This window comes from Methylobacterium sp. P1-11 (genome assembly GCF_008329595.1).
Lineage (GTDB): Bacteria > Pseudomonadota > Alphaproteobacteria > Rhizobiales > Beijerinckiaceae > Methylobacterium.
On the sequence record NZ_NPKS01000039.1, the window covers coordinates 1 to 57,458 of the forward strand.

51 protein-coding genes and 1 pseudogene (1 of these 52 running past the window's edge) are annotated in these 57,458 nt (G+C 65.5%); 29 read left to right on the forward strand and 23 right to left on the reverse strand.

The annotated features are described in order from the left end of the window. Positions 1 to 175 (forward strand): annotated as a pseudogene (locus CIW48_RS34295) (dihydrofolate reductase); the annotation flags it as partial. A 773-nt stretch (positions 176 to 948) separates the two neighbouring features. On the opposite strand, the gene CIW48_RS34300 reads toward CIW48_RS34295, so the two are convergent. The 9 genes from CIW48_RS34300 to CIW48_RS28090 form a co-directional block, all read right to left on the reverse strand. Beyond that, positions 949 to 3,054, reverse strand: a complete 2,106-nt coding sequence (locus tag CIW48_RS34300) for a hypothetical protein (RefSeq protein ID WP_246695449.1) — start codon at positions 3,052 to 3,054, stop codon at positions 949 to 951. A 77-nt stretch (positions 3,055 to 3,131) separates the two neighbouring features. Then, a complete protein-coding gene (locus tag CIW48_RS28055) occupies positions 3,132 to 4,358 on the reverse strand; it encodes a pyridoxal phosphate-dependent aminotransferase (RefSeq protein WP_149313707.1) in 1,227 nt (408 codons plus the stop codon). A gap of 4 nt (positions 4,359 to 4,362) precedes the next feature. Further along, a complete protein-coding gene (locus tag CIW48_RS28060) occupies positions 4,363 to 5,061 on the reverse strand; it encodes a glycosyltransferase family 2 protein (protein ID WP_149313708.1) in 699 nt (232 codons plus the stop codon). A gap of 3 nt (positions 5,062 to 5,064) precedes the next feature. Then, positions 5,065 to 6,117, reverse strand: a complete 1,053-nt coding sequence (locus CIW48_RS28065) for a radical SAM protein (protein WP_149313709.1) — start codon at positions 6,115 to 6,117, stop codon at positions 5,065 to 5,067. Further along, on the reverse strand, positions 6,114 to 7,472 hold the full coding sequence (locus tag CIW48_RS28070) for a glycosyltransferase 87 family protein (RefSeq protein WP_149313710.1): 1,359 nt from the start codon (positions 7,470 to 7,472) through the stop codon (positions 6,114 to 6,116). The genes CIW48_RS28065 and CIW48_RS28070 overlap by 4 nt, the downstream gene beginning before the upstream one ends. Then, complete coding sequence (locus tag CIW48_RS28075) at positions 7,469 to 8,212, reverse strand: DUF2064 domain-containing protein (RefSeq protein ID WP_149313711.1); 744 nt, start codon at positions 8,210 to 8,212, stop codon at positions 7,469 to 7,471. Before CIW48_RS28075 ends, CIW48_RS28070 begins: the two co-directional genes overlap by 4 nt. A gap of 19 nt (positions 8,213 to 8,231) precedes the next feature. Next, a complete protein-coding gene (locus CIW48_RS28080) occupies positions 8,232 to 8,762 on the reverse strand; it encodes a hypothetical protein (protein ID WP_149313712.1) in 531 nt (176 codons plus the stop codon). Next, complete coding sequence (locus CIW48_RS28085) at positions 8,759 to 9,532, reverse strand: molybdopterin-dependent oxidoreductase (protein WP_149313713.1); 774 nt, start codon at positions 9,530 to 9,532, stop codon at positions 8,759 to 8,761. The genes CIW48_RS28080 and CIW48_RS28085 overlap by 4 nt, the downstream gene beginning before the upstream one ends. Beyond that, positions 9,529 to 10,188 carry a cytochrome b/b6 domain-containing protein gene (locus CIW48_RS28090; RefSeq protein WP_149313714.1) on the reverse strand — a complete coding sequence of 220 codons (660 nt, stop codon included), beginning with the start codon at positions 10,186 to 10,188 and terminating at the stop codon, positions 9,529 to 9,531. Before CIW48_RS28090 ends, CIW48_RS28085 begins: the two co-directional genes overlap by 4 nt. A gap of 170 nt (positions 10,189 to 10,358) precedes the next feature. Here CIW48_RS28090 and CIW48_RS28095 point away from each other — a divergent pair, with 170 nt between their 5' ends. Both CIW48_RS28095 and CIW48_RS28100 read left to right on the forward strand, forming a co-directional pair. Beyond that, a complete protein-coding gene (locus tag CIW48_RS28095; RefSeq protein WP_149313715.1) occupies positions 10,359 to 11,345 on the forward strand; it encodes an AraC family transcriptional regulator in 987 nt (328 codons plus the stop codon). 611 nt (positions 11,346 to 11,956) lie between these two features. Beyond that, entirely contained in the window at positions 11,957 to 12,913 is a 957-nt protein-coding gene (locus CIW48_RS28100; RefSeq protein ID WP_246695451.1) for an alpha/beta hydrolase, read from the forward strand. 61 nt (positions 12,914 to 12,974) lie between these two features. On the opposite strand, the gene CIW48_RS28105 is transcribed toward CIW48_RS28100, so the two are convergent. Beyond that, a complete protein-coding gene (locus tag CIW48_RS28105) occupies positions 12,975 to 13,745 on the reverse strand; it encodes an SDR family NAD(P)-dependent oxidoreductase (protein ID WP_149313716.1) in 771 nt (256 codons plus the stop codon). A gap of 241 nt (positions 13,746 to 13,986) precedes the next feature. Continuing rightward, on the reverse strand, positions 13,987 to 14,676 hold the full coding sequence (locus tag CIW48_RS28110; RefSeq protein WP_149313717.1) for an SDR family NAD(P)-dependent oxidoreductase: 690 nt from the start codon (positions 14,674 to 14,676) through the stop codon (positions 13,987 to 13,989). Positions 14,677 to 14,776: 100 nt separating this feature from the next. Here CIW48_RS28110 and CIW48_RS28115 point away from each other — a divergent pair, with 100 nt between their 5' ends. After that, positions 14,777 to 15,709 (forward strand): LysR family transcriptional regulator, encoded by a 933-nt coding sequence (locus CIW48_RS28115; protein ID WP_149313718.1) that lies wholly within the window; start codon positions 14,777 to 14,779, stop codon positions 15,707 to 15,709. Between the two features lie 14 nt (positions 15,710 to 15,723). Here CIW48_RS28115 and CIW48_RS28120 read toward each other — a convergent pair whose 3' ends face one another. From CIW48_RS28120 to CIW48_RS28130, 3 genes are all read right to left on the reverse strand, one after another. Then, the gene (locus CIW48_RS28120) at positions 15,724 to 16,440 is read right to left on the reverse strand and encodes an SDR family oxidoreductase (RefSeq protein WP_149313719.1); all 717 of its coding nucleotides are present in this window, start codon (positions 16,438 to 16,440) and stop codon (positions 15,724 to 15,726) included. A gap of 55 nt (positions 16,441 to 16,495) precedes the next feature. Then, positions 16,496 to 17,170 carry a peroxiredoxin-like family protein gene (locus CIW48_RS28125; protein ID WP_149313720.1) on the reverse strand — a complete coding sequence of 225 codons (675 nt, stop codon included), beginning with the start codon at positions 17,168 to 17,170 and terminating at the stop codon, positions 16,496 to 16,498. 81 nt (positions 17,171 to 17,251) lie between these two features. Continuing rightward, the gene (locus tag CIW48_RS28130) at positions 17,252 to 17,887 is read right to left on the reverse strand and encodes a glutathione binding-like protein (protein WP_149313721.1); all 636 of its coding nucleotides are present in this window, start codon (positions 17,885 to 17,887) and stop codon (positions 17,252 to 17,254) included. Between the two features lie 121 nt (positions 17,888 to 18,008). Between CIW48_RS28130 and CIW48_RS28135 the strand changes: the two genes are divergently transcribed. The 4 genes from CIW48_RS28135 (at position 18,009) to CIW48_RS28150 (ending at position 21,429) form a co-directional block, all read left to right on the forward strand. Further along, a complete protein-coding gene (locus CIW48_RS28135) occupies positions 18,009 to 18,914 on the forward strand; it encodes a LysR family transcriptional regulator (RefSeq protein WP_149313722.1) in 906 nt (301 codons plus the stop codon). A 97-nt stretch (positions 18,915 to 19,011) separates the two neighbouring features. Continuing rightward, positions 19,012 to 19,782, forward strand: coding sequence for an enoyl-CoA hydratase/isomerase family protein (locus CIW48_RS28140; RefSeq protein ID WP_149313723.1), 771 nt, complete (start codon positions 19,012 to 19,014; stop codon positions 19,780 to 19,782). A gap of 66 nt (positions 19,783 to 19,848) precedes the next feature. Then, on the forward strand, positions 19,849 to 20,703 hold the full coding sequence (locus CIW48_RS28145) for an alpha/beta hydrolase (RefSeq protein ID WP_149313724.1): 855 nt from the start codon (positions 19,849 to 19,851) through the stop codon (positions 20,701 to 20,703). A gap of 477 nt (positions 20,704 to 21,180) precedes the next feature. Then, positions 21,181 to 21,429 (forward strand): hypothetical protein, encoded by a 249-nt coding sequence (locus CIW48_RS28150; protein ID WP_197739388.1) that lies wholly within the window; start codon positions 21,181 to 21,183, stop codon positions 21,427 to 21,429. Positions 21,430 to 21,567: 138 nt separating this feature from the next. Here CIW48_RS28150 and CIW48_RS28155 read toward each other — a convergent pair whose 3' ends face one another. Further along, a complete protein-coding gene (locus tag CIW48_RS28155) occupies positions 21,568 to 23,184 on the reverse strand; it encodes a cyclic nucleotide-binding domain-containing thioredoxin-disulfide reductase (protein WP_149313725.1) in 1,617 nt (538 codons plus the stop codon). Positions 23,185 to 23,675: 491 nt separating this feature from the next. Next, entirely contained in the window at positions 23,676 to 23,924 is a 249-nt protein-coding gene (locus CIW48_RS28160) for a hypothetical protein (RefSeq protein ID WP_149313726.1), read from the reverse strand. Positions 23,925 to 24,267: 343 nt separating this feature from the next. Here CIW48_RS28160 and CIW48_RS28165 point away from each other — a divergent pair, with 343 nt between their 5' ends. From CIW48_RS28165 to CIW48_RS28210, 10 genes are all read left to right on the forward strand, one after another. Continuing rightward, a complete protein-coding gene (locus tag CIW48_RS28165) occupies positions 24,268 to 25,080 on the forward strand; it encodes an alpha/beta hydrolase (protein ID WP_149313727.1) in 813 nt (270 codons plus the stop codon). Next, the gene (locus CIW48_RS28170) at positions 25,077 to 27,080 is read left to right on the forward strand and encodes a PAS domain S-box protein (protein ID WP_149313728.1); all 2,004 of its coding nucleotides are present in this window, start codon (positions 25,077 to 25,079) and stop codon (positions 27,078 to 27,080) included. The genes CIW48_RS28165 and CIW48_RS28170 overlap by 4 nt, the downstream gene beginning before the upstream one ends. A gap of 149 nt (positions 27,081 to 27,229) precedes the next feature. Next, positions 27,230 to 27,640, forward strand: a complete 411-nt coding sequence (locus tag CIW48_RS28175) for a response regulator (protein WP_281407396.1) — start codon at positions 27,230 to 27,232, stop codon at positions 27,638 to 27,640. Between the two features lie 548 nt (positions 27,641 to 28,188). Continuing rightward, positions 28,189 to 29,064: a bestrophin family ion channel gene (locus CIW48_RS28180; RefSeq protein WP_149313730.1), complete on the forward strand. Its 876-nt coding sequence runs from the start codon at positions 28,189 to 28,191 to the stop codon at positions 29,062 to 29,064. 439 nt (positions 29,065 to 29,503) lie between these two features. Then, positions 29,504 to 29,881 carry an aquaporin gene (locus CIW48_RS28185; protein ID WP_149313731.1) on the forward strand — a complete coding sequence of 126 codons (378 nt, stop codon included), beginning with the start codon at positions 29,504 to 29,506 and terminating at the stop codon, positions 29,879 to 29,881. A 165-nt stretch (positions 29,882 to 30,046) separates the two neighbouring features. Next, entirely contained in the window at positions 30,047 to 31,801 is a 1,755-nt protein-coding gene (locus tag CIW48_RS28190) for a di-heme-cytochrome C peroxidase (protein WP_149313732.1), read from the forward strand. A 76-nt stretch (positions 31,802 to 31,877) separates the two neighbouring features. After that, on the forward strand, positions 31,878 to 33,374 hold the full coding sequence (locus tag CIW48_RS28195) for an SRPBCC family protein (protein WP_149313733.1): 1,497 nt from the start codon (positions 31,878 to 31,880) through the stop codon (positions 33,372 to 33,374). 8 nt (positions 33,375 to 33,382) lie between these two features. Continuing rightward, on the forward strand, positions 33,383 to 34,546 hold the full coding sequence (locus CIW48_RS28200) for a hypothetical protein (RefSeq protein WP_149313734.1): 1,164 nt from the start codon (positions 33,383 to 33,385) through the stop codon (positions 34,544 to 34,546). A 643-nt stretch (positions 34,547 to 35,189) separates the two neighbouring features. Then, positions 35,190 to 36,266, forward strand: a complete 1,077-nt coding sequence (locus tag CIW48_RS28205) for an AraC family transcriptional regulator (RefSeq protein WP_246695452.1) — start codon at positions 35,190 to 35,192, stop codon at positions 36,264 to 36,266. An 831-nt stretch (positions 36,267 to 37,097) separates the two neighbouring features. After that, positions 37,098 to 37,439, forward strand: a complete 342-nt coding sequence (locus CIW48_RS28210) for a hypothetical protein (RefSeq protein ID WP_149313736.1) — start codon at positions 37,098 to 37,100, stop codon at positions 37,437 to 37,439. A 359-nt stretch (positions 37,440 to 37,798) separates the two neighbouring features. On the opposite strand, the gene CIW48_RS28215 is transcribed toward CIW48_RS28210, so the two are convergent. The 3 genes from CIW48_RS28215 to CIW48_RS28225 form a co-directional block, all read right to left on the reverse strand. After that, positions 37,799 to 38,821: a transporter gene (locus CIW48_RS28215; protein WP_149313737.1), complete on the reverse strand. Its 1,023-nt coding sequence runs from the start codon at positions 38,819 to 38,821 to the stop codon at positions 37,799 to 37,801. Between the two features lie 286 nt (positions 38,822 to 39,107). After that, the gene (locus CIW48_RS28220; protein ID WP_149313738.1) at positions 39,108 to 39,926 is read right to left on the reverse strand and encodes a DUF4344 domain-containing metallopeptidase; all 819 of its coding nucleotides are present in this window, start codon (positions 39,924 to 39,926) and stop codon (positions 39,108 to 39,110) included. A 727-nt stretch (positions 39,927 to 40,653) separates the two neighbouring features. Continuing rightward, positions 40,654 to 41,754 (reverse strand): AraC family transcriptional regulator, encoded by a 1,101-nt coding sequence (locus tag CIW48_RS28225; protein ID WP_149313739.1) that lies wholly within the window; start codon positions 41,752 to 41,754, stop codon positions 40,654 to 40,656. Positions 41,755 to 42,008: 254 nt separating this feature from the next. Here CIW48_RS28225 and CIW48_RS28230 point away from each other — a divergent pair, with 254 nt between their 5' ends. The 11 genes from CIW48_RS28230 to CIW48_RS28280 all read left to right on the forward strand — a co-directional run bounded on the left by CIW48_RS28230 (position 42,009) and on the right by CIW48_RS28280 (position 53,642). After that, positions 42,009 to 42,302, forward strand: a complete 294-nt coding sequence (locus CIW48_RS28230) for a hypothetical protein (RefSeq protein WP_149313740.1) — start codon at positions 42,009 to 42,011, stop codon at positions 42,300 to 42,302. A gap of 132 nt (positions 42,303 to 42,434) precedes the next feature. Beyond that, positions 42,435 to 43,010, forward strand: coding sequence for a hypothetical protein (locus CIW48_RS28235; RefSeq protein WP_149313741.1), 576 nt, complete (start codon positions 42,435 to 42,437; stop codon positions 43,008 to 43,010). A 111-nt stretch (positions 43,011 to 43,121) separates the two neighbouring features. Next, positions 43,122 to 45,437: an MMPL family transporter gene (locus CIW48_RS28240; protein ID WP_246695453.1), complete on the forward strand. Its 2,316-nt coding sequence runs from the start codon at positions 43,122 to 43,124 to the stop codon at positions 45,435 to 45,437. A gap of 253 nt (positions 45,438 to 45,690) precedes the next feature. Next, entirely contained in the window at positions 45,691 to 45,918 is a 228-nt protein-coding gene (locus CIW48_RS28245; RefSeq protein ID WP_149313743.1) for a hypothetical protein, read from the forward strand. Positions 45,919 to 46,020: 102 nt separating this feature from the next. After that, positions 46,021 to 46,380, forward strand: coding sequence for a hypothetical protein (locus CIW48_RS28250; RefSeq protein WP_246695454.1), 360 nt, complete (start codon positions 46,021 to 46,023; stop codon positions 46,378 to 46,380). Between the two features lie 120 nt (positions 46,381 to 46,500). Next, positions 46,501 to 47,424, forward strand: a complete 924-nt coding sequence (locus CIW48_RS28255) for a formylglycine-generating enzyme family protein (RefSeq protein WP_149313745.1) — start codon at positions 46,501 to 46,503, stop codon at positions 47,422 to 47,424. A gap of 167 nt (positions 47,425 to 47,591) precedes the next feature. After that, a complete protein-coding gene (locus tag CIW48_RS28260) occupies positions 47,592 to 49,274 on the forward strand; it encodes an arylsulfatase (RefSeq protein WP_246695455.1) in 1,683 nt (560 codons plus the stop codon). A gap of 168 nt (positions 49,275 to 49,442) precedes the next feature. Then, complete coding sequence (locus CIW48_RS28265; RefSeq protein ID WP_149313746.1) at positions 49,443 to 51,032, forward strand: arylsulfatase; 1,590 nt, start codon at positions 49,443 to 49,445, stop codon at positions 51,030 to 51,032. A gap of 34 nt (positions 51,033 to 51,066) precedes the next feature. Then, on the forward strand, positions 51,067 to 52,110 hold the full coding sequence (locus CIW48_RS28270) for an HAD family hydrolase (RefSeq protein ID WP_149313747.1): 1,044 nt from the start codon (positions 51,067 to 51,069) through the stop codon (positions 52,108 to 52,110). 188 nt (positions 52,111 to 52,298) lie between these two features. Then, positions 52,299 to 53,183, forward strand: coding sequence for an LssY C-terminal domain-containing protein (locus CIW48_RS28275; protein ID WP_149313748.1), 885 nt, complete (start codon positions 52,299 to 52,301; stop codon positions 53,181 to 53,183). A 42-nt stretch (positions 53,184 to 53,225) separates the two neighbouring features. Further along, positions 53,226 to 53,642 (forward strand): hypothetical protein, encoded by a 417-nt coding sequence (locus tag CIW48_RS28280; RefSeq protein ID WP_246695456.1) that lies wholly within the window; start codon positions 53,226 to 53,228, stop codon positions 53,640 to 53,642. A 214-nt stretch (positions 53,643 to 53,856) separates the two neighbouring features. On the opposite strand, the gene CIW48_RS28285 is transcribed toward CIW48_RS28280, so the two are convergent. The 4 genes from CIW48_RS28285 to CIW48_RS28300 form a co-directional block, all read right to left on the reverse strand. Further along, the gene (locus CIW48_RS28285; protein WP_149313750.1) at positions 53,857 to 54,189 is read right to left on the reverse strand and encodes a hypothetical protein; all 333 of its coding nucleotides are present in this window, start codon (positions 54,187 to 54,189) and stop codon (positions 53,857 to 53,859) included. A 153-nt stretch (positions 54,190 to 54,342) separates the two neighbouring features. Then, a complete protein-coding gene (locus CIW48_RS28290) occupies positions 54,343 to 54,759 on the reverse strand; it encodes a hypothetical protein (RefSeq protein WP_149313751.1) in 417 nt (138 codons plus the stop codon). Between the two features lie 483 nt (positions 54,760 to 55,242). After that, positions 55,243 to 55,875 carry a tyrosine-type recombinase/integrase gene (locus CIW48_RS28295; RefSeq protein ID WP_149313752.1) on the reverse strand — a complete coding sequence of 211 codons (633 nt, stop codon included), beginning with the start codon at positions 55,873 to 55,875 and terminating at the stop codon, positions 55,243 to 55,245. 365 nt (positions 55,876 to 56,240) lie between these two features. After that, positions 56,241 to 57,458, reverse strand: the 3' portion of a protein-coding gene (locus CIW48_RS28300; RefSeq protein ID WP_149313753.1) for a catalase. It continues 870 nt past the right edge of the window; only the last 1,218 of its 2,088 coding nucleotides appear in the window; the start codon falls outside the window, past its right edge — the gene reads right to left on this strand; it ends in the stop codon at positions 56,241 to 56,243.

Consider the following 57,458-nt stretch of genomic DNA (forward strand, 5'->3'; position numbering starts at 1 on the left):
GGTCCGCCAGTATTTACTCGCGGGCGCAATCGATGAATTGCACTTGGCGGTGTCGCCGGTCGTTCTTGGCCGGGGCGAGCACCTGTTCGCAGACATCGATCTGCCAGGCCTCGGCTATCGGGTGACGGAGACAGTCCCAACGGAGCTGGTAACCCACATCGTTCTGACGCGCTGACGTAGGAAGCGGCTCGACCGGCGCATCAACGTCAAATACCGATCCGAAGCAAGCCTTCTTGCGTCATATGGGCGCGTTGGGCCACGTCGCGGCAGACGCTGATCGACAGCACCTTGAGGCCGCAGCCGCCTATTTAAGAGGTTTGCGCAGTCCCGCGCCAACGACAGGATTTCGCCGTAAGCGGAATGGCTGCTCTGGAAAAGGTCTGCTCGAATAGCGGACAGCCTCCTTCCGACCCAGCGCGGACCCTCGGAAGGTCCGCTTCGGGACAGCGTGGCGGACGAAGACCTGCGACCTGAGCGGGTGGAGGCTGTGTGAAAACGCGGACGCGGTAGAAGGATCGCCCCTCGAAGACACCGGGTAGAGCTGGAACAGGCTTCCCGACTGCGATGTCGGAATGTGGCCGCGCAGGCGGGCACGTATGCGGGTCACTCTGATCGCTTGGCCGTCGCGCATCCGCTTAATTCAACCGAGTTTCTCGCAAATGCGGCACGCGCGGTGCCCAAGCGCCCAGCGAGATTCGGTCGCTGCTCGCTCCAGTCTGGACAAGGAGTGCAGAGTGGGCGTTTGGTCCGCCCATCTCCGCAATGGGCGTGCCGAAACAGGCGAGCCACGCGCGTCCTTCCTCGGTCACCTCGCCGGCCCCGTCGCCGAGCACCAAAAAGCTGCGCGCCACCAATGCGTCCGCTATCCCGACGCGTCCGCCGATAGAGTCGTAACAGGTTAGAGCCTCCCGCAACGCCGGACTGACCCTTTGGCACGAGGGGCCATCGTCATGGGGACGACATGCCGGTTTGGTTGCCGTGCGCCGCGTCGATGATGTCGTCCATGACCAGTTGGCTCAGCGCGCAGATGAAGGATGACAGCCGGTATCCGTCGTGGCGCGACAGCGCATTGTCGAAGGCGCGCACGTTCCAGAACGGGTCGTTGGCCAGCGTGACCGGGGCGATGCCGGTCAACGGCAGCCCGTGCTGGAAGCGCACCGCGGGTGACCCCTGACCCTCGGCCCCCGCCTCCGGCGGTGCCAAGTCCTGGCTGTCCCACCCGAGACCACCTTCCTTCACCCGCCGTCGACGCGCGCGGATCAACCAACCGTTCGCGCGCGGGCAGTCGATGTCCGCGTCGGCCAGTGTGGCGTAGGCGTGGTGCCGCTCTGAGCCGGTTGCCGCCAAACCGAGCATCTCGTGGGTCGTGCCGAACGGTGCGCCCGAGGGCCGCGCGTCGGCGAGCACGCCGGCGGCCGGTCGCGGCGGGTCGAGGTTACCGATCGTGTGCGACTCCTCCGGCAGGCTGATCTGGAACGGGAAGGTCGCGGCCAGGACCGACAGTGTCCGCAGGGGCAACGTGAGAACGCTATCGAGGAGGTCCGCCTCGCGTGGGACCGCGCAGCTCATGCCGCGGGGTGGCCTGTGTTCAATGCGCGCGGCCGCTCGTTCGAGAAAGCCCGCGGCGGGCCGGAAGTCGAACTTGAAGGTGGGGAACAGGTCGTGGGTCGCCCAATCGTAGTCCACGCCGGCGTTGAACATCGCGTCGGTGCCAGCGAGCCGCTGCCGGATGCGTGCCCGGGCGTCCTGGAAGCCGTCGTCGACGTCGAGGCCAATCCAGGCGCAATCGCCCGGCCGCAGCCCGCCCGCCGGGAAGGCGAGCGCCGCGGTGACCGACATTACCACCGGGCGCTGGTCCATCGGGAACAGGCCGCTGTCATGCGCCACCTCCCCGGGTGTGGCGCCCGAGTCGGCAGGCGTCGCGACGCGCTCCCACACGGCGCGTTGGACCGCCGTCCACTTGCTCGCTTCGGCGGCCGGGTTGATGAGCACCACGAGGTCGCCAAGCACCGGCGGCATCGCTTCGCCGAACCGATGACGCCGCACGGCCTTAAGGAGGTCGTCCTTGAGGCCGGTCGCCAGCATGTTGCCGCCGAGGCTATGGCCGGCCACGACGAGCTTGTTGTGCCGGTTGGCCCCGTCGGGGCCCGGCCGCCTCAACGCCGCCTCCAGAGTGCGCAGCGCGGATATGGCCGCGGGTGCGACCGCCTCGCTGACGGGTTTGCGGTCGAACAGGGTCGCAGCCGCGGAGAGCTCGCCGAAGAAGCCACCGAGCGCCGCCCCGAACTTGTCGCGCAGGCCGCGCTCGTCGACCCGGGCACCGCGCCAGCCGACGTAGACCGCAGTGACGTCCATCCCGCAGGCGGCGGGATCGCTCCGGCAGCGGTCGCGCAAGAAGCGGGCGGCGTGCGCTGCGTAGAAGCGCAGGTCCGCGACGTTGGCGTCGCCGACCTGGGCATCGTGGCGCCAGCCGTGGATGAAGGCGATGACGTAGTGACGTCCGGTGGCCAGGTGCTGCGTCAGAGCGTCGAGCTGCGTGATGACCGGCTTGAGCCCCGTAGCCGGCGCGCCGCGGGCATGCATCTCGCCCTCCATCGCGTGGCGCAGCATGGCGCTGTCGATGGCGACGTCGCTGCCGCCGGCGCGCGACACGAGGGCGTAGGGCTCGCCGTCCTCTTTGAACTCCAGGAAGCCGAGTGTGTACTCCAGCGGCCGCTCGCCGCGCGCGGACGGGATGACGTGGCGCTGCAGGGCGCACCGTAGTCGCGTCCGCCAGCGCCGGTCGTCGCGGAGCGCGCCCTCGTCGTTGGTCGTGTCGCGCCAGCCGTCGCCGTCGAGCATGGACGACATCGGGACGCCGCGGCCGACCTCACTGAGGACGGTCCAGCCGGTCCGAAGGCCCTCGCTGCACTCCGGGACAGCCGGATCGAGGTCGCGGTAGGCGCGAGCCTGCGGCGTCGAGAGCACGCCGTAATTCAGAAACAGGATGCCCAGGGCGAGCAGCGCAGTGGCGATGACGCCGAGCCTGAGCCCGCGGACAAGACGTCCCGCCACTCGCAATGCTCCGCCCAGGACCACACCCAGGCGCCCGACGGGTTTCGCGAGGTTCCGGTCGCGCTCCGGGCGGGCTCTCATCGGCGCGAGCGCTGTTGCAGGTGATCCTCAAGGATTTCGAGCGCCGCACCGCTGCCGCGCCGGCCGAGGCCGAGGCGCAGGCGGTCCGCCGGGACCGGCGCCAACGACGAACGCCACAACACGGAAGGCAATAGAAGCAGGCCCACCTCTGACGCGACCGCCCGCGCGAACGCGGCTGCGCCCTCCCGCCCGCGGAAACGGGGAAAGGCGAAGGCCAGATTCCTCGGTTCGTCCGGCTCGAACCGTTCTGGATGGCGATCGAGCAGGGCGCGCAGTCGGCGATGGTTGCCGCGACCTGTGGCGCGGGCGCGCCCGGTGATGCGCGGCTCGGCCCGCAACGCGATATGCGCGAGGACCTCGCTCGGGCCGGCGAGGCAGCTCGACAACAGGCTCTTGATGGCTAGAACGCGTTCGAGCACAGCGCGGTCTCGGCAGGCAACCCAGCCAACGCGCAGGCCCGGCAGCCCGAAACCCTTCGAAAGCCCGTTGATCGAGATCCCGCGCTCGTACACGTCGACGACTGGCGGGATGGCACCCTCCGGGTTCGCGTCCGTCTGGCGATAGACCTCGTCATTGACAAGCCAGAGCCCGTGCCGGCGGCAGAGGTCGATCAAGCCAGCCAGGGTCGTCCGGTCCAAGGTCGCACCTGTCGGGCTGTTAGGGAAGTTCACCAGCACCAGCCGCGTGTTCGGCCGGATCACGCTGGCGAGGTGGTCCAGGTCGAGCGTCCAATGCCGGTCCGAACTCAGGGCGACCCCATCCGCCGCGCATAAACTCGTCACGACAAGCTCGGAGGGTTGGTAGATCGGCACCACCACCACCGCATGGTCGTCCGGGCCGAGCAACGCGCGCAGAACGCAGGCCACCGCTTCCTGTGCGCCGGCACTGACGAGCACGTCATGGGCTTTCACGCCGACGTAGCGCTCAGCGACCGCAGCGCGTAACCAGGAGGCGCCGCGCGGGTCGGCATAGCCGAGGTCCGCGTTCCGCCAGCGCTTTACATCCTCCGGACCGGCGAGACGCAGCAGCGCGGCGAGTGAAAGCGACTGCGAGTCCGACGCGGCGAGGTCGTGGTGCGCGCATGTCGACCAACGAGCCAGGTATGCCGCCAGCGCGAAGGACCGCCCGGGCGTGGGCCCGTGTCTCGGCGATCTGAGGAGGGCGCGGTCTTCGCGCGTGTCGCCTGCCCAACCGCCCAGTGCGGAGTCTGCGTCGAACGCCATGACCTTACGCTCTCGGTGCCGGGCTCGCGGCGACGCGCAGGTAGGTCGCGCCGATCCGCGTTGCAGCCCGCACCGTGCCACCAAGCGAACCCGCGACCTTCGAGGATCCGCCCCGCCGGCGCCGGTAGGGCATCGGCACCTCGCGGATGCGCAAACCTGCGCGCGCGGCCTGCATCTGCATCTCGATGTTCCAGCCGTAGGTCAGCTCGCGGAGGTCGAGGGCCTGCAGCGCGGCGCGGTCGATGGCGCGGAAGGCGCACATGTCGGTGTAGCGGACGCCGTAGCGCAGGCTGATGCCGAGGCCGGCGAGCCGACCGGCGAGCACTTGGTGCCAGAGCATCGATCCGGGCTCGCGGCTCCCCAGGGTGCGCGAGGCGAGGACGAGGTCTTGGCTGCCGGCGAGCACCGGCCCGACGATCCGGTCGATCAGGTCTCCGCGATCGGCGCCGTCACCATCGAGGTAGACGATCACGCGCGAGGCCGGGGCGGCCGCGGCCGCTCCGAGCGCACAAGCCCGACCGTAGCCGCGCCCGGCCTCGATCACCCGGGCGCCCGCGGCCCGGGCGATGGCCTGCGTCCCGTCGGTAGAGCCGCTGTCGGCGACGACGACGTCGGCCGCGTAGGCCGGCGGGATCTCGCGGATCACCGCGCCGATCGTCTCAGCCTCGTTCAGGGTCGGGATGACGATGCTGACCGGGTGCATCGCTCAGAGACTCCAGCGCAGGCCGCAGTTCCGGCACGGGGCGGGCGGCGCGTCGGAGAGGAGCGATGTGCGGAAGTCGCGATAGGCCGCGCCGTTCCAGATCTCCCGGAGCGTGGCCTGGGTCGCATCGCCCAGTGTGTAGTTGGCGTAGCCGCGCACCGAGAACGGCGCGATGCAGCAGGGCAGCGCCCGTCCGTGGGCGGTGAAATACATCAGGGACCAGGGTCGCCGACAGGTGGCCCAGGCGCGGTCATCCTGCCGCTTCAGGCTGATCCCCGGCTCGGTCGCGCCCGAGGCGTCGAGCGTCACCCCCAGGGAGCGGCCCAGGGCCTCGGCCTCGGCGATCGCCGCGGTCTCCTCGGCCCGCGCGCTCTCGAACAGCGACAGGTCGGCGCGGGCCATACCGTACCCGGCCTCGTCGAAGACGAGGCGCTGCAGGTGCACCTCGGTCACGCCCATCTCGGCGGCGAGCCGCACGAAGGTCGGGAGCTGGTCCACGGTCTCCTTGAGGCCCGTCAGCCAGAGCGAGACCCGGGGCGTCGTGGCGCCGGACGCCTTCTGGAACGCGACGAACTTTCCGACGTCGCGCACGATGCGGTCGAAGAAATCCTTGCCGCGCACCCTGCGGTACGAGGCCCGGTCGGCGGCGTCGAGGGACACGCGCAACTCGTCAAGACCGGTGTCGATCAGCTCCCGGAAGCGCTTCGGCTGCATCAGGGTGCCATTGGTGTTGAACAGGACGTAGGTGCCGCGATCCTTGAGGTAGCGGACCATCCGCGGCAGGTCCTTTACCAGCATCGGCTCGCCGACCCCGTGGAGCACGACCCGGGCGACGTTCGGCACCTGGTCGACGATCCGCGTGAACAGATCCCAGCTCATGTCGGCCGGGGGCTCCAGGGTCTCGAAGGTGCGCGGGCAGGTCTCGCACAGCAGGTTGCAGCGGTTCGTGACCTCCAGATAGAGGCAGACCGGCGGCGCCAAGGCCTCGGAGGCGCGGTCGGCACCGATCGCCTCGAAATAGCGGCGCGGATCCTTCAGGGCGGCTGAGGCCGTCATCGGGCGGTTCCTTCCGGGAGAGCGGCGAGGGGTGAGGTGCGGGCCTGCCACAGCGCGCGGGCGGCCAGGACGAGGGCCGGGACGAAGACCAGCGACGGCCAGAGGAAGCGGTCGTTGAACGGATCGATCAGGAACAGGATCGGCGCCGCGCCGAGCCAGATCAGGGCCGGGGCCGGGGCGACCACCGCGGGCAGCGCCAGCCAGGGGTAGTACCAAGCGTAGTGCGGGCTCGCCGCGCAGGTGGTGAGGGCTGCGAGGAGCCCGGCATCGCGGCACAGCGCGACCGCGTCGGGCGCGGGTGCCCGGTCCCGGCCGAAGGCGATCCGGAGCGCGAGCGCCGCGAGCGTCAGGCCGGCGCAGACCAGATAGGTCCGCAGCAGGCCCGGGGGGCTGAGCCCGAGATGGCCGAGCCCGGCGAGCAGCCAGTAGCCCGCGCCGGTCTCGTACCCCTCCTCGGCCCCGTAGCCCCCGGCGAAGCCGAGCACGTTCGCGCCGGCGCCGAGATAGGGCAGGTAGAGGACCGCGATCACGGTCGCCCCGACGAGCATTGGCCGCCACAGCCGGCCACCGCGCACGAAAGCGGGTGCCACCGCGACGGGCAGCAGCTTCACCAGCGTCGCCGCGCCAAGCAGCGCGCCCGCGAGCCCGTACCGACGGCAGGTGCGGGCGAGCAGCGCGAGGCCGAGGAGGCCGATCGCCACGGCGTCGACGTGCCCGTCGCAGGCGAAGGACCACAGGGCGAGCGGGTTCCAGGCGTAGATCAGGATGCGGGCCGACGGCAGGCCGGCGCCGCGCAGGATCGCGAGCATCGCCAGCACGCCCAGGGCCTCGAAGCCCAGCATCGTGAGTTTCATCGCGGTGACGCCGTGCGAGACTTGGCCCACAGCGGCGAAGACCATCTGCGCCGCGGGCGGGTAGATCGTGCGGGCGTAATCCTTCCGGTTGATCAGCGGGTAGACCGCCGGATCGCGCAACTGTTCGAGGGCCGGATCGGCCGGGATGTAGCGGTAGGGGTTGATCCCGGCGGCCTGGACCTGCCCGTCCCAGACGTAGCGATAGATGTCGCTCGACAGGAACGGTGGCGCCGGCAGTAGCGCGGCTCGCATCAGCACGGCGACGCCGAGGATCGTCCACAGGGCGGCGCGTGGCAGCCGCTCCCGCAGCACCAGGCGCACGGCGAGGAGGTAGAGCCCGAGCCCAACCGCGACCACGCCGACGAAGACGTTGGCGCGGGTGACCGAGCCGACCGTGTCGGCGCCCGGCACGTGGATCGCGAGCGCGCCGACATTCACGACGAGCAGCGCGAGGCCGAGGGCCGCGAGCCGGCGCATGGGGCTGGCGAGAAGCCGGGTCATGCCGGCACGGCCTCCGACGTCTCCGCGAGCCGCGCCAGGACCGCGCGCGTCGCCGGGGCGGCGTAGCCGGTCCTGTCGGCGGTGAGCCGGGCGAGCGAGGCCGCGTCGTCGACGTCGTACCAGGGCTCCAGCTCGACGAGGGCGAGGCCGATCTCGCGCGCCCGGGCGCGGGTGGCGGCCGCGACGGTGTCGGTGCTCCAGGCGATGTCGGCGAACAGGCGGGCATGGGCCTGCTTGAGGCCGAGGATGTAGTAGCCGCCGTCGTCGCACGCGCCGAGCACGGCCCGATCTCCCGGCGCGAGCAGGATCCGGGCGGCCTGGACGAGGCGGCGCGTGGGCAGCGTCGGGATGTCGGCGCTGAGCACGCAGGCCGCCGCATGGCCCTCCGCGAGCATGCCTCCGACGGCCTGCAGCAGGCAGAGGCCGAAGCCCTCGACCGCCGCCGAAGCCGGTATGTCGCCGTCGGCCGGGACGAGCCGCGTTCGGCGGGCGAGGTGTGGGACCACCAGCGCCTCGGCGCCGCGCGGCGCGTAGGCCGCGTAGGCGGCGATCGGCGCGGCGCGCGCCGCCTCCAGGATGTTGGCGGTCGTATCGCGCAGGAAGGCAGCGCTCAGGAGCGCGGCCTGGTCGGGACTCAGCGGCGGGCACAGCCGCGTCTTGGAGCGGCCGCTGCGCGGCGCCTTGGCCATCACGCCGATCGCGCAGGTGGCGGACGATGCGGATGTCGGTCTCGGTAGCATCTCCAAGTCTCCTCCGCGCTCAGTGGAAGGGCCGGACGATCCCGATGCGGAGCGTCTCGTCCGGCGGGATCACGGTGGCCGAGTTGGGCGCGAAGGTCGGCAGCGCGTGCAGGCGCTCCGGCGTCAGGCCCATGAGGGCGACGTGCTCGCCGAGGAGCGCCACCGCCTCGACCGGCACGGCCACGAGCCGGGATCCGACCCCGCTCCAGGCGACCGGCTGGAGTCCAAGCCAGGTCAGCCCGAGGATGCCGTCGAGGCGCACGATCACGTCGACGCCGCCGTCGTTGCGGCGGACGAGCCCGGTCACGCGGCCGAGCACGGGCTGGGATTCCTCCGGCTGGAGCAGGAAGCGGCCGGGGAGATCGCCGGCGCGCACGGGCTGAGGAAACCGGTCGGCGGCGCGGCCCGCCATCTCGGGGGCGGTCATACCGGGCTTCGGCATGTGGTCGGGGGTCGGCGAGGGACCGGCCGTCTGCGCCCGCCCCGGCCCGACAAGGGCTAGGGTCAGCAGCACGGCGCCCAAGCCGCTCAAAAGCACGCGGGCGCTCATAGACCGGCGAACCAGCTGAATCCGCGGCTCTCCCAGTAACCGCCGGGATAGGTGTTGGTGACCTCGATGGCCGTGATCCATTTCGGGTTCTTGAAGCCGAGCTTGACCGCAGTGCGCAGGCGCAGCGGGTACCCGTAGGGGTCCGGCAGGTCCTGGCCGGCGTAGCGGGTGGCGAGCAGCGTCTGCGGGTGCAGCGCGCTGGCCATGTCGATGCTGCTCGGGTAGTCGTCCGCCGTCTTGAAGGCGACGTACTTGGCGGTGAGGTCGGCGCCGACCCGCTCGAGGAACGCGCGGAGCGGCACGCCCGACCACTGTCCGATATAGTCCCAGCCCTCCACGCAGACGTGGCGGATGATGATCTCGCGCTCGGGCAGTTCTGCGATCTGCCGGCGCGTCCAGGGCCGCTTGTCGGAGATCAGCCCGGCGAGCTCGAGCCGCCACACCTCGCCGTCGATCGGCTTGACGTCCTCGACATCGTAGTAGGCGTTGAAGCGCGGCGGTTTCAGCACCTGGGAGGCGGGGTACTCGGGCGCGAGCTTGTGGGGATCGAAGAGGGCAGCCTGGACGCCGTCGTTGAAGTCGGAGACTGCGCGCAGCGCCCGACCGACCGCGGTCGTGTCGGTCACGTCGCAGCCGGTGAGCATGGTGAGCGCGCCCAGCGTCAGGCCGCCGCGCAGCAGGCCGCGCCGCTCGATCTGCCGGACCAGGGGCCTGTGGTCGTCGAGGATGCCGGGATCCGGCACTTTGAGGGGGCGGAAGGGCGACCTCATCGCGTCGCCTCCCGCGCCACGGCCGGGAGGGCCGGACGGCGGACCGGGCCGCCGGTCAGCATCGCCCACAGCGTGCGCGGTACGAGCAGGGCGAGCACGACGTGGATGGCGAGGAAGCCCGCCAGCACAGCCATGCCGGCGAAGTGGACGAAGCGCGCCCCCTGGAAGCCGCCGAGCAGCGCGACGAGACCCGAGAACTGGACCGGCTTCCAGATGGCCAGGCCGCTGACGACCTGGCTGATGCCGGCCAGGATGGCGACGATGTAGAGGATCTTCTGGACAGCGTTGTAGGTCGTCAGGTCCTCGTGGGCGAGCTTGAGCCGCAGCGTGTCGCGGACCGTCTGCACGATGTCGCGTGGCCGGATCGGCAGGAGACGCTCGCGCAGGCGCCCGGTCGCGACGCCGTAGACGAGATAGGCGCCGCCATTGGCAACCAGCAGCCACATGGCGGCGAAATGCCAGAGCAGGCTCTCGGCCGCCCAGGACCCGAGCCGGATCGCCTTGGGGAAGTACACGCCGTGGATGATGACGGAGTCGTCGTAGATGCCCCAGCCGGAGCCGATCAGCACCACCATCGCCGCGGCGTTCGTCCAGTGCATGATCCGCACCGGCCATGGGTGCAGGCGAGGGGCGGATATGATCGAGTTCACCCTCATGATAACGGCATCCCTCGTGTATTTACATCGAATGTATGGATTTTTGGTGATATATGGGATCGATAAGCCTCATCAGATGACGCTTAATCAGATTTACGTCATCGTATTGACCTCTGTAATCCGTTTTTGACGCTGATATTTATGCACTGCTAGGGGCGTTCGGAGGTTAAATGTCCTGCAATATTCTTTCACGTCTGTTGACGACTTTGTCTGTGCAGGTTCATGCGTTCGCATTCTGTGAGATCCAGACCGGGTGGGAGCTGGCGAAGAACGGCATGGCCGACGCGATTCTGGTCCATTACGTTCTCGCGGGCTCCGGAATGATCGCGGTCGAAGGTCAGGAGCCTCAGAGCTTCGGACCGAATTGCATGGTGATCCCACCTCGCGGCATGCGGCACTCGATTGGTTTCGCCGGAGCCACCCGAACGGTTACGGCCGAAAACGCGCGCAGAACTCTTCCGGATGGCCTCATCGCATTGACCGCCGGAGATGGAAGTCGGGACATCTTGCTGGCCTGTGGATCCATCTCGGCGCGGTATGCCGGCGCGCTCGGTCTTTTCGACCGGCTGCACGATGCGTTGATTGAAGATTTATCTAACAGTGACAGATTACGTCACGCTTTCGCTTTCATGATCGAGGAGCTCGTCCAGCCAAGTCTCGGAACGCAGGAGGTGACGAGTGCACTCATGAAGCAGTGCCTGGCGATCCTGCTTCGGATCCATCTGAAGGAGAAAGGCGCGCGATCGCCGATCTTCGAAGCACTGCGCGATCCGAGGCTGGTCCCGGCGATCGCGGCTGTCCTCGATGCGCCCGGAGCGCAGCACACGGTCGATAGCTTGGCTGCGCTCTGTGGAATGAGCCGTTCCGGCTTCGCGGAGCGCTTCTCCTCCACCTTCGGTGAGGGTCCAATCGAGTATCTGCAGCGGGCGCGCCTTCAACTGGCAGCCAAGCTGCTGACGTCCTCGCCCATGCCCGTGAAGGTCATCTCCGAGAGCGTCGGTTACGCCAGCCGCAGTTACTTCTCGCACGCCTTCAAGGCCGCTTACGGGTGCGATCCGAGCGCCTACCGCGCTCAAGCCATGAGCGCAGCCCGATTGCTGGAACCACAGCCCGGCCTCGGGATCGATGTCGCTCGGCCGGACGCCGAACGGTCTTGAGCACGCAGGCTGGTGGAGTTCTTCCGGGTCGGACACGAGCACCAAGGGCACTGTCACCATCAACGTCGGACAGTCTCGTCAGAAATTCGCACCCGTGGAAGCCGTCCGGCGTGCGTTATCGTTCAAATCTGGTGCTGTGGCTCGGTCTAGCTGGTTTGAGAAAGCAAATCCGCCTATAGACAATGCGTGGAAGTGATGACCCGAATCTCGGCGGGCGGGCTGCATTCGCGAAACGGCTTACGGCCATTTGATAATGCGAGAGTCTGAGATCCGCGCTCTTTGATATGCACGGCGTTTCCGGAGAAATGCCGCTCATCAAGGCTGAGAAATCTTGGTATCAGGACCTGCCGCATCGCTCGATCATGCCCGGCGCGAACGAGTCGCCGATGCTTGGCTTGATTGGGCCGATGATCTGATCCGGTGAAATGACAGCCTACTAGACGAAGACGAACATCGAATGCTGCATAACGACCTTCTTGGCGGACGATCGAAGTCGGCCGCCTGAATCCGTGCCGTCCTTGGACATCATGGCGCTTCGGGTGTTGAGCGCGTGGGCGTACGGCTCCTGGCCCGCTGCCGAGTCAGGAACAGAGTCGCACAGTAATTCCTGCATGAACCTGAAGACCACAGATGCGGGTCTGCAGGCTGGATGTTCTGCCGCCCAAGATACGAAAGGACATGTCATGCCATCGGTCCTCGCGCCCGGCGCGCACAGCATCGCCGTGGACGGTATAGATCAACATTACCACGTCTCAGGCGCCGGACCCTATTGCATCGTGCATGCCGGTGGCCCCGGCATCGAGGCCAGCTACTTGCGATTGCCTCTGCTCGAAGAGAACCTGACCATGGTGTATCTGGACCCGATCGGCACAGGATCGTCCGGACACCTCGCGACCCATCCCCACGGATACAGCGTAAACCGCTTCTCCGAACAGCTGCTCGCGTTCATCGACGCGGCCGGTATTCCCGATCCCTACCTGCTCGGCCACTCGCACGGCGCCTTCGTGGTGCTGGAGGCGGCGCTCAAACGGTCGGGAGGACTCGCTGGCCTGATCCTGTATGCGGGCGCTGCCTACACGGGCGGCACCTTCATGACCGATGCGAGCGCTGAGATCGCCGCCTTCGTCGCACGCCATGCGGGCACGACGGAAGCCGAAGCGGTCGAGAGGGCCTGGGCCTCGATTCCCTCCATCCGCACGGACGCAGCCTACACGGCGGCCATGCGCGACCTCCTGCCGGCCTATGTCTCGGACTTCCGGCGCTGGCCCGACAGCCTCGAGACCCTGCAACGCCGGCTCCGGGCGACCCTGCTGGTCGGCGATGGCCAAGCCTTCGACGTTCGCGACCGCCTTGCCACTTTGCAGGTTCCGGCGCTCGTCGTCACCGGAACCGACGACTTCATCCTCGGCCCGCGCCACGCGGCGCTGCTGGCGGATCTGCTACCGCGGGCGCAGCTCAGGATCTTCGAGCAGAGCGGCCACTTAGCCCATATCGAGCAGGCCCGCGCGTTCGCGGAGGCCGTCCTTCGCTTCACGGGGAGTCCAGGCCGCGCGTTGCCCGGCGTATGACGGCCGTGCGCGCCTGAGGATCCCCGGCCTCGGGCGCTCCACCGAGGCGCTGCGGACCTGTCTAGGGCAGCGGTACACCGGACAGCGTCGCGCACCGGTGCAGCAGAGCCTCCTGCAGCCCGACGCTCTCGGTGCCGGGCGCCGGCGGTTTCTTGCGCTGGTGATAGAAGTACCGGCCCGTGACATGGGTGGCCGGGTCGTCCCCGACCGCCAGCCACGCCTGGGTCACGGGCGCGGCGGCCATATCGTCCGGCGCACTGGGACCGCCCATACGCGTCGGTACCCAGCCCGGTTCGAGGGCGTTCGACCGCACCGCGGGCCAGCGTCGTGCCACGCCGAAAGCCAGCAGGACGTCCAGGAACTTCGTTTCCGCGTACGCCTGCGATCCGCTCCAGCGCCGACTGCTCCATTGCAGGTCGTCCATGTCCGGGATCCCGCCCGGATGCATGCCCGAGCTCAGGTAGACGAGGCGGTCGGGCTTCTCCATCAAGGCCGTGAGCACGTAGGGCGCCAGGACGTTGATCGCGAAGAGATGGCTCAGACCATCCTTGGTTACGATCCGGTGCGCCTCGCGATAGCCGATGCCGACATTATGGATGACGGCGTCGAAGCGCCCAATCGCGTTGGCCTGCTCGGCCACGGATCGCATGCCGGCGATCGTGACGACATCGCCGATGACGATCTGGGCCGCGTTCGGAAGCGTCCGTCGCGCAACCTCGCCGCGATCGGCGTTCCGCGCATGCAGCACGACCTCATGGCCCTCGCAGGCCAGGCGCTGGCCCGCCATGAGCCCGAGGCCGTCCGACGATCCGGTGATGAGGATGCGGGTCATCGTCGGCCTTTCACCAATGCCTCAGCCACGACCGGCGTCGGCGGTCGCCACAGCGGCGCGGCTGCCCTTCTATCGTGCATCGCGAATGCCGGCTTGGCAGCACCGCTTCGTGCGATGTCGGGCCGCTCTGCGCGGCAACCGGAGCCGTTCCGGTCACCGACCGTCACCGATCCCCTCTGGTGGACGCTGCCTGCCGCGGTGCGTAGGTGGCGAACGTCCGGCTCGCCTGGCGGGCAGCCGGTCACCAGGGAAGCGGATTGTTGAACCGGTCGACGTAGCGCAGCCCGGCCAAGCCGCGGTTCGCCGCGATCATATCGACCACGCGCGGGATGCTTTCCTCGACAGACAGAGTCGCGTCGCCGCCGCCCATCTCGGTGCGCACCCAGCCGGGGGCGACGAGGAGCAGGGCGTGCCCGTCGTCGGGGTGCTTCGCCGCATAGCCCTTCATGAGCATGTTGAGGGCGGCCTTGCTGGACGCGTAGAGCTGCCAGCCGCCGGTGGCATTCGCGATGCTCCCAAGCTCGGAGCTCATAATCCCGAGGGTGCCGCCGGCCGGCACCAGATCTCGCAGCAGTTCGACCGCGCGCACTGGCGAGAAGGCGTTGGTCAGCATCATGTCGAGAAAGTCCGCCTGGCGCGCGTCGACCGGGCTGGCCTCGATCGCGCGCGCGATGCCGGCATTGATGAACAGGACCTCGACGCGTCGACCGCTCAAGCGCTCGCGCAGCGCGCGAACCGAGCCCGCGTCGTTGATATCGACCGGCTGGATCTCGAGGCTGTCGGGGAAGCGGTTTGCGAGCGTCTCGAGCTGGTCGGAGCGGCCGCGTGCCGTTGCGATCACGCGCCACCCGCGCCCAAGCCACTCCCCCGCGAGGGCGAGACCCAGTCCGCGCGAGGCGCCGACGACGAGCGCCGTGGATTGCCCTGTCATGAGAGCCTCCTCTGAATTGCTTCGGCCCTATGTGGCGCAGCAGCGCGCGAGAAATTAGCGTCGTTCTGTCAGATCATTCCGGACGTGGAGTCATGGAACGATGCCGTACGATGGCCGGCTGCTGGCCGGCGTGACGATCCTGATGGCGGTGGTCGAGGCCGGGACGATGACCCGGGCCGCCGAAGCCCTCGGGCTCACCCAGTCGGGTGTGGGACGTGCCATTCAGCGTCTGGAGACCCGCGTCGGCGTGCGCCTGCTCGATCGCACGACCCGGACCTTGCGGCTCACCGACGAGGGGCGACGCTTCTGGGAGCGGGTCGGCCCGCATCTCGACGGGATCGAAGCCGCGGCCCTGGAGGCGGCGGGCAGTGCTCAGACGGTGCGCGGCCGTCTGCGCGTGAATGTCGATCCGTTCTTCTCGCGCCTGGTCCTGTCGCGGGAACTGACGCGCTTCCTCGCGATCCATCGCGAGCTGCGGCTCGAACTGATCATGCGCGACCAGATCGGCGATCTCGTCGCCGACGGGTTCGATATGGCGCTCCGGTTCGGGGATCCGCCGGTGGCGGGCTTCACCGCGCGCAAGCTCCTGGAGACGCGGATCCTGACGGTCGCGGCGCCGGCATACCTGGCTGCGCATGGCCGCCCCGCGCACCCGCGCGACCTCCGCGAGCACGCCTGCATCGATTATCAGGATCCGTTGACGGGCCGTCCCTTCGCCTGGGAGTTCCGTCGTGGCGACCAGGTCGTGCCGGTGCGGCAGCCGGCGCGCCTGATGGTGTCGGACGTCGAGACGATGATAGGCGCCTGTTGCGAAGGCGCGGGGATCGCGCAGGTCATGCAGCTCGGCAGCCGGAACATCGTAGCGAGCGGCAAGCTCGTCGAGATCTTCCCGGACTGGCCCGACGAGACCTTTCCCCTGTACGCGATCTACCCGTCGCGCCAGCATCGCGCCGCCAAGGTCCGCTCCTTCACCGAATGGTGCCTACAACTGGTCGGCGGCGACAACGAACTCGATGCCGCCGCGACCCGGTGAGCCGCGTTCGGGGGCTACAGCGCCGCCCGGCCGATCGAGGCACCGCCATCGACGTAGAGGGTCTGCCCCGTCATGAACGCCGCACCGTCCGACATCAGGAACGCGATTGCTGCTGCGATCTCCTCCGGCCGCCCGAAGCGGCCCATCGGCACCCCGGCGAGGTAGCGCGTCTCGCCCTCGCTGCCCGGCGGGTTGTTCGCCCGGAACAGCTCGGTCTCGGTCGGGCCCGGCGCGACTGCGTTGACGGTGATCCCGGTCGTGGCGAGCTCTAGCGCCCAGGAGCGTGTGAAGCTGACGAGCGCCGCCTTCGCGGCCGCGTAGGCTGTGCGCTCAACGCTGCCGAGTACGGTCAGGCTGGCGATGTTGACCACCCGACCCCAGCCGCGCTGGCGCATGCCCGGCAGGGTCGCCTGCACGGTTTGGACCGCCGGGTGGAGGTTGACGCGCAGGACTTCATCCAGCGCGGGGATCTCGACCGCCCCGAGCCGCTGTGGCCGGACCAGTCCGACATTGTTGACCACGCCGTCGAAGGCGAAGCGCTCGGTCAGGTCCGCGAGGACCGCGGTGGTGGCCTCACCGTCAGCGAGGTCGACTGGCACGAGCGTGCCGGGGAAGCCGTCGAGGCTGCCGCGGGCGAGGCCGACGACGTGGTGCCCCTCACCGGCGAGACGGTGGGACAGCGCCAGCCCGATGCCCTTGCTGGCACCGGTCACGAGAAATGTGCGGGACATCCTGGATCTCTTTCGAGTTGCGTGGCCGCCGACGCGGCCCGGGCGCGGTGTTCGGTCAGGCGGGAACGGAGGCGACGCGGCGGAGCGCCGGCAGCATGTCCTCGGGCTCGGGGCGGCGGGTGTAGTCGGGGTTCACCTCGGCGTAGAGGATCACGCCGTCCTGCCCGACGACGAAGCGGCCGGGCATCGGCAGGGTCCAGCTCGGGTCGCCATTGAACGCCGGCAGGTCGTTCCTCAGGCCCTTGTAGAGGTCGACCAGGTAGTCGGGCAGGGCGAAGCGCAGGCCGAACGCGGCCGCGACGTCGTTGTTGGGGTCCGACAGGATCGGGAAAGCGAGCCCGTTCTGGCGGACCGACTTCCGGCTGTTGGCCGCCGTCTGCGGCGAGACGGCGACGAGGCTCGCCCCGAGCCGCTCGAAACTCGGCAGCGCCTCCTGGAGCGCCTTGAGCTCCATGTTGCAGTAGGGGCACCAGACGCCTCGGTAGAAGCTGATGACGAGCGGTCCGCGCGGCAGCAGGTCGGCGGACGAGACGGGCTGGCCGTCCGGGTCCCGCAACGTGAACGCCGGGGCCCGGTAGCCGGCCCTCAGGGCACGGGTCGCGGCCCCGGAGGCGATCAGCTCCGCGGTGGCCCGGTGCATCGTCGCGATGACCGAAGGAGGCACGTTGTAGGGGGGCTTGCCGGCCTCGAAGTCGGCCTTGAACGCGTCGAGCTTGGATTGCAGGGTCATGTGTCCGCTCCTCGGTGGATGGTGGTCGGAAAGGCGTCGCGGCTGCCCGGTGCGCCTCGACGTCCGGCTTGGGCCGGTCCCTCAGGCCTGGGGTACGAGGGCGTTCACCCGCTCGATTGCGCGGCGGACGGCGGGCCGCGCGGCGACCGCGTCGTACCAGCGGCCGACATGCGGCGTGGCCTCGAACCCCACCCCCGCGAACTCGCGGCGCCAGAGCCAGCCGAAATGGGCGATGTCGGCAACGGTGAAGGCGTCGCCGGCGACGTAGGGGCGCTCGGCCAGGATGCCGTCGAGCACGCCCAGCGTCCGGTTCGCCTCCGCCGAGAAGCGGGCGATGGCCAGCGGCTGCAGCTCGGCGGCCTGGCGCTGGAAGAAGCCCGCCTGCCCGAAGGCCGGGCCGAGCCCGGAGGCGTGGAAGAACAGTTGCTCGAACACGCGCGCCCGCCCCTCGCCGTCCGTTGGCATCAGGCGGCCGCTCGTCTCGGCCAGGTAGACCAGGATCGCGGCCGACTCCGTCAGGACCAGCCGGCCGCCGGGCGCCGCGGGGTCGACCAGCACCGGCACCTTCGCGTTCGCGTTCAGCGACACGAATTCGGGTGCCTTCTGCTCGCCCCGGCGGACGTTCACGCCGTGCAGGACGTATGTGAGGCCAAGCTCCTCCAGCGCGATGAGGACCTTGACGCTGTTGGGCGTGGCGAAGGCGTAGACCTCGAACATGTCCGCATTGCTCCGGGGGGCCACCGCGACTGCGCGGTGTGGATGTCCGGATTGATGCCTCATCCCCGATGGACAGGGCATGCGGCCGAAGGCGATAACGCTCATTCCAGGGAGGAATGGCTTGGACCGGTATCAGGCGATGGCCACCTTCGTACGGGTCGTTGAGTCGGGCTCATTCTCTGGCGCCGCCCGGCTCTTGAACGTCGGCCAGCCTGCCGTCTCCAAGACGATCGCGCAGCTGGAGAACCGCCTGCAGGTCAGCCTGCTCGTCCGCTCGACCCATGGCCTGAGCCCCACGGAGGCAGGCCTGCGCTTCTACGAGCGGGCCCAGGCCGCCATCGCCGAGGCGGACGAGGCCGAGTGCGCGGCCCGTGGCGCGGGCGCCGGGCTCTCGGGCCGGTTGCGCGTCTCGGCGGCGACCACCTTCGCGCGGCTCCATGTGGTGCCGATACTGCCGCGCTTTCTCGCCGAGCACCCGGACCTCAACATCGAGATCATCCTCGACGACAGGGTAATCGACCTCGTCAGCGAGGGGGTTGACCTGTCGCTGCGCATGGGCGCCTTGCCGGACTCGACAGCCGTCGCACGCAAGCTCGCGACCGGCGCGCGCTCGGTCCTCGCCACCCCCGGCTATCTCGCCCGCGCAGGCGAGCCGCTCAGCCCGGCGGACCTCGCCGGGCACCAGGCGGTGATCTACAGCCAGCTGCCCGATATCTGGTCCTTCACCCGGGCCGGGGCTGAGGCCTCGGTCGCGGTGCAGGGCCGCGTGCGGGTGAGCGCGGCCGAGGGCCTGCGGGCTGCAGTCCTGGCCGATATCGGACTCACCGTCACGTCGGACTGGATGTTCGCCCCCGAGTTGGCGAGCGGCGCGGTGCGGCGGCTGCTTCAGGCCTGGACGCTGCCCCCGATCGATCTCTGGGCGGTCTTCCCGACCGGCCGCATGGCTAGCGCCAAGGCACGGCTCTTCGCCGGCTTCGTCGAGGCAGCCATGGCCGAAACCCGGGCGGATCATTCCACGGCGGCATAAGCCTTATCGCTCCGCGCCGTCATCCGTCGCCAGACGGAGCCGTCTACCTCGTCTTCATGCCGACCGAATGGGGCCGGCCACCACGAGGACAGCACCCATGGCCCGTTTCGACACTTACCGCGACGCCTTCTCCAACGCCCGCCTGACCCGCAAGCCGAACGGCGTGTTGGAGGTCATGCTTCACACCGAGGGCGGCAAGCTCGTCTTCGACGGTCACACCCACGAGCAGTTCGTCGACCTGTTCCACGCCATCGGCGAGGACCGCGACAACCGGGCGGTGATCCTGACCGGGGCGGGCGACGCGTTCATGGACGCGATCAGCCCCGAAGGCTTCGATTTCTTCACGCCGCAGGGCTACGACAAGATCCTGCGGGAGGGCCGCAAGGTGCTCGGCAACATCCTCGACATCGAGGTGCCGATGATCGCCGCGCTGAACGGCCCGGTCCTGCTGCACAGCGAGTACGCACTGCTCACCGACATCGTGCTGGCGACGCCCGAAACGGTCTTCCAGGACAAGCCGCATTTCGAGTTCGGCATCGTGCCGGGCGACGGCATGCACATCCTGTGGCCCGAGGTGATCGGCTCGATCCGCGGGCGATACTTCCTGCTGACGCGGCAGGTTTTGGAAGCCGAGACCGCTAAGGACTGGGGCGTGGTCAACGAGATCGTACCGCGGGATCAATTGCTGGCGCGGGCGCACGCGATCGCGGACGGCATCGCTGCCCTGCCGCCACTCACCGGCCGCTACACCCGGATCGCGCTGACGCAGCGCCTGCGGCGGCTCGTCGAGGAGGGAACCGGCTACGGCCTCGCCTTGGAGGGCATCAGCGCCGCCGACGTGGCGCGGACCTTGGCCGCCCAGAACTGACTGAGCGCCCGATCCGAACCACCCCACGGCGTGTCGGGCTGCATCGCCGACACCGGAGGACAAACGATGACCCAGACCGCCTATCACACCGCCGACGTCGACGGCTTCGATATCTTCTACCGGGAGGCCGGCGACCCGGCGAAGCCGGCGCTCCTGCTGCTGCACGGCTTCCCGTCCTCAGGTCACATGTTCCGCGACCTGATCCCGCTGCTGGCGGAACGCTTCCACCTCGTCGCCCCCGACTTGCCGGGCTTCGGCCTGTCGGAAATCAAGCCGCGCGACACCTTCACCTACACCTTCGACGCTCTCGCGAAGGTCATCGGCCGCTTCACTGAGGTGGTCGGGCTGAAGACTTACGCGCTCTACGTCTTCGACTACGGCGCACCCACTGGCTTCCGCCTGGCCATGACGCATCCGGAGCGGGTGACCGCCATTGTCTCGCAGAACGGCAACGCCTACGAAGAGGGGCTGAGCGAGGGCTGGAACCCGATCCAGCGCTACTGGCGCGACCGGAGCGACGCCAACAGGCAGGCGTTGCGCGAACTACTGACCCCCGCCTCGATCCGCTGGCAATACGAGCACGGCGTGCCGGACACCTCTTTGGTCTCGCCCGACGGGAGCGCCCTCGACGCGTGGTACATCCAGCGACCGGAGGTCGACGAGATCCAGCTCGACCTGTTCGGCGACTACGCCAGCAACGTGGCGCTCTACCCCGACTTCCAGGCCTACTTCCGCACCCAGCGGCCGCGACTGCTGGCCATATGGGGCCGCAACGACCCATTCTTCCTGCCGGCCGGCGCGGAAGCATTCCGGCGCGACATCCCGGATGCCCAGCTAAGGTTCCTCGAGACGGGGCACTTCGCCTTGGAGACGCATGCCGCCGTCATCGCGGAGGCCATCACGAGATTCTTAGGCGCTTGAACGAAGATCTGCGCAGGTCTTCAGCGGCGTGCCTTGCTGCAGGCATTGAAGGAACGGCCGGCTCTGAATGGGCGGCCGTTCCCGGAAAGCCCGCTCGCGGCTGTGGCAAATCCGTAACCGACTTCCGCTTTCGAGCTACGGTCGCAAACCGCAGAACGACCGGTATGGGCGGATTTCGTTGAAAAACTCGGGACCGCGCTGAAAGAGCGCTGCGGCCCGCCCCAGAAGGAGAATGTTCTACTATAGCCTTGCCCGACACTCGCCGAAACGGCGGCAGTGATCAGCTATGAAAGACAGAAATTCTCCGGGGCGCCGCTTTGGATGAAGCCTGAAAAGCCGCCTCCGAGTTTTTCAACAAAATCGGCGCAATGCCGAAAGTCTGGTTCCTGGCCAATGGCCAAGGCCCATTCGCAACGCTAATCGGCCCGATGCGCCGAGGCCGCCATGTTGCCACGGACGAGGTCCTGGCTAGCGTAGATGCCGCCATCGACTTCCAGCTTCAAACGCTCGATATCGCGGCGGCGCACCGCTTCCAGGATCGCGCGTCTGGCTCGGTTTCACATCGCGCCCGACCTCGCAGCCGGATGGCTCGTTCCGGTGCTTGAGGCGTATGATCCAGGTGCGGCCGACGATGTTCGCGCGGTGTATGTCAGCCACGCGCGACTCTCACTGCGCATCCGCGCCTTCGTCGATTTCCTCGCCGCCTATGCGACAGTGGACGCGTGACGTCGTCGCCGGCCTCGACGTCGATGTTCCGAGGATCTGCGCCGAACGTTATGATCAGCCGGGCCGCAAGCGCAGGAGTGAGAGCCCAGTCGTCGGGGGATCCGGCGCTCCGGTCGTATGCGTGCCGGGCGGCGCGATCTACGTCCGAACGTGCTCCCACACCTTGGAGATGACCACCGATCCCTCGCCGACCGAGGCTGCGACCCGCTTGATGGAGTTGGCGCGCACGTCGCCGACCGCGAAGATTCCCGGATGCGACGTCGCATAAGGCGAACGCGCGCCGACCGCGTCCCCGGTCAGGACAAAGCCGTGGCCATCGAGCTCGACGAGCCCCGAGAGCCAGCCGGTATTGGGGGCGGCGCCCACCATGACGAACACTGCACAGGTCGAGATCCTGCGCGTCGTTCCGTCGGCGAGGGTGCGGATCGTCACCGCCTCGAGATGGTCGTCGCCGTGCAGGGTGGTGACTTCGGCCCCGTACTCGATGGTGATCGCCGGGTCTGCCTCAAGCCGGCTCGACAGGTACCTCGACATGGAGGTCGCGAGCGATTGCCCACGCACCAAGAGGCGAACGTGTCGCGCTGAGCGGCTGAGATACATCGCGGCCTGGCCCGCCGAGTTGCCGCCGCCGATGACGATCGTCTCGGCATTCCGGCAGTAGCGCGCCTCGATCTCTGTCGCAGCGTAGTAGATGCCTGCGCCCTCGAACGCTTCGAGGCGGTCGATCGGCAATCTCCGGTACTGGACGCCGGTCGCGACGACGACGGCCTGTCCCCGGACGCGCCGGCCGTTGTCGAACGTCGCACAGAACGATCCGTCCTCAAGCCGTTCCAACTTCGCCACGCGCCGCGGCATCGCGAAGCGCGTGCCGAACTTCATCGCCTGGATCTCGCCGCGCCAGACGAGGTCGGCGCCCGAGATCCCGGTCGGGAAGCCCATGTAGTTCTCGATCCGGCTCGATGTGCCGGCCTGGCCGCCGATCGCCACATCCTCGATGACCAACGCGCGCAGCCCCTCCGCACCCGCATAGACGCCCGCTGCCACACCGGCCGGACCGCCGCCCACGATGAGGACGTCGAAGGCCTCGTCGTCGACGAGGTTGTAGTCGAGGCCGAGCAGCCGCGCGACCTTGGCGGGCGTCGGCTCGGTCACGACCACGTCCCGGCCGAAGATGACCGCCGGTCGGTTAGCCGAGATCGAGCAGGCCGTGGCGACGCTCGCCGCCTCCGGGCTGCCTAGCGGATAGGTCCTGTAGGGAAGCCGGTTGCGGCTCGCGAACTCGGCGATCCGCCGTACGCTACGGTCGTCGTCCTCGCCGATGAGCACGAGCGTGCCGTCGTGCGAGTCGAGCTGCCGCCGCCGCCGTGCGGCGAGGACTGTGATGATGATGTCCGACATCTCCGGGATCTCGGACATCAGTCGCAGCATCTCGGGGCGCGGCACCTCGGTGACGACCGTATCCGCGCTCGCCCGCATGGGCATCGACCATACGCCGCCGTTCAGGAACGAGATCTCTCCCATGAACTGGGTCGGACCAAGGGTGGATGGGAGATGGCGCTCGTCGGTGAAGGGATTCACGACTTCGATCTCGCCGGCCTCGACATACATAAAGCGATCGGCTGGATCACCGGCACGGACGAGAAAGGCGCCGGCGGGGTAATGCTTTTCGGCCCCGATCGCCCGCAATGCGGCGACATGCGATGCAGTGAGGGGGATGCGCTGCATCTCGCGCAGGTCACGGCCGATCGTCTCCATGGGTCGCTCCGGTCGCAGGCCATCCGCTGCGGCGCAGCATCGATGGCTCGGCTACTACAGGCAAGACCCTCGGCGGGGGCGATTGTTTGATCGAAGCTGGTGGCCTGAAGTGACTTGCGTAGACCGGCAACCCAGCCTTGGCCAACGTCCGCTTTGGAGAAGTTGGCGAGAGTCCTCGAATGGCAGAGTTGGGCGCGAAGCCGAACGTCCGGTTCTGCGGACGTTGACGATCCGGCGTGACGTAGTCTGGCCGAAAGCCGCTGGTCCGCTTCGGAGCGTGGCTGCCGGAAAAGCGGACAGCCTCCTCCCGATCCAGGTCGGACGTCATGGACATGCATTAAGCTCTCGAAAGCCGCCAATCATCGGCCGCCACACACATCCTCTACAGCGTCGAGGGCACCTGAAGGGGCCGACCGGACTGCTTTCGGAGTGTATCCGCCCGACGGAGCTTCGCCGCATCTGAACCGCCGCGAGCAGACTCGGGCCGCCCATCACGTGGTTGGCGGCCGCCATGTTTCGGCGTCGGCGCACATGCCTTTCTCGGCCAGTTGGCCGCGGGCCTGCTCCGACCCGTCCTGAGTGTGGCCCATGCCGGCCTGCACCTCCAGCGCCTCGGTGAACTGGACGTCGGCGTACCTGATCACCTTGATGTGGTTTCCCAAGGGATCGCTGGCCTCCAATGCGAAGTGGTTCACGCCGACTAGGCGTGGATTCGGAGCGTCCTCGGTGCCCCAACCCATCGGAGTGTTCCACGCCCTTGGTGCGGTCGTCGCCGGGTGCCGTATTGGGCTCCAGCGGGGGCGGCAATCGCCCTGGAATCGGCGGCATCAGCAGCCCAGGGTCCTTGGTCAGCGCAGGCGCTCCGTCGGTGCGGTCCCTGTCCTCGCTCATGAAGGCATACAAGGTTGCGGGGATAACGCGCGCCGATATTTTGGGACCGGTTCCCTAGTCGGGACCGTATAAGAAGGCCGGCGCGCGGAACACCTCATCTGAACGCCCTCCGCGGCACGGTGTTGACCGTCGGAAGGTGGCGGGCGCGCTGCCGGAAGGCATGTTAGATCTTCGGCTTTCTGGGGGGCACCTTTGTCGGTGGTTCGGCGACACAATGCGAGGCTGGTCGGCAACGGACGGACCGCCATGGTGTTCGCCCATGGCTTCGGCTGCGACCAGAACATGTGGCGCTACGTGGCACCGGCCTTCCAGGACCGCTACCGCACGGTGCTGTTCGACCATATCGGCGCCGGTGGTTCGGACCTGTCGGCCTACGACGTTGGCAAGTACACCTCGCTCGACGGCTATGCCGACGACGTGGTCGAGCTCTGCCGCGCCCTCGACGTCAGGGACGGGGTGTTCATCGGGCATTCGGTGAGCGCCATGATCGGCATCCTCGCCTCGAAGAAAGCTCCCGAGCTGTTCGCGGACCTCGTGCTGGTCTGCCCGTCGCCGCGCTATCTCGACGACGATGGCTACGTTGGCGGCTTCAGCTCGCCCCAGATCGAAGAGTTGCTCGACTTCCTCGACACCAACCACATGGGTTGGTCGCAGGCGATGGCGCCAGCGATCATGGGCAATGCCGACCGGCCCGAACTCGGCGAGGAGCTTACCAACAGCTTCTGCCGCACGGACCCAGACATCGCCCGGCGCTTCGCACGCACCACTTTCCTCGCCGACAACCGCGTCGACCTGGCCGGCGTGAAGGCGCGTTGCCTCGTCCTGCAAAGCTCGGAGGACGTGATCGCGCCTCCGGAGGTCGGCGAGTACGTCCACCGGCACCTGCCCAACAGCGCGTTCGTCCTGCTCGATGCGACGGGCCACTGCCCGAATCTCAGCGCGCCCGGGGAGACCATCGCGGCCATCGACGGATTCCTCAGGGGGGGCGGAGCGTGGATGAGGTGACCCCTGACTTCGAAACGCAAGATGCGGACGACCTAGAGGACTTGTTCGAGAACGCGCCCTGCGGCTACGCCTCGGCTCTGCCGAACGGGCGCATCTCCAAGGTGAACCGCACGCTCGCGACCTGGCTCGGCCACACCAACGAGCATCTCGTCGGCCGCCGTTTCCTCGACCTGCTGAACATCGCCGGCAAGGTTTACTACGAGACCCACTTCGCGCCGCTCCTACGGATGCAGGGCTTCTTCAACGAGGTGGCCCTCGACCTCATGCGAGCGGACGGGACGACGCTACCTGTCCTGGTCAACGCCGTAGTGCGCCGGGACGAAGGAGGCGACATCCGGTTCATCCGGATCACCGTGTTCAACGCCTCCGACCGCCGGCGCTACGAGCGCGAGATGCTGGAGGCGCGCCGGGCCGCGGAGCGGGCCACGGCTGCGTTGCAAGACCTGAACGCCACACTGGAAGGTCGTGTCGCCGACCGTGCACGCGCCCTGGAGCAAGCCTGGCGGCTGTCACCGGATCTCCTCGCCATCGCTGATGGGCAGGGGACGTTCCTGGCCGTCAACGCGGCCTGGAAGACGTTGCTCGGCTGGGAAGTGTCCGACCTCGTCGGGCAAAGCTTCGTCGGGTTCACGCACCCGGACGACCTGGATGCGACACAGGCCGCGCTTGGCCGGGTCCTCACGGCCCCGATGGTCAAGCCCTATGAATACCGCCTCAAGCACGCGGACGGCACCTATCGCCGGTTCTCCTGGACGGGGGTGTTCGAGAACGGCCAGATCTACGCCACCGGCCGGAACACGACCGCCGAGTATGAGCAGGCCGCCGCACTGAGCCGGGCGGAGGAGGCGTTGCGGCAGTCGCAGAAGTTGGAGGCGGTTGGACAGCTGACGGGGGGAGTGGCCCATGACTTCAATAATCTGCTGACCATCATCCGCTCCTCGGTCGACTTCCTGCGGCGCCCGGACCTGCCGGAGGAACGCCGGGCCCGCTACATGGACGCCGTCTCCGACACCGTTGACCGGGCCGCGAAGCTCACCAGCCAGCTCCTCGCCTTCGCCAGACGACAGACGCTGAAGCCCGAGGTATTCGACGTCGGTGACCGCCTTCGCGGCATTGCCGACATGCTCGACACCGTGACCGGCGCCCGCATTCGCGTTGTCACCGCGATCCCGGACCTGCCGTGCTTCGTGAAGGCCGACGTCAGCCAGTTTGAGACGGCGCTGATCAACATGGCGGTGAACGCGCGCGACGCCATGGACGGAGCGGGCACGCTGACCCTCCGGCTCGACGACACCAGTAACCTGCCCTCCATTCGAGGGCACGCCGCCGCATCCGGCCAGTTCGCGTCTATTTCCCTGACGGATACCGGCACCGGCATCGCGCCGGACCAGATCGGCCGCATCTTCGAGCCCTTCTTCACCACCAAGGAGGTCGGCAAGGGCACCGGGCTCGGCCTCAGCCAGGTCTTCGGCTTCGCCAAGCAGTCCGGCGGTGACATCGAGGTCGAGAGCGAGCGCGGACGGGGCACCACGTTCACGCTCTACCTTCCGATGATCGCGGCGGTCGCCTTCGAGCGCCCGGCATCGGCCATCGACGGGGAGACCTTCCCGACCGGCGATGGCCAGTCCGTGCTGGTCGTCGAGGACAACGTCGAGGTCGGCAGGTTTGCGACCCAGATCCTGGAGGATATCGGCTACCACACGACCTGGGCGGCCAACGCCGAGGACGCGCTCGACAAGCTCGGGGCGGACGGGGCCGGCTTCGACGCCGTGTTTTCCGACGTGGTGATGCCCGGCATGGGCGGCATCGAGCTCGCCAAGACCCTTCAGCGTCGGATGCCGGCCCTGCCGGTTCTGTTGACTTCGGGCTACAGCCACGTGCTGGCCCAGGATGGGCTGCACGGCTTCGAATTGCTGCACAAGCCTTACTCGGCCGATCAGCTCGGACGTATCCTAGGCAGGGTGTTGCCGCGAGGCGGAAAAGACGTGGCCGGCCTTTGAGGCCGAAAATGCCCAACGGCGGTTGCTCGATGAAAACGGGCTGGGAAACAGCTTGGGGGTATGACGCGTGCGCCAGCCACTAGAGTCGATTGCCTAAATCACAAATTCGTCGAGTGGCAACCTTTCTGTACAGGTGCGACTTGAACTAGGTGACCCATGACGCTCCGGGCGATGCGCCCCATGCCCTCGTCGTCGATGACGATGCCCTGATCATAATGGACGCGACCAGCATCCTGGAGGATGCTGGGTTCAAAGTGCTTGAGGCGATGAACGTCGCGCAGGCTATGAAGGTACTCGAACAGCACCATGACGTGGTCCAACTTCTCTTCACCGACGTGCACATGCCGGGGGACGCGGATGGCTTCGACCTGGCGAGGCAGACCGCCGAGCGATGGCCGCATATTGCGGTCGTGGTCGCCTCCGGCCAAGCCGAACCCGGGCCTGACGAGCTGCCGGAGGGAGCGACGTTCATCGGCAAGCCGTTTAGTGCCGAGATCGTCCGGCACCACGTGCGTGAGACGATGCCGGACGAGAAGCACCCCGAGATGCTTAGGGAGTGACTTCCGCAGGCGTCGAGCAGACTGAGCTGGTCCTGAGCGACGCGCCAGTCTGGCGGTTAAGTGTACCCACTGGTGTTGGCCGGCCTACGATGGTGACACGATGTGATCACCCGCCGACGGTCGCGCCATTTGCGGAAAGTCTAGGTTCGCAACTCTGACACCGATGTTTGCAATGAAGAAGCGCCTGAAACGCCCCGGATAGCGGGGATAGCCGGGATGGGCGCCATGCCGAACGTCCGGTTCTGCATGCGATGGCGATCTGGCGTGACGTAGTCTGGCCGAAAGCAGCATGTCTGCTTCGGGTTAGGTCTACCGCGAAAGCGGGCTTGCATGTTAAGGCTCTGTCCTCACGGGCAGGGCTTTTGCATCTTGGTCCTGACACGCGAGGCGCATGGGGTGCTCGGCTTTCGAAGGAATGGCGGCTCCCGCTGGGCCGGCTTCCATGGCGGGTGCTTCCACGATGATGCCTTGCGCGGTGGCCTCAAGCCAACCGGCTCCGCGGTGGCTGGGCAGTCATCTCGTTCAGTGTATTTGGCTAACTGACCGCGATGATCATCGATCGGCGTACTGGCCTCATCCAACTGCTGCGCGAGGGCACCCCGGCGCTTCTCGTCCTCCTCGCCTGGGACGTAGTCGTCGTGATGGTCTTCCAAGTGGCTCACCGCCCCTGGATGGATCAGCCGAGCCTGCCAACCTCGCTGATCGGCTCCGCTCTGGTGCTGTTCCTAAGCGTACGCAACAACACCGCCTATGCGCGCTGGTGGGAAGCACGGACCCTTTGGGGCGCGATCACCAACAACGCGCGTTCCTTTTGTCGCCAAATGATGGAGCTGATCGGCGGCGCGCCCGATCTCACCCGAGCCATGGTGGCCTACGCGCACGCCCTACGAGGCGCCTTGCAAGAGGTCGATGTCACCGCGGAGGTCGAGCGCCTTCTCACCCCTGACATTGCGGCCCGCATCCGAGGCCGGCGCAACAAGCCCAATGCGATCCTGTACGAAGTCGGCGTGTGCTTGCGAACCGTAGCCCAGGAGCGGGCCGTCGATCCTGCTGCTCTCGCCGCAGTCGACCGCATCTTGTCAGATATCGCCAATGCCCAGGGTGGCCTTGAGCGGATCCGTAATACACCTCTGGCGATCCAGTTCTCGGCTCTGCCCGGCGTCCTGGTGCGGGCTTTCTGCCTCCTGCTGCCCTTAACCATGGTGCAGGAGCTGGGCTGGATCACTCCGCTGGGCTCATCTGTGGTCGGGCTCTTGTTCTTGGCGCTCAACCGGATTGGGCTAGATCTAGAAGATCCGTTCACCGCTGGCGTTCACGCGCTGCCGATGCGTGCCATGACGCGCACCATTGAGATCGACCTGCTGCAATCGATTGGTGAGGCCGCACCAGAGCCGATCCAAGCCACTCATGGCGTACTGCCCTAGAGCCTCCGCTTCGTGTGACCGCAGCAGCACAGTCCGGGTTCACGAACCCTCGGACGCGGCAACGGGGGCTGATCCGGTTCTGTCGTTGATGATGTTGAGGCCTCCGAACCACTCTACGATTTATATCGATGCCGCGTGAACCGCGCTGCCCTTGTTCCTATCGATCTGCCGGTCATTCGTTGGACGTCGAACTCGAAATGCCAGCGATTCCGGGACCAACATAGGCGTCAGTCAAGCCATAGGGGCCGGCCAAATAATACTTCGATCCTAGAAGCGACGCTTGATCAAATGGGTCATCGATTTCGAAAAATTCAATTTTGATTCTCAAGAGAGTTCGTTGCCGCATCTGGAAAGAGATGATATTATCCACCATTGTAAGTTCATCTCGCCGCACTGACTTTCAGGCAGTGTCCGCGCCTGCATTTAGTGAGGCGGCCAGATGGACCACGAGCTGATGCGTCGAGTCTCGGCGGAATCCCTAGATACCTTCTGGCTGACCTTCTGGCTGACCTTCTGGCTGACCTTCGGTGGCTGCGGTGCCGCTGTGTTGTCGGCGGATTATCTCGAAGTCGGCATCGGGTTCCTCGGCGTCGCTCTCGTGCTGATTTACCTGATTTCGATCCCTGCCACTAAAATTTCAGTGAGTCCCGCACGCTCAACCGGGCCAGTGCCGTTCACGGTGGGGCATACTTGGAGCTGTTCTGGCTCGCCGCTCGTTGGCGCGCTCCTGGCAGGCTTTGCCGCCCGCTGGCGCTACGAGCCCGCCGACATCGTCGACACCGTCAAAGTCGAAGAACATGCCGTTCCAGCGCGCTGAGCGCTGAGCAACGCCTGCAGGTCATCAGCACGTTTGGGGAGAACCGCGGGAAAAGACCGGACATTGACCGACCTAATGCCAACAGATGGCAGTGCGCCGACCCGTGCTGGGACCTCGCCCCGCCCTTCTTCCGTCCGACCGACGAAGCGCGTGAGGAGCGTCACCATGAAAGAGGCTCTACAAAAACTCGGTATCGGGTCGATGCTCGCGCTATCTGCAGCGCTGCCGACGAGGGCGCAGCAGAATGCACCGGACAAGCATGTCATCGTCCTCGATCAAGCTTGGTCCCAAGAAGACCGGGACTGGTACGATCATTTCTCGCAAGGTTCGGCCGTCCTCGCCTACGATCTTTTCCTGAACCTGGAGGCTGCAGATAGCCAGGACCTGTTTCGGTCCGGCCTGCACGATCCACGCTACGGCCTGATCCTTGCGGCCGCGAGCCCATCCAATCCGGACGGATTGCCGATCGGCATCAGCAAGACGACGGTCGCCACGCCCATCAAGGGTTGGCCGGCGGGCGACTACGCTGGCCCGACCTGCGCGGCGTGCCACCAGGGGCACCTGCGCTACAAGGGTCAGCTCATTCGCATCGAGGGCGGGGTTTCGGATACAGTTGATTTTCAGGGCCTGGTTCGCGGTGTCGACGGCGCGCTTCGCGCGACCTTGACCGATCCGGCCAAGTTCGACCGGCTAGCGGCGCGGCTCGGAGCGGCAACCCCGGAGGCAAAGGACAAGCTGCGCAACCGGGTCGAGAGCGAGGCGGTTCGGGTCCACGATTACGCCGACCGAACCTCGGTCACGCCGCACTCGTGGGGTCCCGGGCGGATGGATGCCCTCACGATGATCGTCGACCGAACGACGGCCACGTTGGCGGGTATTCCCGAGAACTGGTCCTCGGGCATCGCGCCGGTCAAACCGCCCTTCCTTTGGAATGCCCCGCAGGGATTGTGGACGCAGTGGAGCGCCTTTGCGCAGGATCCCATCGCTCGCAATTTCGGGGAGACGATGGGCGTTTTCCTGCCCGTCGACCTCAGCTCCAAAACCCCAGCCGAGGGGCTGTTCCAATCGAACGCGGCGCTACTTGAGCTTCAGCGGGTCGAGGGCATGCTGGACCGCCTGGCTCCGCCGAGTTGGCCGGAGGACGTGCTCGGCAGGATCGACCGCGACAAGGCCAAGGCGGGTAAGGCGCTCTTCGCAGAAAATTGCGCAGGTTGCCACAACATGTGGCCATATCGGATGACCGAGCCGAACAAGTTCGGCAAACAGTTCGTCCTCGTTGGGTTGACGCCCCAGACCGACGTTGGAACGGACAAAGCGCAGTTCGAGGCTCTCAGGCCCGTCGCGATCACCGGCGAACTCAGCAAGTTCCTGCCGCCGGAGTTCCGAGACAAGCCGTTGTTGCCGCCCTTCGTGTTCAGCACCGTCCTCGGTGTCGTGGTTCGTGAGGTGGCCGAGCGCAAACTCAAGCTCACCGAGGCCGCGGAAGCGGACCTGCATGGCTATCGCGAACGGTCGACGGCGCGGCCACCCGAGCACGTCTACAAGGCGGCGCCGCGGGAGGGAGTCTGGGCGACCGCGCCGTTCCTGCACAATGCGTCGGTGCCCAATCTCTACGAGATGCTGCTGCCGGCCGCCGAGCGCACGAAGAAGTTCTACCTCGGCGGCGACTTCGATCCGGTCAAGGTCGGTCTCGACACGAAGGCGCAGTCGGGGAGCTTTCTGATCGACACGACCCTGGTGGGAAACTCGAACAGCGGCCACTCCTTCCAGAACGGCCCGCGCGGCGACGGCGTCGTTGGCCCGTTGCTGACCGACGAACAGCGGTGGGCTCTCGTCGAGTACCTGAAGTCCATTCCCGAGATGCCTGGACGGATCACGCCGTTCGCCGGTCCGCCGGAGAGACGCGCCGCCCAGGATTAGCTGAGGCCGCCGTCGGGGGCGCGGCTCGCTTGACGGAGGGCGCCCCAGTCGTGCTGACCACCGACGGAGCCCAGCTATGTCCGACCATATCGACGGGCCGAGGCAGATCGGCGACCCCTCGGCCGACCTGACCGACCTGTTCGCCTTCACCAGCCCCGAGAATCAGGCGCGAACAGTGCTGGCCGCGGCCGTCTTTCCGACCTGTGGCGTGGATGCAATCTTCTCGAACGCGATCAATCATTCAATTGTGGTTCGCCGCGCGCGGGTGGCCGGCCTCGGCGAGGCTACCAAGTTCGAGACGAGCGACCCAGAGATCCGCTTCACCTGCCGGTTTGACCCGCTGGAGCCTGGCGCGGCGGAGGGCCGGCCGATCCAGCGCGGGACATGGACTTTGCCCGATGGGCAGACGCTGCGTGTTCTCGTCAACGACACCAAAGGAGCCTCGACACCCGACGGAATGTTTCGCGTATTCGCAGGCAGGCGCTCCGACCCATTCATCCTCGCCTGGATCCTCGGGAGCGGCATGAAGAAGTTCCAAAACCTGCTGCTCAACGATAACGTGTTGTGCATCCTCGTCGAATTCGACACGGAGCGCGTGCTCGAACCCGACAAGGGCTCGCTGTTCGCGGTGATCGCCGAAACGGTCCCGCTGAAGCGGGCGGGCGCCTTTGTCGGACACGAACCGCCCCGGATCGATTGGGTCGGCCGTCCTGAACAGACGAACATTCGTCTCAACAACGCGCAGCTGCAGGGCGCAGATGACATCCGCGACCTCTGGAACCAGCAGACCCCGTTCGCCATCGATGAAACCGTTCGTCCGTTGTTCCGCCAACGCTTGCGGGAAAGCTTGGCCAACTGGGATATGCGGGATGGGGAGCAGGATTGGACGCCGACTGCGCTGGCCGCCAATGCCGAGATGTTCCTCGACGACTTCATGCTGTTCGACGTGGTGAAGCCCATCACCGACAAGAGCCACCTGGAGATCGAGAAAAGCACGCTCAACGGCCAGGCCTATCAGACCGGCGGCGGCCGCACCGTCGATGCCGATGTCATCGACGTCCTGCTGACATGGATGGTCAATCGCGACCGCGAGTTCCTGCAAGGTGGGACAACGAAGGCGACGAAGCCAGGCACCACGACATTTCCTTATCTCGCCGAGCCAAACGCCGAGCCGCAGAATGTAATGGAGCGAGTCGAAATCGCCGCGCCGCCCGACAAAGTCTGGGCCTTGATCGGAGCGTTTGGGGGCGCCTGGCATCCCTTGATCGCTCGGATCCAGTTGACCGGCAACGGCGCGGGTCAACTGCGCACCATCGAGACCATCGATGGCAAGACGATCATCGAACGCCTCGAAGCGATGGACGATGCCGGTCGCTTCTATCGCTACACGAACGTCGCAGGTCTGCCGGTGGCCGACTACACCGGGATGCTGTCGGTCACGCCGAAGGGGACCGGCAGCTCGGTCGAGTGGCGCGCCGAGTTCCTTCCGAACGGCCAGGGTTCCCTGATCGTCAAGACGATTGTGTCGACCCTGTTCAGGTCCGGGCTCGATAGCCTCAAGACGCGGTTGTGAGGTCGCATATGGCTGAGGCGGCGGAACTCGACGAACCATGCTTTCAGACGACCGATGGGGGGATCGCCCTCATCAATTTGGAGAGTGCGCGGTCGCGCGCCTGGAGCCGGTTCCACCGGGACCCGCAACGCCCGGGAATCGCGGAGAGCGTCCTGGAATTCGAGCACCTGACGGGTCAGTTCGCAGGCGATCTCTCGGCGCTCATCCGCCAGGAGTCCCTCTCGGAACAGCTCGCCCTGCTGGATCCGTCATCGGCACGCACGGCCTTGATCCAGGCGCAAGTCGCGTCTGCGCTGCACCGGTTTTCCGATGCGCGGCATCATCTCGCCCGGGCAAGCGAGGGCGGGGCGCCGTCCGGGGACGTCGAGCGCGCGTTGTTGGCCGTCGATCAAGCGTGCGGCATGAACCTGGATGCGGTGTTGGACAAGCGGCGCGGGGCCGCAGTGAGAACCGGGTGCCTGGAAGACCAGGTTGCACTCGGCGCATTGCTGGCGGATCTGGGTGCCTTCGACGAGGCCGACCAGACCTACCGGCGGGCGTTGCGGGACTACCAAGACGTGTCGCCGTTCGCGGTGGCCTGGGTCTACTTCCAGTTGGGGATGCTTTGGGGGGAACTCATACCCGAACCGCGAGAGGACCGTGCCGCAGGGTGGTACCGGAAGGCGATCGCCTGTTTGCCGTCGTACGTGAAGGCCCGCGTCCACCTGGCGGAAATCGTCGCGGCGGATGGTTCAAGGGATGAAGCGGAGGCGACCCTCAGGCCGGCGCTCGCGAGCGGCGATCCGGAAGTCTCCTGGCGGCTGGCCGACGTGCTGACGGCCGTGGGGCGGTTTGACGAGGCGCGCCGCCAGTTGGAGGCCGCGCGATCCGGGTTCGAGGCCCTTCTGGACCGGCATCTGCTGGCATTCGCCGACCATGGCGCGGAGTTCTACGCCGGCAGCGGAGGCGATGCGGCGCGGGCCTTGGAACTTGCCCGGGTCAACCTAAACAATCGCCCAACACTACGCGCCTTCCAGCAAGCCTACAGGGCCGCAGTCGCGGCCGGGTCGGCCGATGCCGCCTCCGAGATTCTGGCAGGAGCCGCGCGACGGTGGGGTCATTCGCCTACGTATCGCTTGTCGTCCTCTGCACAGGTGGGCTCGGTAGCACTGGAGGGATTGGCCCCATGTTAATCGATCGTCGAGCGTTCGTCGCAGGCACGACCTTGGCCGCCGTCACGCCGGCGCTCCCGGCATTCCTGCTGGATGTTGCCGCGCCGGTGCCGGACGTATCTCGACCGTGTCTCGCGATCCACGGTTGGAGCACCGACGTTTGTGATAGTCCAGACGACAAAGTCTGGCTGCGGGTCGCTCATGGGTGGCGTACAGCTTGGCGTTAGCCGCCTATCCAGGGCTGACGAAACCACCAAAGCCCTCCGGGCAAAGGGAGGAAATGCTCCGTGATACGCTTGAAGCGTTTGGTGGGAGAAGCTTCGCAATGCGGGCGTTTTGGAGAAGTTGTCGGCCAGCTGAATACCCCAGGGTTCCCAAAGTTGGGGGGATAGTTTCTCGAAAACAATTTATGCTCTAATCGAGCACAGCTGACACACCATCTTGCGGGCCAATCAGTAGCTCGCAATCGGTTACCTCAGTACCAGTCTTGATATGAACGGGCTTGATTAAAGGCGCCTGCCTATGGTTTGTCAAAGTGACCTAACCTATGTTGCTGGGATCAAGCGATCCGGAACAAGGGGGCCTCGCGATGGCGCATTTCTACAGGCCAAACTTGGGCGGCAGCTCAGATTGCCCCCCCGCATCCAAAGCTCTGAGTACGCCCTTGACGCCACCGCGTCTCAGCCTCATCCATCCAGGGATCGCGCAAGCCATCTATGATGTTTTAGTCGAACTCGACGCCAGTCCGCACGCCCTCGTCAATGAGGTCGGGCTTGACCCAGGGCTCTTCGACGGCAGCAACATTCTGGTCTCCTATGCCGCACTCGGCCAACTTATCGCACTGGGTGCAGAGCGAACCGGCTGTCGCCACCTCAGCCTCCTCGTCGGGCAGCGCGCTGATCTGGCCTCGCTCGGGCCGATCGGCGCGCTGATGCGTGTATCTGACACAATCGGAAGCGCCCTGCGGGCCTTCGAAGAGCACGTGGGCATGCAGAACTGGGGCGCCGCAATTGGGCTCGGCGCTTACGACGGTGTGGCCGTTCTCAGCTACTCTCCCTATGAGCCGGGAGCTGAGGGCGCAGCTCATCATTCGGAGCGGGCGCTCGCCACGATGTTCAACGTCCTTCGGGCGCTGTGCGGGCCCGACTGGGCCCTATTGGAAGTCTTACTGCCGCGCTTTGTGCCGCCAGACACGAGACCCTACAGCGACTTTTTCCGCGCGCCGATCCGTTTCGACGAAGAGGTGGCCGCACTTGTCTTTCCGGCCGGGCTGCTGGAGCGACCCATAGCGGGCGCAGACCCGGATGCTCGGCGCGCCCTCGAAGGGAAAATTCGCCGGCTTAAGGCCGACCAGCCGAACATGCTGACAGATGAGCTTCGTCACTATCTCCAAACCGCGGTGACCCAACAGCGCTGCAGTGCCGAACGGGTGGCGCGTGTGAGACTGACGAACCGTCGTACCTTAAGCCGTCGGCTCCGGGCTGAGGGCACGAGCTTCAGGCAGCTTGCCAGCGAGACACAGTTCCGAGTGGCAGGAGGGCTGTTGGCCGACACCAGCATGAGCTTGGGGCAGATCTCTGCCGTCCTGCAGTTCTCTGAACCCGCAGCCTTCACGCATGCATTCCGGCGATGGTCGGGGATGACGCCCAGCGCTTGGCGCCTAAACCACCGGTTGGGGGAGACTGAAGCACTGCGTGAAGATCCGCAGCCTAACCTGCCGGCTCCTAAACGGGCTCACTAAGTGCCGTGCGGCGAGTTCCTCACCAACCCTCGGCTGGCAACTCAGTGGCTTGCGACCTTCCGACCTGACTAGTGATCCGCTCCGAAGGGAAACAGCTGCGCTTGGGTTCTTGGCCTCAGCTCGACCGCCAAGACCAACAGTTTGATCACGGCAACTACAACTAAGAGTGCGACGACAAGGACGCGGTCGGATTGAAGGCCTATCCGGCCGGTTGTGCCAACCGGCTGCCGCCGGAGCATTCCCGAGAAGACCCGTCTCGTTCGATCAAGCAGGGCAGCTACGTCTCCTGCATGCTCGCACCACATCGATGCCCCGTGCCGTAGCCCAACTTACTGCGGTTTCTACCAGCGGAAGATCGATGCGCGGAGAAACACCATGCCAGAATTCATACTGGCCGCCGTCCCGATCTTGGGTTTTCCGTCAGCAGCGTCGGCAACGCCTATTTTGCTCGAATCTGCAAGCATGGATACCGATGTCATCACTGTAGCATCGCCGCACATGCACCGCCATCACATGACAAATCATGGTCACTTGCGTCAAAACCACATGATGCGGCACCATCATCACCACGACGGACGACATCACATGCAGCCCATGAACCGCCATCGCCACCCCTAGGGCGGTCTCCTACGTCGTGGCCTATCAGCCAGAGTAAGCTCCTGATCCAAAGGGAAGCTGGTGAATTCCTCTAAGGAGTCTGACCGAAGTTGAAGGGAACTCGACAGCTCCGTTGCGGCTTAAGTGCCTAAGACTGCGTGGCTGCAGTTGACCCAGCGATAGCAGCACGGGATCGGATTTTACGTTCTCGTACTCCGGCTTTTATGGTTCGGCATGAGCAATACGGATGACGCCTTCACCCCTGAGCAGTTGACCGAACTGCTCCTGATGCAAGTGGAGACTTCGGATCAGACCGCAAAGAACCTGGGGGCTGCGGCGCATCAGTCTCTCGCAGCCCTGGTGATGAACGCCCTTTTGTTGCACGAACTTGAGCGCGTGGGGATCGTAGACCACGACATTGTGGTGACCGAAGCTATTCGGCGAGCGACATCAATACGCCCATCAGAGGTTGGCGCCAGCGTTGCACAAGTGATCAAGACTGTCTTCGATGGGGAATTGCCGGTCGAGCATGGCCCTGCCGGCGTCGACGATAAATGGACGGGCGCGAAGCAATGACGCTGCGGTGGGTGCCGCCAAGTCTGGGAAACTGTTAGGCGGCTCCCGGAAGGAATGACTTTCCGCGTCTCCGCCCTTACCATCGAATACCGCGTCTTGTCCTGGGCGATTAGGAGTCTCGCGCGGCCAGTATGGTGGCCTATAGCAGATAACAAATTCTAGCGTTCGGTAATTACTCCCGAGATCTGCGGTAGCTTAGAAGCGGGCTTGAGCACTGAGATTAGGGCCGGACATCCAAGACAATAGCGACCTGTCTTGTCCGAGGGTATCTCCGGAGGAACGTCGTTTCTGCAGTTTCTGATCAATTTTAACGGGAATTCACAGGCCACTAACAGCGAATATGGCTGCTTCTATGTCCGTCAATACTTCGCGACCACCGACCTTGATTCTACAGCCGTCCTCGGCGGCGCGACCCAGAGCGGGGCCGAGATGGTCAAATATGTCGCGGTGCCTTGGAAGCGGTTTTTGACGTCGAATTCGCGGTAAACCCTGACACTCGTCGAGATCGGGATCTCACCAGCGTGGAAGGTGTAGCCGACTTGGCCACCCAGCGATACGACCCGGCCCTTGAACGGGCCGATCCTGTCGCCAGACCCGCTGTCACCCGTCAGCTGGTCGTAGAAATAGCCGACGAGGCCGATCGACAAGTCCTTGCTCAGGTACTTCGATGCCGACCACTCCAGGTGGAACTCGGTGCCGGTCAGGTACCGAGTCGCGGGGTTAATCCAGTTGAACGTGATGCCGGGCACGACCGAGAGTTCGTAGCCCAGGACCGGATCGAGGTAGGTGAGCGCGCCGCTGAGATCGAGGGCCGGGCGGTTCAGCGCGATGTTGGACAGCTGGCCGTTCTCGAACGAGCCGGATGGGACGACGCCGAGCGCCGTCGCGGTCCAGTGGAAATTGCCGGCATGCCAGCCCACGAAGGACGCGAGATAGATATCACCGACGTTGAAGATGGCATCGTGCTCGCGGCCGGCGATGATGCGGTCGATGCGGGGTGACGACAGCACCGCCCCGGCGCTGACGTCGGGCGTGCCGAACGGGATGGTGATGGAGAAGCCGAGATTGCCGCCCAGGATCTCGACCGGCGTGACCCAGATCGGCGTCGCGAAGTTCGCGCTGAAGTTGATCTTAACGTTTGCGGCCACGACGCCGCCGCCCTGGAACACACGGTTTCCACCAAGGTCCCCCTGGTAGAAGTAGGTTTCGCTCTCGAAGTAAAAGCCGGGCGGGGGGATCACGCCCGCGAGTGGGCCACGGTTGCCGAGCACGTAGATGCCCTGCGCATATTCAGCTGCCCGGACCTCTTCAGTTGCGATCAAGGCTGATCCGCCCAGGAGTGCTACTGCAGCCCATTGGCTCGCCGTGCCGAGGCGTCGCATTCATCAACTCCCAAGGATCGGCGGGCGGACCCGCTCGGGAATGCAGCAAAGATTCCATAGCATGGATTAAGCGGCAAGCACTCAGACGAGAGGCCTTCGTCGAATGCTGATCAATCGATGCAATTTTGCGACACCCGGGTTGGCGAAATTTCTGCTATATCTCGCGAATGCCGCTCTTCTTTGCGGTAGGAATGCCCTCTGGCGCCAATATCACGGAACCGCACCAAAGAGAGACTCGGCCTGTGCGTCTGCAAAACTTCAGTGCACTTCGCTGACCACAGCGCGGTTAATCCACCCAGTGAAACCCCCGCCGGATCCGTTCGCGCTCCATTCGGCCTTTGTGAAGATGGGTGTGGAACAGCCTATCCATGGCATTGGCCGCCAGGCCGTACTCGTCCCTGCAGCTCACTACGCGCTCTTTGGGCAGGTCGCCGTCCTCGACAAGATAGCCAAAGGTGCGCCTGTCCGATCCGTAGGCGAGGCACCGCAGGCTGTAGAGGCGCTGGGAGTACAGCCCGTGATCATCGGCGAGGGCAAATTCCTCCCGTCTTTCCTCCGCGCCATAGCTTGCGAACAATGTGGCGATACCAGCGACCACCTGTCGGGCCTGCGTTGGTCTCAGGCGCAGCAAAACCAGCGCGGCGAACTGGTCGGCCGCGTCCTCCTCGTGGCCGAGCACAGGCACGTCCAGCAGATGGAACAGCGCGTGCCCGGTCTCGTGCAGAAAGACCTGGGCGATCGGGCCGACAATGGCGCCGTGACGAGGCAGGTCGGCCAGGGAGGAGGCCTTTTGTGCTCGGTCCCATACATCCTGGATGTATTCGTAGCAGACCGTGACCGTAGCGGTCTTGTACTCGTACCACGCGTTGATCTCGCCATTGCACTCCGACAAGCGCAGGGTGAGCGTCCGCGGCAGCCGGACCAAGCTGACGATCTCGCGCAATCCCTCAAGAACTTGGCGCGACCGCATCTCCCGATAGATCTTCACGGCCTCGGAGGCTTTCGGGAACTGATAGGCGATCCGGATGGGGCTACCTTGGCGGGCCCAGGTCGGGCCGGCTGCGAGGATGAGTACCAGTCCGAGGGGGGCAAGCGGCCGTCGCATTGTTTAACCTCTAGGGACTGAGCAACGGAAGCCTCCAAATGGTCTCGCTCCCACCGAGGCATGCGCAATTTCTATCGGCCGCCATGGAAGACGCTGTCGTCCTCCGCGCCTCTGACGGACAGGCAAAGGTGTGGCGCAGCGATGATCACCCCTCTGCACTGTCCGAGAGTGGCCTACGACGGTCTTGAGTGTGCTCCCAGGATCCCCTCACTATCGCGATGAACGCACGAGTTCACGCCGGCCGAGGACCGTGGCTCGCGCCGGCATATAACACTGCATGCGGAACGGTCGCTTGATCGTTTGAGTCTTGAGGACGAAAAGTTTAGCTGCGGATTTCCGCTATCCGACCGGCCCGCCGTCGAGGCAGGGTCTAAGGGTAACGCGGCGGTCGAAATTACGGGGGACGAAGCTTCAACGGCCGTCTCGTCGGAGTCTACAGAGACGGCTTCCATGACATTGGCCGACTCTACCGGTAAGCGAGCAGGTCGGTGATAGGCTCAGTCTGGCCGCCGGACCGGCAAAAGCCCGAACCTTGTCCGACAAACATCCTGAATGTTTTGGCCTCAATCGAAGTTTGGTCATTGCGCAAGTTGACCTTGCCTTCCAAATTCGTCGGCGAAGGTAGCGCGAACAGCCGGATAAATAATCCTGCCGCCAGCCTGGCTCGGATCGGAGCCGCCGCGAGCCGCGCAGTTCAGTTCACCCTCTCTCACGATATGCGAGTCGCTTAGTCGGTCCGATGCGCGGCACGCCAGGCGGTAGGCGTCTGCCCGGACCACCGCCGGAAAGCCCGGGTAAACACACTGATCTCTGCAAACCCGAGCGCGCGCGCCACCTGCGTGAAGGTCATGTCAGTCTGGGTCAACAGCCGCCGTGCGACTTCGAAGCGGATCTCGTTGACCAACGTGCCGAAGACGAAACCTTCGCGCCGGAGAAGGCGGCAGAGCGTCCGGCGGTGCATCGAGAACAAGGTTGCAATCGTCTTGGCGGAACACTCTTCCTCGGGCAGGCGCGTGCGCAGGACGCGTCGGACGTCCTCTGCCAAGCTATTCACCGGGACGGCACTCGCTGACTCGAAGCGGTCCGCGAACAGGCGGTGCAACACGGCACCTGTCTCAAGCCGTTGCCCGAGGCAACTTGCTGGAAAAATCAGAGCCGCCGTACCCGCTTCGAAGCGAACGGGTGCGCGAAAGAAGCGGGCGAACGGCTCCAGGTCGGTTGGAAGGCGACGCGGGAGCAGGACTTCGGTCGGCGACCACTCGGATCCGCACAGCATACGCAGGACATTCACGCCGGTCGCGACTGCACCGTCGGCGATCTGATCCGCGCTCTCGACCCCGGATTGAACGATGGCGTATTCCAGACGCGCGGTGTCGCCGTGCTGGGTCAGCATCGGCGAAGTGGTTACGTCCAATCTGTGTAGGTGATGCGCGAACTTGGTCAGGATTTCTGCAACAGTCGGCGACTGGGGTATCATGGCACTCGCCATCCCGACGAAGGCAAGGATGTCCTGCTGGCCAACCAAGAGGCCAAAGTGCGGACAGTTCGTTCGGGTGACGCAGAGGCTCATCAGTCTACCGAGGTCAGCGACCAGGAGCGTCCCGTCCTCGGCAAAAGCGCGGCTGGCCGAGCGGATTTCGCCATCCATATCAACGCCGAACTTGCGTAGGACGGTAGCGACCTCCGCGGCGATGCTGATGCGGACAATGCCCCCATCACCCGCGTCGGCAGGAGCGAGGTTGTCGATGATAGTTTGCATGGGACGGCATGCATTCGCCGGCCTCCGCACCCGCCTGAACGGCCGCCCTTCAGATTTGTCGCCGGGCATGCAGGGCTCCCGCGCGATGGCAAATATTGCCGTCACGTGAGATCGACCGTAGCGCCTCCTCTCAGACCTGCTTGATCCCCTGGACCATCCAGGTAGCCAAACGAGTTAAAAATCGCAGCGCACCTGAAGTTTTCGTATGCTCGTCGCGGCTCGTGAGCTGTGATGTCGAGCTTCTGGCTCATTCGATCAAGCAATGTAGCTAAGCCTCTCCCATGCTCGCTTCGGCGCTGATGAGTCTCACTCGGGAGCCGTCGATGAAGACCCCACGCGTGCTTTTGGCTTTTATGATGCTCGCTCTGCCCTTCGGGGCCTTCGGGAGTCCTGCGTGGGCAAAACCGGACACCCGCATCGCGCAGAGTGAAGTCACGATCCCCACCGATGCGCAGATCGACAGCATGGAGCAGCAGGCGATCACGACGCCGCCGCTCAACGACAGCGAGGGTGTTCTCCAGGGTGGCCAAGGCGCCCAGATCCGGCAGATGGATCGGCGCGCCCATCGTATCGACGAGAAGCTGCTGAAGGACGACGGTGTCTGTGACGGGTGCTGAAGCCGAGCCGTCAGGTCGGACGGGTGCCCTCGTTCTGGACTGCACAAGGGCCGACACCATGCCGCGCCAACACGGATCTTTGCCGCGTCGTGACACGGTGACGTTAATTATAAACGCGCTCGGGAGGCGATCATGGCCGTTGTGACGGCGCTCACCGGCGTACCCGCACGGCAGGTACGAGGACCGACGCGCTTCAGCCGGCCGCGAGGCTGCATCCCGCTTCGCCATTCGGGTACCGTCGCCGCCATCGTCCTCCTTCAGTTCATAGTGGTCACCGCAGAGGCCCAGCGTTGGATGGCGCAAACGCCATTCGCCAGCCTTGCGGGAAGCTGGTCCGGCAGCGGCGCAGTTCTGCTGACAGGTGGCAGTCGCGAGCGCATCCGCTGTCGGTCTACCTATCTGGTCGGCGGCGACGGCACCGCCGTCCAGAACACCTTGCGCTGCGCGAGCGACAGCTACCGGTTCGAACTGACCAGCCACATCGATTATGGTGCGGGCGCCATCACCGGCACCTGGACCGAGACGACCCGGGGCGTTTCCGGTACGCTCTCGGGTCGAGCCGATCCCCGGCAGCTCTCGGCGCGCGTCAGTGCTCCTGGCTTCACGGCTGTTCTAACGCTCGCGACCCATGGTCCTCGACAGGTCGTGACCATCCGTTCTGAGGGCACAGACCTCGCCGGCGCATCGCTCACCCTCAACCGGGAATGAGAGGCCGATGCGCACGTGGCGGCTCATGGCACCGCTGAGGCCGATAACCCAGTCCGCGACCAGTGAGCGGAAGAGATGAACGTCCGGGGCGGCAGGTTCGTTGGCCGGCCGATGTCGAGCGCTCCCCCAGAGGCTGAGCGCCTGGCGCTCGGGATCGAGCGCCTAGGGCTTGTCGCCCTGCGCTTTCCGGCTGCGGCGATCTTCCTCCTGGTGGCACTCTGCGTCAGTTCGATCTTCGGCATCGCACACCTGAGCATCGACGACTCGCTCGGGCAATTGTTCAGGGCCGACACCCCGGAGTTCCGGCAGTACGAGAGCTTGGTCCGACGCTTCCCATCGAGCGAGTTCGATGTGCTTCTCGTCGTCGAGGGCGGTGGCCTGCTTGAGCGCACGTCCCTGGAAGGCCTGCGGGACCTGGTCACCGACGTGCAGCTCATCGATGGAACGCGCGGTGTCATCTCCCTGTTCTCCGCCCGGCAGCCGCCGGAGGATGGGCATATCCCTGCAGCGCTGTTTCCGGAGACCTTGCCGGATGGTGCGGCCTACGACGATCTGATCACTCGTGTGCGGGCGAACGCGATCCTGCGCGGCAAGCTGCTGTCCGAGGACGGGCGCCTCGCGCTCGTGGTCGTGGCCCTCGATCCCGCCGTTGCCGGCACAGCGAGCCTGTCCGACGTCGTGGGCGAGATCCGGACGGTGGCGTCCCGGGACCTTGGCGAGACGGGGCTGAGCGTGCGCCTTTCGGGTGTGCCGGTCATGCAGCTGGAGATCCGGGAGGCGGTCGAGCGTGACCGGCTGCTCTACAACGGGCTCGGCTTCGCCGCAGGCAGCCTGATCGCGGTCCTATTCTTCCGGCGGCTCTCCTACATGGTCGTCGCCGCCGGCCCTCCGCTGATCGCCATTCTGCTGGCGCTGGGTGCGCTCGGTTGGCTCGGCTTCCGCCTCAACATGTTCCTCAACATGATGACTCCGCTGATCATGGTGATTAGCTTCTCCGACTCGATGCAGCTGACCTTCGCTGCGCGCGACCGGCTGATCGCTGGCGAGGCTAAGCGCGACGCCTTCCGCAATGCCGTCCTGGTCGTCGGACCTGCGTGCGTGCTCACGCATGCCGCAGCGGCTCTGTCGTTTGCCGCCCTTATGTCCTCGGAATCGGATCTGATCCGCACCTTCGGCCAAGCCGGCCTGCTCTCGACCGTGATCGCCCTCTTCGCGGTTCTGACGCTGGTGCCGCTGCTCGGCGTCCTGCTTGTGCGGCCCGAGCAATCCGAAATGAGCGTCATCCAAAAGTCAGACCCGGGGATTGATGCCTTGCGTGCGGCTTGCGCCTGGATCGCGGCGCGGATGACGCGCCGGCCAGGGCTCTACAGCCTCCTGAGCCTCGCCGTCGTCGCGCTTCTGGCGGTGGCTTACGCCCAGTTGGAGCCCCACTACCGCCTCGCGGATCAGGTTCCCGACAAGCACCAGGCCGTGGCTGCAAACGGTCAACTGGACGCGAAGCTCACGGGCGCGAACCCAGTCGACGTGCTGATCGAGTTCCCGAGCGGCGCCTCGCTCTACGCCCCAGAGACGCTGGCCGCCGTCGCCGAGGTGCACGCCGCGCTGGAGGCACAGCCCGGCATCGGCAACGTCTGGTCCCTGGAGACCCTTCGCCGCTGGCTAGCGGAAGCCGGGCACGGGTCCGACACGGCCGTGCTCAAACGCTACGCCGAGCTGTTGCCGTCCCATCTCACACGACGGTTCATCCCGGTCGAACAAGATGCGACCGTCGTAACGGGCCGCCTGCCGGACGTCGACATCGAACATCTCGTCCCGGTCACGGAGGCGCTGGAGAGGGTTCTGAGCGACGTTCGGAGCCTTCACCCCGACTACCGGATCGCGGTGACGGGCCTCTCTGCCGTTGCCGCCCGCAACTCGGCCAGTATGATCGGGCGACTCAACCGAAGCCTCACGGTCGAGATCGGCTTCATGGCCCTCTTCATCGGCCTAGCCTTCCGCTCGGTCGTGGTCGGACTTGCCAGCATTCTCCCGGGGATCTTTCCAATCCTCGTGTCTGGCACCGTCCTCTGGGTGCGCGGCGACGGGCTGCAGTTCGCGAGCATCGTGGCCCTCACGGTGGCGTATGGCCTAGGCCTCAGCGCGACCATCCACTTCCTGAACCGGCTTCGCTTAGTCAGCTGTGTCGATGAGGATCCCGCATTGGGTGTTGGGCGAGCGACGGTCCTCGTCGGGCCGGCGCTGATCCTGACCTCTGTGGTGCTCGCTTGCGGGCTGGGCGTAACGGTGCTGTCCGACCTGCCGTCATTACGAATCTTTGGCTGGGTAAGCGCCCTGGCGATGCTAGCGGCTCTGGTGGCCGACCTGACCATCCTTCGGCCAACGGTGACCCTTCTGAGCAGGTGGAGCCAGTCAATCGGCCATCGATAAAGAGCTCTGAATTCACGCGAGCTTTCCAGCACCGGTCCGCCCACAGCGCCAGTACGTGGCTCGCACGAGACCGGTGACGGCCTATGAGTCCGGACCAGGCAACGTAATTCTTTGCGAACCGCTGTTTTGCCTCAAAATACAACGCTGGTGTCTCAAGCGATCAAGCAGCCTCTCAGCCCGACAATATCTTGAGTCCCGCTTTCTGACCCGACATCGCTGTCGCGGTCGGTCTGACAACTTTAAGGAGGCCGTCATGAGATACGTCCTGGTCGTGTTTAGCCTGCTGGCGGGGCTCGTGACCTTCGCGCCGACCGAGGCGAATGCCGTTGTCTGTGCCCGCGGCCTCTATCGGGCCGGATGTGTTGGCCCGCGCGGTGCGGTCGGCGTCCGTCGGGGCTTCTACGGCCCGCGTGCCGTGGGCGTCCGGCGGGGCTTCTACGGCCCGCGTGCCGTGGGCGTCCGGCGCTATCGACGCTGGTAATTGCCAGCTTCCACCCGCTCGCCGTCAGCCATGACCGCGCGACCATCAAGGAAGCCCATCGACACGATACGCCTTGCACTCGCCTGCGTGACCCTAATAGCCGTGGTGTCACTGGCAAATCTCGCCGAAGCCCGGCCCTACGGCGGCGGCTTCCGTGGGGGTAGTTTTAGGGGTGGTTACCGAGGTGCCGGACTAGGCGGTACCCGCGTCGGCAGCTTCGGCTATCGCGGCGGCATTGCGGGCTACCGGGGCGGGTTCGGATACCGCGGCGGCTACGGCGGCTATGGGTACCGCGGCCGCTATGGTGGCTATGGAGTTGCTGCCGGCCTGGGCGTCGGATTGGCTGCCGCGGCCGTCGGGTCATCGTACTACGCTGATCCCTATTACAGCACCTACGGCTGCGGGTTCGCACCGGGTGGCTACGCCGGCTACGGCTCATCCTACGACGGCTGCGGATACTGATTGGCTCGGCCCGTGGCGGCGTCAAGCCGAGGCCGGAGAAGCGACTGAAAGGAGACACGCATGGGGGGTGTACTCGCCCATGGGGCTGTCCTCACGACACATCCTGAGGATCGCCCAGGCATGCGCTGGATCCCAGGCGGCACATTTCGCATGGGCTCTGATCGGCACTACCCCGAGGAAGCACCAGTCCATCGCGTGACGGTGGACGGCTACTGGATAGACGAGGCCCCCGTCACGAACCGGCAGTTTAAGAGGTTTGTTCACGCCACAGGCTATCGAACCGTTGCCGAAATACCCCCGGATGCGAAGGACTATCCCAACGCGCTGCCGCACCTGCTCTTTGCCGGCTCGCTCGTCTTCGTCCCGCCGCGCGGGCCTGTTGATCTGCGGCACTGCAGCCTGTGGTGGACGTTCCTGCGAGGGGCGAACTGGCGCCACCCCTACGGTCCAGGCAGCTCGATCAAAGGTCTCGACGACCATCCTGTCGTCCACATCGCCTACAAGGATGCCGAAGCCTACGCTGCGTGGGTCGGTAAAACCCTGCCGACCGAAGCCGAGTGGGAGTTCGCCGCGCGGGGCGGGCTCGATGGTGCTGAGTTCGCCTGGGGTGATGAGTTCGCGCCCGGCGGTCGCGCGATGGCCAACACCTGGCAGGGAGAATTCCCGTATCTGAACACCGCTGACGGGTCCTTCCGGCGAACGACGACGGTGGGCGCCTTCCCGGCGAACGGCTACGGCCTTCTCGACATGGTGGGCAACGTCTGGGAGTGGACAGCCGACTGGTTCGCGCAGCGGCATCAGGCTGACGCCCCGAAGGCGTGCTGTATCCCCCAAAACCCGCGCGGCGGACGCGAGGCGGACAGCCTCGATCCCAATGACCCTCAGAGCCTGATCCCCCGCAAGGTGGTGAAGGGCGGCTCGCATCTGTGCGCGCCGAACTACTGCCGGCGCTACCGCCCCGCCGCCCGCCATCCCCAGCCCATCGACACGTCGATGAGCCACGTGGGCTTCCGGACCATCATCAGTGAGAGGAGCCAACCATGAGCCACGGCGATGCACGTGAGACTTCGCGGTCCATGCACCCGCCGGCGTCCTCGGGGAACGCCGAAGGCGGGCGCTCGTGCGAGGCGCGCATCCGCGCGGGGGAACCGCACAGGGCCGCTCGCCTAGCAGTTCGTCGGACCTGCACGGCACTCGCTGGCGGCGTCCTGTTGACCGCGACTGCCCTGACGCCCGCGTGGTCGCAGACGCCGCAGCCGCAGCCGTCATCGAAGCCCAACATCTTGTTCATCATGGGGGATGACATCGGCTGGATGCAGCCGAGCATCTATCACCGCGGCCTGATGGTCGGGGAGACGCCCAACATCGACCGGATCGGTCAAGAGGGAGCGATCTTTACGGACTATGTCGCCATGCAGAGTTGTACCTCCGGCCGGAACGCATTCTTCACCGGCATGTACCCGTTGCGCACCGGCATGATCCCGCCCCAGCTGCCGGGCAGCCCGTCCTACCTCCGCCCCGGCACCCCAGCGCTCGCCAAATTCCTGCACGACCTCGGCTACAACACCGGCGAGTTCGGCAAAAATCACTTGGGCGACCATACGGAGGCCCTGCCGACGGCGCACGGCTTCCAGGAATACTGGGGCTATCTCTATCACCTCGACGCCATGCAGCAGGTGAGCTTCCCCGACATCAACAAGACGTCGACCGACCAGGGAATCGCGCCGCCGTGCAAGAACACGCCGATCCCCGGCCTGCCTGAGGTGCCGGGCGCTGTCGATCCCAGGACCACACGCTGCCTGACGCCGCCGCGCCCGGTGCTCTCCTGTCGCTCATCTGATGGGACAGCCAAGAACCAGAGTTGCACCGATGAAGGGCCGCTGACGCTGGAGCGGTCGAAGACGGTCGACGAGGAAATCTCGGCGAAGGTGGTCGACTTCCTCGACCGCAACGATCCGAAGAAGACCAACAAGCCCTTCTTCGCCTGGTACAACCCCGCCCGCATGCATGTGGTCACTGTCCTGCCGCCGAAGTATGAGGCCATGCTCGGCGAGCGCGGCGGCAAGGACTGGGGCGTCAACGAAGCTGGCATGAAGCAGCTCGACGACAACATTGGCCTCGTGCTCAAGAAGCTCGACGACATGGGGCAGGCCAATAACACCATCGTGGTCTTCACGACCGACAATGGCGCCGAGGCGATCAGTTTCCCGGATGGCGGCGTCACCCCATTCAAGGGCCAGAAAGGCGAGGCTTGGGAGGGCGGGTATCGAGCGCCGATGGTGGTCCGCTGGCCCGGGGTTATCCAGCCAGGAACCGTCAAGAACAAGCTCTTTGCCGCACTTGATTGGGTTCCGACGTTTGTCGACGTCGCCGGCGGCCCGAAAGGCGAGGGGCTGAAGCAGCAGATCGAAAGCGGCCAGTACCCCGACATTGTCAAGACGACCCTGGATGGCGTCGACCAGCGTGAGTACCTAGAAGGCAAATCCGACAAATCCGCGCGCGATGTCTTCTACTATTTCTCGGGCGCAACCCCATCGGCGGTGCGCTACAAGAACTGGAAGATGTACTACACCATGTCTCAGCCTGGACCGGCCGGCTGGATCATGCCACTCGTGCCGTTCCACTTCACGCTCGTACAGAATATCAAGCGTGATCCGTTCGAGCAGGCGGTCGGCATCGATCAAAAGAGCGCCATGAGCGTTGGCGGGGCACTCGGCGCGCCGTCGACAGCGTTCCAGTACGATTGGAACATCCTACCCCTCGGCCAGCAGCTCTGGCTGGAGCATCTATCGAGCTACGAGAAATTCCCCCCTCTGCAGCCGGCCGAGACCTACAATCTCTCGCAGGTCTTGGAGCAGGTGAAGCGGGGACATGCCAGCCACGCGAGCGACTAGCCCACGCACGGCGGCTTCGACCGAGCGTCCCGGCAGTGTCGGGGCGCTCGCCGTCGATTAGATGCCGTTAGCCGTTCTACTCGTCGCAGCAGCGCTGCATGCTGAGGCTAATAGGTGGTCGGTCGGCGAACGGCCGTACGAGCTTTATCTGATAGAACGGGGGCGACGATGACCGGGATCCGCATGACGGGGTTCGGCCTCTTGGCTGCGCTCATCTGCCCAATGAATTCCCCCGCGGCCGCGCAGCCGCGAAAGCCCAACATCCTCGTCATCATGGGCGACGACATCGGCTACTGGAACATAAGCGCCTATAACCGCGGCATGATGCAGTACCGGACCCCCAACATCGACCGGATCGCCAACGAGGGCGCGCTCTTCACGGACTATTACGGCCAGCAATCTTGCACCGCCGGGCGCTCGGCCTTCATCACCGGACAGAGCCCGCTGCGGACCGGCCTCCTCAAAGTGGGGCTGCCGGGCGCCAAGGAGGGGTTATCCAGCAAGGACCCGACCGTCGCTGAGTTGCTCAAGCCGCAGGGCTACGCGACTGGACAATTCGGCAAGAACCACCTCGGCGACCGCAACGAGTTCCTGCCGACGCTGCACGGCTTCGACGTCTTCTTCGGCAACCTCTATCATCTCAACGCCGAGGACGAGCCGGAGCACCCGGATTATCCGAAGAACCCCGCCTTCCGGGCGCAATTCGGCCCGCGCGGCGTCCTGAGATGTGCTGCCACAACGACCGAGACACCGGGTGAGGACACGCGGTTCGGTCCCTGGGGCAAGCAGACCTGCGAGGACACGGGGCCGCTTACCAAGAAGCGGATGGAGACCATCGACCAGGAATTCGTCCGAGCCTCGGTCGATTTCATCGACCAGGCCAATCGGGACCAGAAGCCGTTCTTCGCCTGGGTCAATACCAGTCGCATGCACATCTGGACCCGGCTCACGCCCGAGGCGCAGGGTAAGACCGGGCTCGGCATCTATCCGGATGGCATGGTGGAGCACGACGGGCAGGTCGGCGAGCTTCTCAAGAAGCTCGATGACCTCGGGATCACCGACAACACGGTCGTAATCTACACCACCGACAACGGTGCCGAGACGTTCACGTGGCCGGATGGCGGCGCGACACCGTTCCGTGGTGAGAAGAACACCAACTGGGAAGGCGGCTACCGCGTGCCTGCGATGGTGCGCTGGCCCGGTCTGGTGCCGCCGCGCACCGAGATCAACGACCTCTTCTCGGCCGAGGACTGGGCGACGACGCTGGTCGCCGCAGCCGGTGAGCCCGGGATCAAGGACAAGCTCCTGACGGGCTACGAAGCGGCTGGCAAGACCTTCAAGGTTCATCTCGACGGCTACGACCAACGCGAGCTTCTCGCCCGCACCGGTCCCGACATGCGCCGGGAGTTCTTCTACTGGACGGACGACGGCAACCTGGCCGGCCTGCGCTACGATCAGTGGAAGGCGGTGTTCCTGGAGCAGAAGGCGGAGGGCTTCGATGTCTGGGCTCAGCCGATGGTGCAGCTTCGCCTGCCGATGCTGTTCAACCTGCGCTCGGATCCTTTCGAGCGGGCTCAGCACGAATCCGGCGACTATGTGCGCTGGTTCATCGAGCACGCCTTCGTGCTCGTTCCAGCCCAGGCGCTGGTCGCGCAGCATCTGCAAAGCTTCCAGCAGTTCCCACCCCGGCAGCGGCCCGGCAGCTTCTCGGTCGAGCAGGCGATGGAGAAGCTCAGGCTGCCACCGTCCAGCAACTGACCGCTCACCGCGTGCAGCTCCGGGAGCTCGGAACATGAAACACTCCCTTGCCTCGGGCCATCTCACCCGCCGCACCACGCTCACGGGCTTAGCGGGACTTCCGATCGTGGCAGGGACGATCCTGCCGGCGTTGAGCCAAGCGCCGACGTCGCCTGCCACTCCTCTGCCCTCCTGGAACGAATCGGCATCGAAGCGGGCGATCCTGGACTTCGTCGCTCGCGTCACACACCAGGGCGGAGCCGACTATGTCGCGCCGGCCGAGCGGGTCGCGGTCTTCGACAACGACGGCACCCTGTGGACGGAACACCCGATGTACGTCCAACTCGCCTTCGCGCTCGACCGCGTGAAGGCGATGGCGCCTCTGCACCCCGAGTGGAAGAACATGCAGCCGTTCCAGGCCGTGCTTGACGGTGACATGGAAGCCCTGGCCGCATCGGGCGAGCGCGGCATGATGGAACTGGTGATGGTCACCCATGCTGGCATGACGAATGCGGAGTTCGCCGGAATCGTCATGCAATGGCTGGCGACGGCTCGGCACCCGCGCTTTCAGCGTCCTTACACCGAGTTGGTCTACCAGCCGATGACCGAACTGCTCGCGTTCCTGCGCGCGAACGGGTTCAAGACGTTCATCGTCTCGGGCGGCGGCGTGGAGTTCATGCGTCCCTGGACCGAACGCGTCTACGGCGTGCCGCCCGAGCAGGTGGTAGGATCTTCGATCAAGACGCGGTTCGAGATGCGCGATGGGCGTCCTGAGCTGTTTCGCCTGGCAGAGATGAACTTTATCGACGACAAGATCGGCAAGCCCGTCGGCATCAACGAGTATATTGGCCGGCGGCCGATCGCGGCGTTCGGCAACTCCGACGGCGATCTTGAGATGCTACAATGGACAACGCTGAGTGGCGGCGTGCGCCTGGGCATGCTCGTCCACCACGCGGACGCCGAGCGAGAATACGCATATGACCGGAAGACCGAGTTTGGACGCCTCGACACAGCTTTGAACGCCGCCGCCGCCAACAACTGGCCCCTCATAGACATGAAAAAGGACTGGAAGGTGATCTTTCCTTTTGAATTGGGCTGAATTTTCATCGATGCGTCGCCACCAAGCAGAGAGACGTCTGCGCTTCTAGTCGCCTCCCGTTCGGGGTTCACAAGTGTGGCCGCGTTTTGGGTGGCAGTGCCGCTCTTCTGGGTCGGACAGGATCACGCCGGGAGCGCACCGGGTGGGCCCAGCGGAGGACACTGGCGCCCGAAGGGAGGGCATGCCCCGTGAGACGCCTGAAGCTGTTCGGACAACGCACGCTGGTCGCTGTCCTTGGCCTGTTGACGGTCTGGCTAATCCTGGTCCTGTTCTACGACGTCGCCGACCGTCGCCTGCCGCTCGTCTTGGCGGTTGCGTCCACGTACGCCACCGCTGCCTACCTGATCCTGCCGCGCGCGATTAGGATAGGGGCGCACATCCTCAACCGAGGCCTAGTCCCCTCCTACACGCTGACCGGCGACGGCCTGCCCGGTGACCCGGTGAACCTTGTCTTGATCGGCACCCTTGGCGAGTTGCACCGAGCCTTTGCCCTCGCGGGCTGGAGCCAGGCGGATCCGCTAAGCCCCGGCAGTTCATGGAGGATGGCGTGCGCTTTCGTTCTGAACCGACCTTACCCGAGTGCCCCCTTCAGCACTCTCTACCTGTTCAACCGGGGGCAGGATGTCGGCTTCCAGCGCTCAATCGACGACAGCCCGCGTAAGCGTCATCACATTCGGTTCTGGGGTCTCTCCATCGAGCGAGCTGAGGAGGCACTCGACACCGCGGCCTTCTGGCTCGCGTCGAGCCGACCGGCCGCTCCTGAACGCGCCATGTGGGTCGGCGCCGCGACTAAGGATGTCGGCCTCTCCCTGACACGCCTTAGCTTCCAGATCACTCACGCGACCGACGCTGATACCAATACTGAGCGCGAGTTCCTGGTCCAGGTGCTGACCGAGCACGGAGGGATTGGACCGGCGCGCTACCACCGGCCCGGCCAGCGGCTGACGTTCGGGACGGTAAACCGCTACGTCAGCGATGGACTGGTGGCCGTCGCTGATCTGAGCCAAGAGGCCGCCAATCCGTTTCGACTTGACGGTCAGGCCCTAAATGATTTTACCGTAAAATTCGGCTGAATTCGAGCAAGGGGTACGTTTTACCAGCGGATGGAGCGCGGCATGTCACTCATCCACGAGCTTCTCGCGACTCCACGCGACTTGCCGGCCGTGTCCAAGTACACGGCCATGAATGGTATGATTTACCTCACGGCTGGAGCGTTGCTCATTGCTTGGCCAGGCGCGACGCAAGCGCTTTTCAGAGATCGAGCGTTCGTGGGAGATGAGCAAGGCCTGGTCCGCGGCATGGGCCTGCTGATAATCGTCATCGGCTGGCTCTACCTGTTCGGGGGCCGCTCGGGTGCGCGGCAGATCGTTGCTGCATCGGTGATCGACCGATTGGTGTTCATACCAGCCGTTCTCCTTCCTCTGGCAGCTGCCGGCGTGTTCCCGCATTTGCTGGTGACCTTCGGTCTTCTCGACCCAGCGCTGGCCATTGGTGCCTGGATCCTTTTCAGTCGAAAAACGCCATCACCGTAAGTCGCACGCCCCGGCTTGCTTTGGCTCCCAGGAAGCTTGTCATGGCCGCACTCGGACGGCTCGTCGTCTGTCAGCGTGCGGGCCAAGCACGTGGCGATCGCGACAAGCTGCGGATGAAAGGCCGACCACAATGATGCCGCTGGCTTATCCCTGGGACTGATCACGTCAGCCGAGGCTACATGATCCCGCTCACGGATACCATGCTCAGCCGGCGTCATGATAAGCAGTAGACATTTGTCGAGGTGATGTCGTTTCCGCCATGATCCTGCGAATTCCAGGAACCTGGTGATATTGCAGAATTTTTCGGAACCGAGAAATAGTAGGTTTTTACATCGAATCCTTGAGAACCGTCCCGGTTGTAGTAGGTCCGAAAGAGCTGAAGTGCGCACCTGTAATGGGGCTTATTGTCTGGGTTTATCACCAGCAACGGGAAAAGCGGCGTCGGTGATGGCAGATACCAAACAAAGTAAGGCGCTGCTTGGGCAGCAGTACAAAATGATGAGAACTGAAGAATTACAATGACGTATTGCGCGAATTTGGCAGGCATGTGGTCCTCGTTTTCCATCAAAGGAGAGGCCATTGAGCGTTTGCATGCAGAAGTCACGTCACAAGCGTTCAGACTGTCTTGGCCGCAAGAAATCGCTAAATCGCCGAGCGCGCGGCTGGATGCAGTCAAGCAAAGTGGCAACGACCGGGCCGCTCATTCTTCCGCCGCCGGGGTGGGCTGCGGTCCGGCCGGACAGCGCCGATAGCTTCGAAGGCTTTGGAAATCCCCGCCGAGCGCGACCTCCTCGCCGTCTCGTGACATGAGGATGAGGTTCGCGGTCGAAGGCTGCGCTCCCTCGCCGGCCAAGCAGCGCATGTGCGCGGAGTAAATCGGGCCGGCCCGGCCGGCCGTCTCGCCGACCCAATCGATCGCGCACCTCGCATCAGGATGCGTGTAGCTCGTTCCCGTGATGACCAAGGCCAGCCGGTTGTCCTGGCTGCACGGCTGATCCACGAGGCCCCATTGCCCCCAGAAGGTTTCCGGAACGGTCTTGTGGCGCTTGATGTCCGCAACGCAAATCGCAGGCGCGATGAAAAGCAGCGCGACGATGGCAGGCACCATGAAGTGCATGGCATTTCCTCGGTATCTCGCGCCAACGACACAATAGTCTTATCACTCGGCGCGTCGGCAGAGGCGGCTCGAGCCGGTCGGCAGTCCACTACTAAGCTTCAAAAGATCGGCTAGCGCTTGATCGAGCGGGACAGCATCTGCTTCCACAATCCAAAGGCGCTTCTAAGCGGCTCCGGTAACAAACAACCCTGGGCTGAGTGGCGACATCGCGTCTGGCGAAGGTTCTTTTCGCCTCCCTTGCACACCTTGGCCGTAGTGCCAGAAGATCGAGCAAAGGCTTTGAAGGAACGCTGTGGGACGTACCGCGGCCGTTCCGGCGGCTGCGGCCGATGAGATGAAAGTGCCGCAGCTAGGATATGTGATTCGGGCTGAACCGATGTCCGCTTCAGAGAAGCCGACGACGGCGGTCGAATGACCGAGTTGGGCGCATATCCGCCCGTCTGGTTTGGAGCCCCTCGACGGCGAAGCCGAGGGGCCGAACGCTCAAATTTCCGTCCCTTCCGCGAGTGTGAGTGCATCCTCTATATCGACCCCGAGATACCGGACCGTGCTCTCAATCTTCGTATGGCCGAGCAGGATCTGGACGGCACGCAGGTTGCCGGTCCGCTTGTAGATCAACGACGCTTTCGTGCGGCGCAGGGAGTGGGTCCCGTAATCCTGGCTTCGCAGCCCGATGCCTGAGACCCATTCATCGACCAAGCGCGCATACTGCCGGGTGCTGATGTGCGTCACGCCGCCGAGCCTGCTCGGGAAGGCATAGTCGTCGAGCGTTCCACCCCGAACCTCCAGCCAAGCCAGCATGCTGGTACGGGCGGGTTCGAGCAACTCGAATTGAACTGGCCGGCTGGTCTTCTGCTGAATGACGATGGCCCGGCTGCGGATGCGACCGCCGCTGACAAGATCGCCGATCCTGAGCTTGACGATGTCGCAGCCTCGCAGCTTGCTGTCGATGGCAAGGTCGAACATCGCCCGATCGCGCATGCGTTGTTCACGGTCGAGCCAAAACCGGATGGCCCAGACCTGCTGAGGTTTGAGGGGGCGCTTAGCGCCGAGCTTGCGGCCCGCGTTCCAGGCCGGCCGTCCTTTCGTGGCCGGATCGGGTGCAGAGTGTCCCATCGTCTGTCTCCTCGCCGGCTTATGCCGACAAGGCGAGGAGACACCCGAACCGATGCTCCGGAGACGGGTTGCATAAGCAGACGTTCCGCAGGCAACCCAATGCAGCCGTGCGGGTTGCTATCGACGTGAGCCGGAAGCAGACGTTCGTCGACCGTCCGGCAACTGCAGCTAGCAGCGGATCACATCCTTCCACATGCCGCACAGAGGCCAGGACGTTCCTCTGATCTAAGCACGCCACCTTCATCGCCCGGCGAGTTCCTCAGGTCGATGGCAGCTCCGTCATGAACATAGGCGCCTGAGACACCCGCCGTGAAGCAGCGGCCGTTCGGTAGCGGCGAACATTCCGAACGGCCGTGTCCTTTACGTCATGCTAGTGTGCGGACCTTCGGCTCACGGTCCCAGTAGCGCTTCTTCGCTGCATCGACGAAGCCGCTGAGGTCGGTCACGCCCTCGTCCGCCTCGACGCCCGCCTTGTCGAGCAGCGGCTTGGCGGCGGCGTTGTGGCCGATTGCCTTGAGGTGCCCGAACGCATCCATAACCCACTGCACCGCGGCCGCTTCCTTCACGAGCTTCCCCGCAGCCATCTCGGACAGGATCACCGCGCAGCCATCGACCGTCACTGAAGGCTGACCGAACAGTTGCGCGTCCGCGGCGATGGCTGATCCGTCCGAGAGCGGCACCTTGCCGACTTTTGGGGCGATCGTCATCGCATGGCCGCCCGCCGCCTTGATCGCCTTCTTCAGCGATTGCAGCTCGCCCGCATCCGTCCCGTCGGCAATCAGGATGCCGATGGTGCGCCCTTCCAGCGTGTGCCGCTCCAATGGGCCGCGGATGATGCGAAGAGCCGGCGACGGCTCCATGTCCAGGACCGGTGCGGCGGTCGGCGAGGCAGCGGGTAGGTCCATCGCCAGCCCGTCGGCGACCCGTGTCGCCAAATCCTCATCGACGTTACGCAAGTTGGCAAGCATCTGCAGCCGGATATGCTCCAGGCTTACCTTGGACAGCTCGAACACCAGCGCGGAGGCGATATGCGCCTGTTCCGCCGGGTCCATCGAGCGGAAGAACAGCCGCGCTTGGCTGTAGTGGTCGGCAAAGCTCTCCGGCCGGACGCGCAGCTTCTGCCCTTCCTCATCCGAGGGGAAGGTCTTGTAGCCCTTCGCCGCGTCCTCACGGGCGCCCCCTGGCTCTCCGACTTTTGCGAGGCTGTTGGGCTCGTAGTTTGCGCGGCCCTTCGGCACGGCCATCTGCATGTGGCCGTCCCGCTGCTGGTTCATGAATGGGCAGCCGGCGGCCGAGGCCCGCCCCTTCGCGGCGTTAATTGGGAGCTGGTGAAAGTTGACCGAGCCCAGCCGCGACAGCTGTGTGTCCGTGTAGCTGAACAGCCGACCCTGGAGCAGCGGATCGTTCGTGAAGCCGATACCTGGCACGACATGGCTCGGCACGAACGCCGCTTGCTCGGTCTCCGCGAAGTAATTGTCGGGATAGCGGTCGAGCACCATGCGCCCCACGATCCGCACCGGCAGCACCTCCTCGGGGATGATCTTGGTGGCGTCGAGGACGTCATAGGGCTGGCTGTTGGCAAA

Bases quoted from the DNA above. Each gene is read 5' to 3' on its own strand.
- CIW48_RS28110 (WP_149313717.1), bottom strand. From the start codon at position 14,676: ATGACAGGGCAATCCACGGCGCTCGTCGTCGGCGCCTCGCGCGGACTG.
- CIW48_RS28190 (WP_149313732.1), top strand. From the start codon at position 30,047: ATGAAAGAGGCTCTACAAAAACTCGGTATCGGGTCGATGCTCGCGCTA.
- CIW48_RS28085 (WP_149313713.1), bottom strand. From the start codon at position 9,532: ATGAGGTCGCCCTTCCGCCCCCTCAAAGTGCCGGATCCCGGCATCCTC.
- CIW48_RS28100 (WP_246695451.1), top strand. From the start codon at position 11,957: ATGAACCTGAAGACCACAGATGCGGGTCTGCAGGCTGGATGTTCTGCC.
- CIW48_RS28130 (WP_149313721.1), bottom strand. From the start codon at position 17,887: ATGTTCGAGGTCTACGCCTTCGCCACGCCCAACAGCGTCAAGGTCCTC.
- CIW48_RS28140 (WP_149313723.1), top strand. From the start codon at position 19,012: ATGGCCCGTTTCGACACTTACCGCGACGCCTTCTCCAACGCCCGCCTG.
- CIW48_RS28270 (WP_149313747.1), top strand. From the start codon at position 51,067: ATGAAACACTCCCTTGCCTCGGGCCATCTCACCCGCCGCACCACGCTC.
- CIW48_RS28210 (WP_149313736.1), top strand. From the start codon at position 37,098: ATGAGCAATACGGATGACGCCTTCACCCCTGAGCAGTTGACCGAACTG.
- CIW48_RS28255 (WP_149313745.1), top strand. From the start codon at position 46,501: ATGCGCTGGATCCCAGGCGGCACATTTCGCATGGGCTCTGATCGGCAC.
- CIW48_RS28265 (WP_149313746.1), top strand. From the start codon at position 49,443: ATGACCGGGATCCGCATGACGGGGTTCGGCCTCTTGGCTGCGCTCATC.
- CIW48_RS28215 (WP_149313737.1), bottom strand. From the start codon at position 38,821: ATGCGACGCCTCGGCACGGCGAGCCAATGGGCTGCAGTAGCACTCCTG.
- CIW48_RS28200 (WP_149313734.1), top strand. From the start codon at position 33,383: ATGGCTGAGGCGGCGGAACTCGACGAACCATGCTTTCAGACGACCGAT.
- CIW48_RS28230 (WP_149313740.1), top strand. From the start codon at position 42,009: ATGAAGACCCCACGCGTGCTTTTGGCTTTTATGATGCTCGCTCTGCCC.
- CIW48_RS28235 (WP_149313741.1), top strand. From the start codon at position 42,435: ATGGCCGTTGTGACGGCGCTCACCGGCGTACCCGCACGGCAGGTACGA.
- CIW48_RS28185 (WP_149313731.1), top strand. From the start codon at position 29,504: ATGGACCACGAGCTGATGCGTCGAGTCTCGGCGGAATCCCTAGATACC.
- CIW48_RS28280 (WP_246695456.1), top strand. From the start codon at position 53,226: ATGTCACTCATCCACGAGCTTCTCGCGACTCCACGCGACTTGCCGGCC.
- CIW48_RS28125 (WP_149313720.1), bottom strand. From the start codon at position 17,170: ATGACCCTGCAATCCAAGCTCGACGCGTTCAAGGCCGACTTCGAGGCC.
- CIW48_RS28105 (WP_149313716.1), bottom strand. From the start codon at position 13,745: ATGACCCGCATCCTCATCACCGGATCGTCGGACGGCCTCGGGCTCATG.
- CIW48_RS28225 (WP_149313739.1), bottom strand. From the start codon at position 41,754: ATGCCCGGCGACAAATCTGAAGGGCGGCCGTTCAGGCGGGTGCGGAGG.
- CIW48_RS28055 (WP_149313707.1), bottom strand. From the start codon at position 4,358: ATGGCGTTCGACGCAGACTCCGCACTGGGCGGTTGGGCAGGCGACACG.
- CIW48_RS28155 (WP_149313725.1), bottom strand. From the start codon at position 23,184: ATGGAGACGATCGGCCGTGACCTGCGCGAGATGCAGCGCATCCCCCTC.
- CIW48_RS28150 (WP_197739388.1), top strand. From the start codon at position 21,181: ATGCCGCCATCGACTTCCAGCTTCAAACGCTCGATATCGCGGCGGCGC.
- CIW48_RS28240 (WP_246695453.1), top strand. From the start codon at position 43,122: ATGTCGAGCGCTCCCCCAGAGGCTGAGCGCCTGGCGCTCGGGATCGAG.
- CIW48_RS28090 (WP_149313714.1), bottom strand. From the start codon at position 10,188: ATGAGGGTGAACTCGATCATATCCGCCCCTCGCCTGCACCCATGGCCG.
- CIW48_RS28290 (WP_149313751.1), bottom strand. From the start codon at position 54,759: ATGCACTTCATGGTGCCTGCCATCGTCGCGCTGCTTTTCATCGCGCCT.
- CIW48_RS28180 (WP_149313730.1), top strand. From the start codon at position 28,189: ATGATCATCGATCGGCGTACTGGCCTCATCCAACTGCTGCGCGAGGGC.
- CIW48_RS28120 (WP_149313719.1), bottom strand. From the start codon at position 16,440: ATGTCCCGCACATTTCTCGTGACCGGTGCCAGCAAGGGCATCGGGCTG.
- CIW48_RS28220 (WP_149313738.1), bottom strand. From the start codon at position 39,926: ATGCGACGGCCGCTTGCCCCCCTCGGACTGGTACTCATCCTCGCAGCC.
- CIW48_RS28115 (WP_149313718.1), top strand. From the start codon at position 14,777: ATGCCGTACGATGGCCGGCTGCTGGCCGGCGTGACGATCCTGATGGCG.
- CIW48_RS28245 (WP_149313743.1), top strand. From the start codon at position 45,691: ATGAGATACGTCCTGGTCGTGTTTAGCCTGCTGGCGGGGCTCGTGACC.
- CIW48_RS28145 (WP_149313724.1), top strand. From the start codon at position 19,849: ATGACCCAGACCGCCTATCACACCGCCGACGTCGACGGCTTCGATATC.
- CIW48_RS28295 (WP_149313752.1), bottom strand. From the start codon at position 55,875: ATGGGACACTCTGCACCCGATCCGGCCACGAAAGGACGGCCGGCCTGG.
- CIW48_RS28195 (WP_149313733.1), top strand. From the start codon at position 31,878: ATGTCCGACCATATCGACGGGCCGAGGCAGATCGGCGACCCCTCGGCC.
- CIW48_RS28060 (WP_149313708.1), bottom strand. From the start codon at position 5,061: ATGCACCCGGTCAGCATCGTCATCCCGACCCTGAACGAGGCTGAGACG.
- CIW48_RS28065 (WP_149313709.1), bottom strand. From the start codon at position 6,117: ATGACGGCCTCAGCCGCCCTGAAGGATCCGCGCCGCTATTTCGAGGCG.
- CIW48_RS28070 (WP_149313710.1), bottom strand. From the start codon at position 7,472: ATGACCCGGCTTCTCGCCAGCCCCATGCGCCGGCTCGCGGCCCTCGGC.
- CIW48_RS28160 (WP_149313726.1), bottom strand. From the start codon at position 23,924: ATGGGTTGGGGCACCGAGGACGCTCCGAATCCACGCCTAGTCGGCGTG.
- CIW48_RS28080 (WP_149313712.1), bottom strand. From the start codon at position 8,762: ATGAGCGCCCGCGTGCTTTTGAGCGGCTTGGGCGCCGTGCTGCTGACC.
- CIW48_RS28075 (WP_149313711.1), bottom strand. From the start codon at position 8,212: ATGCTACCGAGACCGACATCCGCATCGTCCGCCACCTGCGCGATCGGC.
- CIW48_RS28285 (WP_149313750.1), bottom strand. From the start codon at position 54,189: ATGCCTGCCAAATTCGCGCAATACGTCATTGTAATTCTTCAGTTCTCA.
- CIW48_RS28095 (WP_149313715.1), top strand. From the start codon at position 10,359: ATGTCCTGCAATATTCTTTCACGTCTGTTGACGACTTTGTCTGTGCAG.